53 protein-coding genes (1 of these 53 running past the window's edge) are annotated in these 57,671 nt (G+C 44.8%); 14 read left to right on the top strand and 39 right to left on the bottom strand.

The window, feature by feature from the left end:
• A protein-coding gene (locus tag ACX5KA_RS00305) for a PilZ domain-containing protein (protein ID WP_458730181.1) crosses the window boundary here: on the top strand, positions 1-743 show its 3' portion. The gene continues 1,786 nt to the left of window position 1, outside the view; only the last 743 of its 2,529 coding nucleotides appear in the window; its start codon lies off the left edge, out of view; the stop codon is at positions 741-743.
• Positions 744-907: 164 nt separating this feature from the next.
• Here ACX5KA_RS00305 and serB read toward each other — a convergent pair whose 3' ends face one another.
• Positions 908-1,891, bottom strand: coding sequence for a phosphoserine phosphatase SerB (gene serB, locus ACX5KA_RS00300; protein ID WP_039217128.1), 984 nt, complete (start codon positions 1,889-1,891; stop codon positions 908-910).
• 138 nt (positions 1,892-2,029) lie between these two features.
• Here serB and ACX5KA_RS00295 point away from each other — a divergent pair, with 138 nt between their 5' ends.
• Positions 2,030-2,725 (top strand): hypothetical protein, encoded by a 696-nt coding sequence (locus ACX5KA_RS00295; RefSeq protein ID WP_039217018.1) that lies wholly within the window; start codon positions 2,030-2,032, stop codon positions 2,723-2,725.
• A 17-nt stretch (positions 2,726-2,742) separates the two neighbouring features.
• On the opposite strand, the gene ACX5KA_RS00290 is transcribed toward ACX5KA_RS00295, so the two are convergent.
• From ACX5KA_RS00290 to rpoE, 10 genes are all read right to left on the bottom strand, one after another.
• Positions 2,743-3,564: a TatD family hydrolase gene (locus tag ACX5KA_RS00290; RefSeq protein WP_458730180.1), complete on the bottom strand. Its 822-nt coding sequence runs from the start codon at positions 3,562-3,564 to the stop codon at positions 2,743-2,745.
• 115 nt (positions 3,565-3,679) lie between these two features.
• Positions 3,680-4,318 (bottom strand): pyridoxamine 5'-phosphate oxidase, encoded by a 639-nt coding sequence (gene pdxH, locus ACX5KA_RS00285; RefSeq protein WP_039217013.1) that lies wholly within the window; start codon positions 4,316-4,318, stop codon positions 3,680-3,682.
• A 215-nt stretch (positions 4,319-4,533) separates the two neighbouring features.
• The gene (era, locus tag ACX5KA_RS00280) at positions 4,534-5,445 is read right to left on the bottom strand and encodes a GTPase Era (protein ID WP_014950102.1); all 912 of its coding nucleotides are present in this window, start codon (positions 5,443-5,445) and stop codon (positions 4,534-4,536) included.
• A gap of 19 nt (positions 5,446-5,464) precedes the next feature.
• Entirely contained in the window at positions 5,465-6,151 is a 687-nt protein-coding gene (gene rnc / locus ACX5KA_RS00275; RefSeq protein WP_101565228.1) for a ribonuclease III, read from the bottom strand.
• Positions 6,151-7,053, bottom strand: a complete 903-nt coding sequence (gene lepB / locus ACX5KA_RS00270) for a signal peptidase I (RefSeq protein ID WP_458730179.1) — start codon at positions 7,051-7,053, stop codon at positions 6,151-6,153. The genes rnc and lepB overlap by 1 nt, the downstream gene beginning before the upstream one ends.
• Positions 7,053-8,849 carry a translation elongation factor 4 gene (gene lepA / locus ACX5KA_RS00265; protein ID WP_039217007.1) on the bottom strand — a complete coding sequence of 599 codons (1,797 nt, stop codon included), beginning with the start codon at positions 8,847-8,849 and terminating at the stop codon, positions 7,053-7,055. The genes lepB and lepA overlap by 1 nt, the downstream gene beginning before the upstream one ends.
• 338 nt (positions 8,850-9,187) lie before the next feature.
• Positions 9,188-9,649 carry a SoxR reducing system RseC family protein gene (locus ACX5KA_RS00260; protein WP_039217001.1) on the bottom strand — a complete coding sequence of 154 codons (462 nt, stop codon included), beginning with the start codon at positions 9,647-9,649 and terminating at the stop codon, positions 9,188-9,190.
• 18 nt (positions 9,650-9,667) lie between these two features.
• Positions 9,668-10,852: a MucB/RseB C-terminal domain-containing protein gene (locus ACX5KA_RS00255; RefSeq protein WP_039216999.1), complete on the bottom strand. Its 1,185-nt coding sequence runs from the start codon at positions 10,850-10,852 to the stop codon at positions 9,668-9,670.
• A 124-nt stretch (positions 10,853-10,976) separates the two neighbouring features.
• Positions 10,977-11,558, bottom strand: coding sequence for a sigma-E factor negative regulatory protein (locus ACX5KA_RS00250; protein ID WP_039216996.1), 582 nt, complete (start codon positions 11,556-11,558; stop codon positions 10,977-10,979).
• Between the two features lie 99 nt (positions 11,559-11,657).
• Positions 11,658-12,236, bottom strand: a complete 579-nt coding sequence (gene rpoE, locus ACX5KA_RS00245) for an RNA polymerase sigma factor RpoE (RefSeq protein ID WP_012518957.1) — start codon at positions 12,234-12,236, stop codon at positions 11,658-11,660.
• Positions 12,237-12,433: 197 nt separating this feature from the next.
• Here rpoE and nadB point away from each other — a divergent pair, with 197 nt between their 5' ends.
• Complete coding sequence (gene nadB, locus ACX5KA_RS00240; protein ID WP_052235389.1) at positions 12,434-14,119, top strand: L-aspartate oxidase; 1,686 nt, start codon at positions 12,434-12,436, stop codon at positions 14,117-14,119.
• 265 nt (positions 14,120-14,384) lie between these two features.
• On the opposite strand, the gene ACX5KA_RS00235 is transcribed toward nadB, so the two are convergent.
• The 3 genes from ACX5KA_RS00235 to ACX5KA_RS00225 form a co-directional block, all read right to left on the bottom strand.
• A complete protein-coding gene (locus ACX5KA_RS00235; RefSeq protein ID WP_458730178.1) occupies positions 14,385-15,257 on the bottom strand; it encodes a MaoC family dehydratase in 873 nt (290 codons plus the stop codon).
• Between the two features lie 13 nt (positions 15,258-15,270).
• Positions 15,271-15,666, bottom strand: a complete 396-nt coding sequence (locus tag ACX5KA_RS00230; protein WP_458730177.1) for a hypothetical protein — start codon at positions 15,664-15,666, stop codon at positions 15,271-15,273.
• 121 nt (positions 15,667-15,787) lie between these two features.
• A complete protein-coding gene (locus ACX5KA_RS00225; RefSeq protein ID WP_014950112.1) occupies positions 15,788-16,039 on the bottom strand; it encodes an FAD assembly factor SdhE in 252 nt (83 codons plus the stop codon).
• A 187-nt stretch (positions 16,040-16,226) separates the two neighbouring features.
• Between ACX5KA_RS00225 and ygfZ the strand changes: the two genes are divergently transcribed.
• Together ygfZ and ACX5KA_RS00215 are read left to right on the top strand one after the other, a co-directional pair.
• Positions 16,227-17,273, top strand: a complete 1,047-nt coding sequence (gene ygfZ, locus ACX5KA_RS00220) for a CAF17-like 4Fe-4S cluster assembly/insertion protein YgfZ (RefSeq protein WP_458730176.1) — start codon at positions 16,227-16,229, stop codon at positions 17,271-17,273.
• 62 nt (positions 17,274-17,335) lie between these two features.
• Positions 17,336-17,821 (top strand): FKBP-type peptidyl-prolyl cis-trans isomerase, encoded by a 486-nt coding sequence (locus tag ACX5KA_RS00215; protein WP_039216984.1) that lies wholly within the window; start codon positions 17,336-17,338, stop codon positions 17,819-17,821.
• Positions 17,822-17,993: 172 nt separating this feature from the next.
• Here ACX5KA_RS00215 and ACX5KA_RS00210 read toward each other — a convergent pair whose 3' ends face one another.
• Together ACX5KA_RS00210 and nadE are read right to left on the bottom strand one after the other, a co-directional pair.
• Positions 17,994-18,332, bottom strand: a complete 339-nt coding sequence (locus tag ACX5KA_RS00210) for a P-II family nitrogen regulator (protein WP_039216983.1) — start codon at positions 18,330-18,332, stop codon at positions 17,994-17,996.
• A gap of 2 nt (positions 18,333-18,334) precedes the next feature.
• Positions 18,335-19,171 carry an ammonia-dependent NAD(+) synthetase gene (nadE, locus tag ACX5KA_RS00205; RefSeq protein WP_039216980.1) on the bottom strand — a complete coding sequence of 279 codons (837 nt, stop codon included), beginning with the start codon at positions 19,169-19,171 and terminating at the stop codon, positions 18,335-18,337.
• 456 nt (positions 19,172-19,627) lie between these two features.
• Here nadE and ACX5KA_RS00200 point away from each other — a divergent pair, with 456 nt between their 5' ends.
• Entirely contained in the window at positions 19,628-20,209 is a 582-nt protein-coding gene (locus tag ACX5KA_RS00200; protein WP_458730175.1) for a GspH/FimT family pseudopilin, read from the top strand.
• A gap of 73 nt (positions 20,210-20,282) precedes the next feature.
• Here ACX5KA_RS00200 and ACX5KA_RS00195 read toward each other — a convergent pair whose 3' ends face one another.
• Positions 20,283-20,675 (bottom strand): prepilin-type N-terminal cleavage/methylation domain-containing protein, encoded by a 393-nt coding sequence (locus tag ACX5KA_RS00195; RefSeq protein WP_458730174.1) that lies wholly within the window; start codon positions 20,673-20,675, stop codon positions 20,283-20,285.
• A 78-nt stretch (positions 20,676-20,753) separates the two neighbouring features.
• Between ACX5KA_RS00195 and ACX5KA_RS00190 the strand changes: the two genes are divergently transcribed.
• The 4 genes from ACX5KA_RS00190 (at position 20,754) to ACX5KA_RS00175 (ending at position 23,196) form a co-directional block, all read left to right on the top strand.
• Positions 20,754-21,308, top strand: a complete 555-nt coding sequence (locus ACX5KA_RS00190; protein WP_458730173.1) for a pilus assembly FimT family protein — start codon at positions 20,754-20,756, stop codon at positions 21,306-21,308.
• A 131-nt stretch (positions 21,309-21,439) separates the two neighbouring features.
• Positions 21,440-21,946, top strand: coding sequence for a potassium:proton antiporter (locus ACX5KA_RS00185; RefSeq protein ID WP_458730172.1), 507 nt, complete (start codon positions 21,440-21,442; stop codon positions 21,944-21,946).
• Complete coding sequence (locus ACX5KA_RS00180; protein ID WP_458730171.1) at positions 21,936-22,868, top strand: hypothetical protein; 933 nt, start codon at positions 21,936-21,938, stop codon at positions 22,866-22,868. The genes ACX5KA_RS00185 and ACX5KA_RS00180 overlap by 11 nt, the downstream gene beginning before the upstream one ends.
• Positions 22,855-23,196 carry a hypothetical protein gene (locus ACX5KA_RS00175; protein ID WP_458730170.1) on the top strand — a complete coding sequence of 114 codons (342 nt, stop codon included), beginning with the start codon at positions 22,855-22,857 and terminating at the stop codon, positions 23,194-23,196. The genes ACX5KA_RS00180 and ACX5KA_RS00175 overlap by 14 nt, the downstream gene beginning before the upstream one ends.
• Before the next feature lie 48 nt (positions 23,197-23,244).
• On the opposite strand, the gene ACX5KA_RS00170 is transcribed toward ACX5KA_RS00175, so the two are convergent.
• The 11 genes from ACX5KA_RS00170 to murJ form a co-directional block, all read right to left on the bottom strand.
• On the bottom strand, positions 23,245-23,709 hold the full coding sequence (locus ACX5KA_RS00170; protein ID WP_039216971.1) for a type IV pilin protein: 465 nt from the start codon (positions 23,707-23,709) through the stop codon (positions 23,245-23,247).
• A gap of 2 nt (positions 23,710-23,711) precedes the next feature.
• Complete coding sequence (locus ACX5KA_RS00165; protein WP_458730169.1) at positions 23,712-27,779, bottom strand: PilC/PilY family type IV pilus protein; 4,068 nt, start codon at positions 27,777-27,779, stop codon at positions 23,712-23,714.
• Positions 27,780-27,787: 8 nt separating this feature from the next.
• Positions 27,788-28,351 (bottom strand): pilus assembly PilX family protein, encoded by a 564-nt coding sequence (locus ACX5KA_RS00160; RefSeq protein WP_039216966.1) that lies wholly within the window; start codon positions 28,349-28,351, stop codon positions 27,788-27,790.
• On the bottom strand, positions 28,348-29,205 hold the full coding sequence (locus tag ACX5KA_RS00155) for a PilW family protein (protein ID WP_039216962.1): 858 nt from the start codon (positions 29,203-29,205) through the stop codon (positions 28,348-28,350). The genes ACX5KA_RS00160 and ACX5KA_RS00155 overlap by 4 nt, the downstream gene beginning before the upstream one ends.
• On the bottom strand, positions 29,202-29,852 hold the full coding sequence (gene pilV, locus ACX5KA_RS00150; RefSeq protein WP_052235388.1) for a type IV pilus modification protein PilV: 651 nt from the start codon (positions 29,850-29,852) through the stop codon (positions 29,202-29,204). Before pilV ends, ACX5KA_RS00155 begins: the two co-directional genes overlap by 4 nt.
• A gap of 435 nt (positions 29,853-30,287) precedes the next feature.
• Positions 30,288-31,232 (bottom strand): 4-hydroxy-3-methylbut-2-enyl diphosphate reductase, encoded by a 945-nt coding sequence (gene ispH, locus ACX5KA_RS00145; protein WP_039216958.1) that lies wholly within the window; start codon positions 31,230-31,232, stop codon positions 30,288-30,290.
• A 2-nt stretch (positions 31,233-31,234) separates the two neighbouring features.
• Positions 31,235-31,702, bottom strand: a complete 468-nt coding sequence (fkpB, locus tag ACX5KA_RS00140; RefSeq protein ID WP_014999018.1) for an FKBP-type peptidyl-prolyl cis-trans isomerase — start codon at positions 31,700-31,702, stop codon at positions 31,235-31,237.
• A 14-nt stretch (positions 31,703-31,716) separates the two neighbouring features.
• Entirely contained in the window at positions 31,717-32,265 is a 549-nt protein-coding gene (gene lspA, locus ACX5KA_RS00135; protein ID WP_039216955.1) for a signal peptidase II, read from the bottom strand.
• Entirely contained in the window at positions 32,258-35,077 is a 2,820-nt protein-coding gene (ileS, locus tag ACX5KA_RS00130) for an isoleucine--tRNA ligase (protein ID WP_458730168.1), read from the bottom strand. The genes lspA and ileS overlap by 8 nt, the downstream gene beginning before the upstream one ends.
• Before the next feature lie 271 nt (positions 35,078-35,348).
• Positions 35,349-36,269, bottom strand: a complete 921-nt coding sequence (ribF, locus tag ACX5KA_RS00125) for a bifunctional riboflavin kinase/FAD synthetase (protein ID WP_014950132.1) — start codon at positions 36,267-36,269, stop codon at positions 35,349-35,351.
• A 120-nt stretch (positions 36,270-36,389) separates the two neighbouring features.
• Positions 36,390-37,949 carry a murein biosynthesis integral membrane protein MurJ gene (murJ, locus tag ACX5KA_RS00120; protein WP_458730167.1) on the bottom strand — a complete coding sequence of 520 codons (1,560 nt, stop codon included), beginning with the start codon at positions 37,947-37,949 and terminating at the stop codon, positions 36,390-36,392.
• A gap of 450 nt (positions 37,950-38,399) precedes the next feature.
• Here murJ and rpsT point away from each other — a divergent pair, with 450 nt between their 5' ends.
• A complete protein-coding gene (gene rpsT / locus ACX5KA_RS00115; protein WP_014950134.1) occupies positions 38,400-38,663 on the top strand; it encodes a 30S ribosomal protein S20 in 264 nt (87 codons plus the stop codon).
• A gap of 182 nt (positions 38,664-38,845) precedes the next feature.
• On the opposite strand, the gene ACX5KA_RS00110 is transcribed toward rpsT, so the two are convergent.
• The 4 genes from ACX5KA_RS00110 to ACX5KA_RS00095 form a co-directional block, all read right to left on the bottom strand.
• Entirely contained in the window at positions 38,846-39,598 is a 753-nt protein-coding gene (locus tag ACX5KA_RS00110; RefSeq protein ID WP_039216949.1) for an SDR family oxidoreductase, read from the bottom strand.
• Positions 39,598-40,728 (bottom strand): phosphotransferase family protein, encoded by a 1,131-nt coding sequence (locus ACX5KA_RS00105; protein ID WP_458730166.1) that lies wholly within the window; start codon positions 40,726-40,728, stop codon positions 39,598-39,600. The genes ACX5KA_RS00110 and ACX5KA_RS00105 overlap by 1 nt, the downstream gene beginning before the upstream one ends.
• A 189-nt stretch (positions 40,729-40,917) precedes the next feature.
• Positions 40,918-41,748 (bottom strand): SDR family oxidoreductase, encoded by an 831-nt coding sequence (locus tag ACX5KA_RS00100; protein ID WP_458730165.1) that lies wholly within the window; start codon positions 41,746-41,748, stop codon positions 40,918-40,920.
• 122 nt (positions 41,749-41,870) lie between these two features.
• On the bottom strand, positions 41,871-42,770 hold the full coding sequence (locus ACX5KA_RS00095) for a bile acid:sodium symporter family protein (RefSeq protein ID WP_039216939.1): 900 nt from the start codon (positions 42,768-42,770) through the stop codon (positions 41,871-41,873).
• 119 nt (positions 42,771-42,889) lie between these two features.
• On the opposite strand from ACX5KA_RS00095, the gene ACX5KA_RS00090 reads away from it, so the two are divergent.
• From ACX5KA_RS00090 to ACX5KA_RS00080, 3 genes are all read left to right on the top strand, one after another.
• Complete coding sequence (locus tag ACX5KA_RS00090) at positions 42,890-43,795, top strand: LysR family transcriptional regulator (RefSeq protein WP_039216936.1); 906 nt, start codon at positions 42,890-42,892, stop codon at positions 43,793-43,795.
• A 103-nt stretch (positions 43,796-43,898) separates the two neighbouring features.
• Positions 43,899-44,696, top strand: a complete 798-nt coding sequence (locus tag ACX5KA_RS00085) for a UDP-2,3-diacylglucosamine diphosphatase (RefSeq protein ID WP_039216933.1) — start codon at positions 43,899-43,901, stop codon at positions 44,694-44,696.
• 166 nt (positions 44,697-44,862) lie between these two features.
• Positions 44,863-46,650 (top strand): bifunctional ornithine lipid synthase OlsF, encoded by a 1,788-nt coding sequence (locus ACX5KA_RS00080; RefSeq protein ID WP_240485719.1) that lies wholly within the window; start codon positions 44,863-44,865, stop codon positions 46,648-46,650.
• Between the two features lie 80 nt (positions 46,651-46,730).
• On the opposite strand, the gene dapE is transcribed toward ACX5KA_RS00080, so the two are convergent.
• The 7 genes from dapE to tig form a co-directional block, all read right to left on the bottom strand.
• A complete protein-coding gene (dapE, locus tag ACX5KA_RS00075) occupies positions 46,731-47,906 on the bottom strand; it encodes a succinyl-diaminopimelate desuccinylase (RefSeq protein ID WP_458730164.1) in 1,176 nt (391 codons plus the stop codon).
• A gap of 534 nt (positions 47,907-48,440) precedes the next feature.
• Positions 48,441-50,333 (bottom strand): SurA N-terminal domain-containing protein, encoded by a 1,893-nt coding sequence (locus ACX5KA_RS00070; RefSeq protein WP_039216929.1) that lies wholly within the window; start codon positions 50,331-50,333, stop codon positions 48,441-48,443.
• A gap of 312 nt (positions 50,334-50,645) precedes the next feature.
• Positions 50,646-50,918: a nucleoid-associated protein HU-beta gene (gene hupB, locus ACX5KA_RS00065; protein ID WP_012518978.1), complete on the bottom strand. Its 273-nt coding sequence runs from the start codon at positions 50,916-50,918 to the stop codon at positions 50,646-50,648.
• 320 nt (positions 50,919-51,238) lie between these two features.
• Complete coding sequence (gene lon / locus ACX5KA_RS00060) at positions 51,239-53,590, bottom strand: endopeptidase La (protein WP_039216913.1); 2,352 nt, start codon at positions 53,588-53,590, stop codon at positions 51,239-51,241.
• Between the two features lie 334 nt (positions 53,591-53,924).
• On the bottom strand, positions 53,925-55,199 hold the full coding sequence (clpX, locus tag ACX5KA_RS00055) for an ATP-dependent protease ATP-binding subunit ClpX (protein ID WP_014950146.1): 1,275 nt from the start codon (positions 55,197-55,199) through the stop codon (positions 53,925-53,927).
• 74 nt (positions 55,200-55,273) lie between these two features.
• Entirely contained in the window at positions 55,274-55,903 is a 630-nt protein-coding gene (clpP, locus tag ACX5KA_RS00050; RefSeq protein WP_014950147.1) for an ATP-dependent Clp endopeptidase proteolytic subunit ClpP, read from the bottom strand.
• A gap of 98 nt (positions 55,904-56,001) precedes the next feature.
• Positions 56,002-57,306 (bottom strand): trigger factor, encoded by a 1,305-nt coding sequence (gene tig / locus ACX5KA_RS00045; RefSeq protein WP_187446158.1) that lies wholly within the window; start codon positions 57,304-57,306, stop codon positions 56,002-56,004.
• Positions 57,307-57,671: the final 365 nt, after the last annotated feature.

The raw sequence follows: 57,671 nt of genomic DNA, 5'->3' as shown, positions 1-57,671 counted from the left end.
GTAAAAGCGCACGTAATTTCTTTGAAGAATTAATAAAAAAGAATAAAGGCAACCTAAAGGTCGATAACGATGAAGAAGAGGTTCCTGGCATTGGGCAAGCGCTTCGCTGCATAAACGCCAGAAACGCGACTTCTCTATCTTTTTTGATGAGCAAAGAAGGTGTGCGATACACGCCCCAGGCGTGCATTGTCGGGAAACAAGACGAAAGAATTACCACACTTACTACACAGTATGCCGAGCGTAGCAAGGTGAATTTGGAGTTTTTGTTCAGAGATAGAAAGCAAGATTCACCATTCGTTCAAAGCGGAATTAAAGCGGTCAAGCTTGAAAATATGCCTTTGCGACAAGAGCTCTTCATTTCATTTGATGCCTCTCAGAAAGAACCGCGAATGGCAATTATTCCGCGTTACTCGCATAAATTCGAAAGTAACGAGCAGCGCCGTGCGTTTATCAAAGAAGCCATGGTTCGGGGCCAGTTTGTTGCTATACACGTGATGCTAACCACCACGGGTAAGCCTGATCTAACCATGCTGCAAACAGAAATTAACTACGTTACCATGTACGCCATGCACAGAGCCCGCGAGTTAGAGAAAAAAATGTGGAGCATTGCTGCATGCTCTCATCTTATCGACGTGACCGATGAAGTTCTCATCAGATACGGTTTTACGATGGAAGACATCACAGCAAACAAAACCCTTAAAAGTACGGTTCAGCCTAGTATTACTGTAAACTCGCGCAGCTGAATATTGTTACTTCACCCGTATAATTTGGGGCCAAGTACAATATTAACGCGAGAGTACATCGCGTATAGCGTAGAGCTGCCGCGTTGATGCTAGCTGAAAACGAGTGAACGCCAGCTTGGTTCACCTCGAAAAGCTAGCGTTTCTCTATCACTGACCTTGATCAATTATTTATCTAAGAAGTACAGTAGGCTGTGCAAACTACCCACGCGTATTGCCACATCTGCTTTTTCGTTAACTAAAGGCTTTCCGTGGCACGCCACGCCTAAGGCAGACTCGGCCATCATGACTAGGTCGTTGGCGCCATCGCCCATAGCCACAGTTTGAGTAGATGGTATTTGCCACTTTTCTGCAAGTTCTCTTACGGTACGGGCTTTTACGTCTGCATTGATAATTTCACCAACCACCTTACCCGTTAAACACTCATCATATACCGCTAGCGTATTGGAAATCGCATAGTCAAGGCCTAGCCTCTCTTTTAAGTGATCAGCAAAAAACGTGAAGCCTCCAGATGCGATAGCCAACTTCCAATCATGCTTTTTCAAGTGACTAAGCAGTACTTGAATACCAGGCATTATTGGAATGCTGTCACGTATTTGATTGAGGTGATTAATAGGCACGCCTTCTAAGCATGCTACTCTGTGCGTTAAGCTATCGTTAAATGCTATTTCGCCGCGCATGGCTTTCGCTGTAACTTCGGCAACCTGCTCACCAACCCCAGCTAGTTTTGCTATCTCATCAATACATTCGATGGCAATCACGGTACTATCCATATCCATGACCAGTAGCCCAGGCGTAGACAAGGACGGTCGAGAAGCTTGAAGGCCGACATCGAGGTTGAATGCTTTACTTACATCACTAAGTAGCGGTTTAATCTCTTCAAGGTCTGCGTTAACCAGATTTCCCCTAACTTCAACAACGTCGTCACCCATCTGCTGATGCAAATGATGAAACGCGGCGCTCAGCGGTGTGAATACATCTCTAAGCTTTTCACATACACCTTTCAATAAATAAGGTGTGACGGCTTGACCGATTACAGTCAGCGTATGCGAACAAGAGTGCTCATTGTGCTCATTATTGACAATGTTTGACAGCGAGGAAGCTAGATGAATTTGGTCATTACTAATATTAATGGTAAAGGTGTCTTTCATAACGCACACAGAAACTGCGGTGGTTGGCAAATGATGCACTAATGCTAACCAATTAGGCTAACTAATAAAATATCCTCTTTAAAATTATTTAGATTTCACCTACTGTTAGGCAACTCATGGCATTTATGGAATTACGCATTGGTAGACGTGCTTAGCAAAGCCCAATCACAAGTAAAAAGCAGCTCCCACTCTTTGTATACGGCATTGAAAAGGCTTTTTCATACCTTAGTAGTGAGTACGGTATTTGCGCTGGTGGTTGTGTTAATACTTTTGTTACAGCAGTACCAAAATGACTGGCTGACAGTTCAAACCCGCTTTTCTGGAGAAAGCATTGCCAGACAATATGCAAAACTTCTTCAGCCCGCATTCATAGCAGATCAGCTCACCAGTGAAGGCCTTGAAATCGATGCTGGCACGGCGTTATTAAACAATATTGCCAGAAGGGATTACATTGAGAGTGTCGCTGCTATTTTGATAAACGAACCACACATTCTTGCGTTGTCCGTGTTTGATAAAGACGGAAGATATATTGCCCCTTTGCCCCAAATTGAGAGCGTGGTGTCGATGAGTCAGTCGCAAAGTGTAACGCCGCTAACTTATGTTGGCGTTATCACTGATGATAATGAAAATTTACTAGGTTATGTGAATATTCACATGAACACGCAGGCTGTCCTCGAGAGTCCACTGACATTGCGCTACCAGCTTGCTCTTATTGCGTGTATTCTCGTCTTTTTAGCGCTCATGCTAGGTATTTACCTAACCCGGGCCTTTTATAAATCTCGCCCATGGTTTATTCAGGTAATTGAATCAAAAAGAAATAAAGAGAAGCGCTAGATAGCTAGTTTGGACGTCTATGCTTCTCTTCCAGCATCAATATTGAATAGTCGAGTGTAGTTCACTGTAGTGGTGGAGACTATTTCTTTAAGTGGCACCCCATAGCAGTCGCGTATAACGTCAACGACATCTGATAAATAACGAGGTTCGTTTGCTTCTCCTTGTCTACCGCACATGGGCATATCAGGGGCATCCGTTTCTAAAAGCAATTTATCAAAATGGTGTTCTAACAAAAACCCAAGGGTGTTTCGTGTTTTTTGAGCACGCTCATAGGTGATCGTACCGCCTATACCTAGGTAAAACCCTCGCTCAATATACCCTTTGGCCGCTTCAATACTTCCTGAAAAAGCATGCACAACCCCCACTCCCTGATAGTTGGCTAGCTTCAGCGCTTCAACGAGCAAATGATGACTTTTTCTGTGATGTAAAATTACGGGTAACGATACTTTATCAGCAAGTTTCAAATGGTTGTGTAGCGCTTCCTTTTGAAGCGCTAACGGCACGCTTATATGCCCATCGATACCTGTTTCCCCCAAGGCTTTTACCGAAGGGTGCAAGTTAGCCGTAGCGGCTTCAAGTTGACGAAGACTCTCCTTGAGTGTTTGCTCTGGCTTTTCAAGCTCACTGCAAGTTAAAAAATAAGGATGGAGCCCAAGCGCAGTATCAATCGATAAAAGGCTCTCATAGCGTTCACTGAGTGCTTGTAACGCCTGCCAAGATTCGGGGTTAATGCTAGGCGCCATGATGCGAGTAAGCTCTGCGGCTTTGGCGCTTTCTAACGCAACTCTAAGATCTTTTTTTTGTGCAAGTAAGTCGAGATGGCAATGGCTATCAATCACGGTTTAGATGCCTCCTTGTTACTTATCTCGCCGCACGCTACCTACAAGCTCAATAGTTAAGCGGGCTCACATTCTAGAGAAGTACTTTAGTGGGAACGAAAGGTGAACTTATTCCCTACGGCATTAGGCGCTGTGTTACCCACGCGCCATCTTCAGTTTTGTTGTATTCAAAGCGGTCATGTAGCCTATCTTCTCCACCTTGCCAAAACTCAATTTGATGTGGCACGATCCTGAAACCGCCCCAAAAGTCCGGCACGGGAAGCTCTTTGTTAGCAAACTTATCTTTTAACTGCTTAAACTGGGTCAGTAGAAGCTCCCTGCTGCCAATAGGTTTGCTTTGTTTTGACGCATACGCTGCTAGCTGACTGTCTTTCGGTCGCGAAAAGAAATAGGCGGCATTCTCAGAAACAGAAAGCTTTTCAACGCTGCCACATACGCGAACTTGGCGCTCCATAAAAAACCATGGAAAGTGGCACGACACTTTAGGGTTTACCGCTAACTCTTGTGCCTTACGGCTGCCTAAGTTAGTGAAAAACACAAAGCCCTTTTCACTGACATCTTTTAACAAAACGATACGCTGAGAAGGTTGGCCGCTGGCATCGACGGTGGCAACCGTCATAGCAGTAGGATCAGGAATTCCGGCGTCAATGGCATCTTTTAACCATTTATCGAATAAAGTAAACGGATTTGAAGTTATATCTGACTCACTCAAACTGCCCTTTGAGTACTGCCTGCGCATATCTGAAATTGCCATATACCGCTCCTAAAAAGAAGTTGTTGTGCCTGCTAGTGATGTTGAAACCGAGTAAGTAAACAGCCGTGTCAATGCTCACATAAGCACTTCTAACTGAGGTAGTTGCCCACAAGCCATACGGCTACGCCACTTGGTGAGGATGCTAACTCACTATCTTTGCCTAATATAACGCCAGTTAAAGCTAACTAGCGTTATAAAGATAATATAGGCGTGAACTAGAAGTTACTGTCGTCACCGTAACCTAGAGAGCGCAGAGCACGTTCATCGTCTGCCCAGCCTTGTTTCACTTTCACCCAAAGTTCTAGAAATACTTTGTTGTCGAACAAGTTTTCCATATCTTTACGCGCTTGCTCACCAATGGTTTTCAAATGCTTTCCGCCTTTACCGATGATCATGCGTTTTTGGGTTTCACGCTCTACCAAAATCAGACCGCTGATACGATAAACACCGTTGTCTGCCATTTTGAATTGCTCAATTTCCACAGTAGTAGAGTAAGGCAGTTCATCGCCGGTGAAGCGCATAAGCTTTTCGCGAATGATTTCAGCAGCCATAAAACGGCTTGAGCGGTCAGTGATGTAATCTTCTGGGAAGAAAAACTCACTTTTAGGTAGCGACTTGGCCACCAACTCTCTAATTTCGTCAACCATTCGGCCCTGTTTAGCACTGATAGGGATCATGTGCTCAAACGGGTGCTTTTCGCCAAGCTTTTTAAGGTGAACCATAAAGTTTTCTTTATCTTCAACCTTATCCATCTTGTTTACGATGAGATAGCAAGGAAGGTTTGCTTGTTTAACCTTACTTAATACCATTTCATCTTCGGCGTTGAATCGGTCGCCCTCTACAACAAAAAGCACAAGGCCAACTTCAGCCAAAGAGCTTGATGCCGCGCGGTTCATATAGCGGTTGATCGCGCGCTTTTCGTCTTGGTGAAGCCCTGGGGTATCGACGTAAATCGCTTGATAATCACCGTCGGTGTCTATACCAAGAATGCGGTGGCGAGTAGTTTGCGGTTTACGCGAAGTAATACTTACCTTTTGCCCTAGCAAGCGGTTAAGCAAGGTCGATTTACCCACATTAGGGCGGCCTACTATGGCAACTAGGCCACAGCGAGTTTGAATATCAGGCATTTCAGGCAAATTCGATTCATCATGCGTTGTCATCAAGCTTCTCCAATGTTAAACGAGCAGCTTCTTGTTCTGCTTTTCGGCGGCTATTGCCAGACGCCACTACGGCTTCTGGTAAGCTTTCTACCTTGCAGCTAACTTCAAATGTTTGTGCGTGATCTTTCCCTGAAATAGACAACACCTCATAGGTTGGCAGCGCTTGTTTACGACCTTGTAAAAACTCTTGAAGACGTGTTTTGCTGTCTTTAGGGTGGGCATTAGGGTCTAGTTTGTTTATGCGGGTTTCCCATAAACGGTCTATAACGCCTCGTACCTCGTCCATACCGGAATCAAGGTAAATAGCCCCTAAAATAGCTTCAACGGCATCGGCTAAAATCGAACTTCTGCGATGACCACCACTTTTGAGCTCACCGGGCCCTAAGTTTAGCAGTTCACCCACACTGGCTTCCTTTGCAAGTTCTGCCAGTGTGTCTCCTTTAACCAAAGTAGAGCGCATGCGGGTAAGCTTGCCTTCTGGCACAGTTGGGAATCGCTTAAACAGCGTTTCCCCAACAATCATCCCTAAAATAGCGTCACCCAAAAATTCAAGTCGCTCGTTGTGCTGCTTGGCCGCACTACGATGAGTAAGCGCTTGTTCCAATAAAGCTTCATTGGTAAATGTGTAGCCTATCGCCTTGTACAGACGACGATATTTATCAATTCCCTGCATTAATGAATGCCACCTGCTCGCTCAAATCGAACACCTGTTGGTACCCACGTTGGAAGGAAGTCTGACGGGCTGCGCTCAAATTCAAATGAAATCCAAATCGCCACCGCTTTTCCAACCAAGTTTGCATCTGGCACAAAACCCCAGAAACGGCTGTCGCGGCTGTTGTCTCGGTTATCGCCTAGCACGAAATACTGACCTTCTGGCACAATCCACTCATTGCTACGCGTTCCAGGCTGGGTATAAAAATTAACTGGCGAAATCTCGCGTACTGGGTGGCGCAAAATGTCATGCTCTACTGTGCCTAAATCTTCGGTGTAACGCATAAGCTGCGCCATGTCCTGTACGAACTCACCACGCTCTTGGAACGTCAGCGGTACGGCTTTCAATTTAGGACAGTTGTTGCCAGTCTCACACTTCGGTTTGATATAAACCTGTTTATTTTGATAAACCACAGTATCGCCCGGTAAACCAATTACCCGTTTAATGTAGTCAATTGATGGGTCTTCAGGGTATTTGAAAACCACCACATCACCACGCTCAGGAACGCCGGTTTCAATGAGCTTAGTTCTGAAGACCGGGTCTTTCACGCCGTACGCAAACTTTTCAACCAAGATGAAGTCACCAACCAGTAAGGTAGGCATCATAGAACCTGATGGAATTTGAAAAGGCTCATATAAAAACGAGCGCAATACCAAAACGAAGGCAATAACAGGGAAAATCTGTTGCGAAGTATCAACTAAGTACGGCAGTTGAGGATCTTCTCCATAGCGCGCCCCTTCTGCGGTTGCCGCAGCCTGTAAACGTGCTTTTCGCTTTGGCGCAAACACTAGGCTATCCACTAGCCAGATTAATCCTGTTATTAAGGTGAGTGCCACCAAAATCAAGGAGAAGTAATTCGCCATTATTTGCCCACCTTCAATACTGCAAGGAACGCATCTTGTGGCAATTCAACATTACCCACTTGCTTCATTCGCTTTTTACCTTCTTTCTGCTTTTGAAGTAGTTTCTTCTTACGGCTTACGTCACCGCCGTAACACTTCGCGATTACGTTTTTACGTAGCTGTTTAACTGTACTTCTTGCAACAATATGGTTACCGATAGCTGCCTGAATAGCGATATCGAACATTTGTCGTGGAATAAGCTCGCGAAGCTTTTCGACCAGCTCACGACCACGGCCTTGAGAGTTTTCTCTGTGCGTAATTACCGCTAACGCGTCTACACGTTCACCGTTAATTAGAATATCAACACGCACCATGTCTGATGTCTGGAAACGCTTAAAGTTGTAATCAAGCGATGCAAAACCACGGCTGGTCGATTTCAAACGGTCGAAGAAATCGAGCACCACTTCTGCCATTGGCAGCTCATAAGTTACCGCAACTTGCTTACCGTGGTATGTCATGTTGGTTTGCATACCGCGCTTCTCAACACAAAGCGTAATTACGTTGCCTAGGTATTCTTGTGGCACAAGAATGTTGGCTTCAACCATAGGCTCACGAATTTCTGCAATATCGTTTACCGGAGGTAGCTTAGCCGGGCTATCTACGGTAAGGATTTCGCCCTTGGTTGTTTCTACTTCGTAAATTACCGTTGGCGCAGTAGTGATAAGACCCAAGTCATACTCACGCTCTAAACGCTCTTGAATGATTTCCATGTGTAGCATGCCAAGGAAACCAATACGAAATCCAAAACCTAGCGCGGCGGAGCTTTCTGGCTCATAAAACAGTGAAGCGTCATTCAGGCTTAGTTTCGCCAGGGCGTCACGGAAGTCTTCGTAGTCATCAGAGCTTATTGGAAAAATACCGGCATAAACCTGAGGTTTAACCTTTTTAAAGCCCGGAAGCATTGCGTCAGCTGGCTCACGTGCCAAGGTAATGGTGTCGCCCACAGGCGCGCCTTGGATATCTTTAATTCCTGCGATGATAAAGCCTACTTCGCCAGCTTTTAATGTGCCTGTATCGAGTGGCTTGGGCGTAAATACACCAATTTTGTCAACCTGATGCGTTTGACCATTTGACATAATTTGAATTTTGTCTTTCTTGGTCAACTCGCCTTCGACAATACGAACCAGTGAAACAACGCCTTGGTAGTTGTCGAACCAAGAATCGATGATCAGCGCTTTAAGTGGCGCTTCGCGGTCACCTTCTGGCGGCGGGATTTTATTTACAATGACTTCAAGTACATCTTCAATACCGATACCGGTTTTTGCTGAGCAGCGCACAGCGTCCAGTGCATCGATACCAACAATATCTTCAATTTCTTCTGCAACGCGGTCTGGCTCGGCCTGAGGCAGGTCGATTTTATTTAGTACAGGCACTACTTCCATATCCATCTCGATGGCGGTATAGCAGTTTGCCAATGTCTGTGCTTCTACGCCCTGACCTGCATCAACAACCAAAAGCGCACCTTCACAGGCAGCAAGAGAACGAGATACTTCGTAGGTAAAGTCAACGTGTCCAGGAGTGTCGATGAAGTTAAGCTGATAAGTTTCGCCGTCGCGCGCTTCGTAGTTCAGCGTTACGCTTTGCGCTTTGATAGTAATACCGCGCTCTTTTTCTAGGTCCATTGAGTCGAGAACCTGTTCAGCCATTTCACGGTCTGTTAGCCCTCCACAATGCTGGATTAGACGGTCTGACAGCGTAGACTTACCGTGGTCAATGTGGGCGATAATACTGAAGTTACGAATGTGCGATTGTTGCATAATGCTGGAAATTACCTGCAGAAAAATTCATTAAACAAAAAAATGCTGCTTGCCTTGCTTCAAGGGTTATACGCAGCGCGTGCGGATTTTACCCATTTCTTGCACGAAAAGCGAATTGGCGTGGTGGAAAATTTATTACTTTCAAGAAACATAACGAATGGAAGTGGCAACCTGACGTGACTTCCTCGTCCTATCTCAAAACTTGACTACATTGATGAGCGTGAGTTAACGCTATAATCTCGTGCAAAATGGCCTCGTATAAATTGGCCTCATATAAACCGGCCTTTTATAAAACAGTCCCGTATTAAAAAATGAGTAGCGTAAAGCCCTTCAAAAAATCAATGTTCTACTGCACTGTTGTCTTGTTGACCCAATAGCACAGGTTGATATTTTGTACGTTCTACACGACGCAACTTGTAAGCAATTAACTTATAGGTAAAGAAGGTTACTAATCCACTTGGCAGCATGGCCCATAACTCGTGAGTAAAGCCGTTACTACTAAGTAATGATATAGACACCGAATATGCCCCGATAAACGCAATGAGCGGTAGCAAATACAACCAAGCCGATGCACTTAAAATACCTGCTTCCGGTATACCTACAATCACTTCTTGGCCAACCCGCACAGGCATGGGAGTGCGCAGCGTCAACTGCTGCGTTTTCGGTGCAAGCGCACGAGAAATAACGCCGGTACCACAATCACTTTGTGCTTGGCAGGCGTTACAGGTCGACTTAATCGCTGCTTCTACGGTGACCGTATCGCCATTAACGGCAACTACGGTGGCGGTTTCTCTTATCATTGTTACTCAATCGCGCGGTTATTCACTTGCACTGCTGACGGGGCGTAAAGACGTAGCAATAGCGTTAGCGGTTTGCAAGGGTATTTCTCCCACCACTGTCACTTGCGCCTTGCCGTCTGTTAACGTTAAAAACGTACTCACTTCATTACGCAGCGCCAGCGTCTCACCTAACGCATCTTCCGCAGGCTGAACATACACAGATACGTCAACCAATCCATCTGAGAAAAGTTTATATTCTACAACCTGACCTGTTAAGGCCAGTCGTCTTGTATCTTGTTTTATTTCTCGCATGCCAGCCGGCAAATAGGTGACGTCCCATTTGTGTGCACGATTTGGCGTATTGCTTAGCGCCATGGGCGCGGGTAACGACGCCGAATTTATGCGTGAGAAATATTCTGCAGGCTCTGCAGATATCGCAAATGCCGTGACCTGAATTTGTTCTAATAGCGCCCCTTGCAAATCAAGCATGTTCAGTTTGAGCAACATGCCAGATGACTCATCCAGCCAAAGCTGGTAGCCAAATCGCGTATTATCTCGGCTGACTATTCGTATCTGCTGCGCTGAACGCCCTGCTACCCGAGCTCGGCCCACCGCTACAAACTCATAAGCTTCAGCTAGCTGTTCAGGGTGATAAAGTAGCGCACTAGGAATAGGCCCGTTAATGTGCTTCGAGCGCAAACTATAGGGTTGTACATCTGGCTCAAATACACTCACCACATCGTTCACACGAATGAGCTCGCGGCCTGGTCCATTTTGAAGATTTAACTGCTCTAATTCAGAGCCATCTTCCATTATCCCGTGGCGCCACAAATAAGGAACGGTTTCCTTCCCTGCAATAGTTTGCACAAAAGACACTTGGAAATTGGCATTGGTTATAATGTTTTGAAGTTCAGCTAGCCACTGGTTGGCCGATTGAGGCTCGCGCGCGAGAGAAGCAGATGCATTTTGCTCGCTTCGATTTTGTTCAAGTTGCTCTTGAATCAAGTCTTCTTGCACTGCTTCCTCTTGATCAGCTTCATCTAGTCGGCCAGCCCTTGTGTTTGATTCTGAGCTAGCGTCTAATTCAACGTCGCCATCATTCACGTTTTCGACTGGAGCAATAGGAGCTTTCGTTTCTTCGCTCAGCGAAGCAGTTTGGGCAACAGTGGGCTGAATAGCCGTGCCCGAAATGAAAAAAAGTGCAAGGATAGAACTACAGCGCATTTTTTCCCGCCTTAAAACAAACATACCAGCAGTATATGCTGGTATGATTAAAATATGAAATGTATGTCAGTCACAATTCACTTGCGAAAGCACATTCCAACTAATGTTGACTGGCTGCGATAACTTATGGGCGCTTTGGTCCACTTGTTTCGCTTTCACCCTCGTCCTCTTGCGCTTGCTTAAGCTTTATTTGCTGCTCATGATCAGCAATCAATGCATTAATTTTGCGCTTTTTCTCAAGCATTTCATTCATGTCGTTACGCGGTAACGTTCTGGTTTGTTCCAAACTCACTGGAGACAATCCACCTTGAGGAGCAATCGTTGGCGCTGTCATAAATGGCTCGGTAGGCGCTTCTTGATTAGTGTATTGAACACCAAAGATAACTGCCACTGCCACCGATGCGGCTACTGCAAACTGGCCTGACTGCTTCGCAAAAGGAACGACATTGCCAATCAATGGCATCGACTTCCAGCGCGAGCGTTTAGGTGCAACTATCGCTGGCTCGTTTTCAAGCGCAGCAGCTACGCTTGCGGTGATGTCCAACTGTGGGGCAACACTTGCTTCTTTACGCATTGCACCGCGATATACATGGTAACGTTGCCATTTGGCTTGAAGCGCTTCATCGTGCTTAATTGCATCGATAATGTCATTGCCTTCTATCTCACCATCCATGAATGCGGACAATTTTTCTTGCTGTTGCGTCATATATTCATTTCCAGATCAAAGTGATCGTTAACTACCCTAACACAGCTGTTAGTCATCGTGGAAAAAAGAAAGTTCATCTTTTTTTGATTTTATTTCTTTTTAATTTTCTAACAACGGTTGAATAACTTTATCAATCGCCTCGCGAGCCCTAAAAATACGGGATCTCACCGTACCCACAGGACACGACATTACATTCGCGATTTCTTCATAGCTCAACCCTTCAATTTCGCGCAGCGTAATCGCCATGCGTAAATCGTCCGGCAGCTTCTCAACTACCTTAAACAGAGTTTCTTCGATTTCCTCAGATAACAAGCTTCGCTCAGGTGTTGATTGCTCTTTTAAAGCATCGCTACCTTCGTAAAAGTCAGCTTCATCAGCATCGACATCGCTTGCAGGCGGTTTACGCCCCTGAGATACAAGATAGTTTTTGGCGCTGTTTACCGCAATCCGATACAACCAAGTGTAAAATGCACTGTCGCCGCGAAAATTAGGTAAGGCACGATATGCTTTAATAAACGCTTCTTGCGTTACATCAGCAACGTCACCGGTATTTTTTACATAGCGAGAAACAAGGTGCATTACTTTGTGTTGATAACGAGTTACCAATAAGTTGAACGCATTTTTATCGCCACGCTGTACTTTTTCGACCAGTTGTTGGTCGGTTATCTGCTCGCTCATTCGAGCCATTACTCCCTACTTCAACTACACCATAGCTCTAACAAGCATGTGTGTAGACGCGTTCTTTTTACAAAAGTTCTGTAAAAGCATTAAATATTTTAAAAAATGCTTAAGTCAGAGGGCAAGAATGATTGTGTTTTGCTACTCATCCTTTAGACTTGCCGAACCTTTGCTCGTTTGAATTGATATAAAAATACATGAAATCTGTATCGTCTTCACTAACTTCCACATCAAATGCAATAGAACATCGTTGTGACGTATTGATTATTGGGAGTGGCGCAGCAGGATTGAGCTTAGCGCTTAAGCTTGCTGACCATTGTCAGGTTATTGTACTTAGTAAAAGTGACCGCAATGAGGGCTCTACCCGCTATGCACAAGGTGGTATTGCCGCAGTATTCGATGAACAAGACTCTATAGACGCACACGTAAAAGATACGCTTGCCGCAGGCGCAGGGCTATGCGAAGAGCCTGCTGTAAGATTTACCGCAGAACGAGCAAAGGCGTCACTTGAGTGGCTTATCGGCTACGGTGTGCCGTTTGATACAGAGAAAAGTGAATCTGGTGAGGAACGCTTTCACCTTACCCGCGAGGGAGGACACAGTCATCGTCGCATTCTTCACGCCGCCGACGCCACAGGCGAAGCGCTTCAAATTACGTTAAATGACGCAGTATCGACTCACCCAAACATTCACGTGTTTGAGCGTTATAACGCTATAGACCTTATTCCGTCAAAAGAAGAAAAGAACAGCGTGGTGGGTGCCTATGTTTGGAATAGGCAACAAGAGCACGTTGAAGTAATTCGCTCTCCTTTCGTTGCATTGGCGACCGGCGGTGGCAGTAAGGTCTATCAGTATACATCGAACCCCGATGTGTCGAGCGGTGACGGCATTGCCATGGCATGGCGCGCAGGCTGCCGTGTAGCAAACATGGAATTCAATCAGTTCCACCCTACTTGCTTATTCCACCCGCAGGCACGTAACTTTTTGATTACAGAAGCGCTGCGCGGCGAAGGTGCCAACCTCTGCCACGCCGACGGCACCCGCTTTATGCACAAATTCGATGAGCGTGGCGATCTCGCGCCGCGCGACGTCGTTGCCCGCGCAATCGACTATGAAATGAAGCGATTGGGCGCTGACTGCATGTATTTGGATATCAGTCATAAGCCCGCTGACTTTATTGTTAAGCACTTCCCTAATATTTATCGTAAGTGCCGCTCGCTTGGTATCGATATAACCCGTGAACCTATCCCTGTCGTGCCCGCGGCGCACTACAGCTGCGGCGGCGTAATGACCGACTTTAATGCCAAAACCGATCTGAATAACGTGTATGCAATCGGTGAAGTAGCTTACACAGGTCTACATGGTGCTAACCGTATGGCGTCTAACTCTTTACTTGAATGCGTGGTGTTTGCGAGCGCTGCAGCCGAAGATATTATAAAAAATCTTCCCAGTGCAGACTGTGAAGAGCCTATTGCGCCTTGGGATGAGAGCCAGGTTTCTAACTCGGATGAGGAAGTCATCATTCAACATAACTGGCATGAACTTAGGCTGTTCATGTGGGACTACGTGGGCATTGTGCGAACAGATAAGCGACTTGAACGTGCCATGCGTCGAATTAAGTTACTAGAGCAAGAGATTACTGAATATTACTCACACTTCAGAGTGAGTAATAACCTGCTAGAGCTTCGAAACCTGGTTACGGTTGCAGAACTCATAGTACGATGCGCGATGGAGCGAAAAGAAAGCAGAGGGTTACACTTTAATTTGGATCACCCTGAGCAAGTAAACAACCCGACGCCAACAGTTCTTATTCCAAAAAAACAACTCTCTGGTGCTGACGTTGGCTCGCTAATTACTCAAGACAGCTTCGCTGATGCCGACTAGTATAAAGATAATGGTCTATATCGGATTGAAGAAGAATTTGAGCATTCACGCAGTTTCATTTAGCGCGCTGTGTTAAATGAAACTGCGGAACATGGCCGCTAAACCAAAATGGATGAAGACCAAAAGTTCTAATTAGCGCTCAATAGAAAGCATCAAATAAAAAGAGAGCTAAAATCGCATGCTCTCTTTTCACTATTCAGTAAACATCAATCTCAACTAATTGACTGCTTTTACCTTACCTTTTCAAGCCTAATTAAACGTCAAGCTAAGCCTGATTAAACGCTAGGCTAGCGGATAAGTGCACAAGGCTGTCATTACTATCGGTAACGTCTATAAGCACACTATTATCTGTTTTACAGTGTTGTTGAATGTGAATGTCACAAGGCAAAAACACGGGCTTTCTAAAGCGGCAGTTTACTTCTTTTACGCTCATAGACTGTCTAGAGTCTTGATGACTTACAAACGCCGACACAGCGCGTGACAATGTCCACATGCCGTGTGCTATAGGCTGTTTAAACCCAAATACTTTGGCAGATATTGCAGACAAGTGAATAGGGTTATAGTCACCAGAAAGCTTTGCATAGCGGCGACCTGTATTAGCCGAAGCACCAATTTCACCGATGAGCGCCCTATTCTCTAGTTCACAATCGTCATGAAAGTCATTTTTAGCACCCAGTGGCGCAACATGAACGGCTTTAACCTTCACTAAGTAACTACTTACCGCCCTGTAAACCAGGTTCCCTGCCTGCAGCACTTCTAACATCACATCCACTTCCCAACCTCGGTTATGCGGTCTCACTTCGTGAAAGCGCACCCGACATTCAAAGGGTTCGCTTAAGTCGCAATGGTCTATTACCGATACTTTGTTAGCGGCGTGGATAAGGCCAAGCAAAGGAAATGGGCTTTGTTTGTCCAGCAAGCACTGCATTTGCAATGGTAAGGAAAGCATTTGTAAATAAAGTGGATGGGCATGCTCATTTGCCGGCCAGTCAACTTCCTGACAAAAAGAAGCGTAGTGCACATTGTCGACATTGAGCGTTTTGGTATAGATGCGCTGAGGCAACGTAGGCGGTTTAAACTGCATAAGCTGCCTGGCGTCAACGCGTTTAAATAACGCTTTTATATACTCACGAAACATCTTTTAAATTCCTTTAAGGCATTGCTTTTCGGGCCAAGATAATGGCTCTAGCCAACCGGCGATAGTCTGCTTCGCAGCACTCACCTTTTAAGATCCAAGCGAGATGGCTATGATCTTTTTCAAACCATCTGCGTTTTTGGCGCGGCACATTGATACACAGCCCCCAAGTAAAAAGCTGGGAAGAATGATGAATGTTCATTGATGTGCCGTCGACCTGAGCATCAACTAACACGCTCCCCTTTGGCGTACTTTGCAAATCCAGTGGGAGCGTGCTGTCGTCAACAACCCGGATAATACCATCGCTGGTCAATGAGATAGCGTATTGGGTAGCAGAAACTTTGTTACTAAACGCGTCATAAAGACGCCAGAAAATAACTAACGTAGTTGCAACAGCAACAAGCGCTATCAATTTTGAGAAGCTCAGCCAAGACCACAAGTATTGAGGAAAGCTGCACAATGCTGCGAAAAGACAAACAGCAACGCATACTTCCCCAAATAACCTTCTAAACCTATTGTGTGTAATGCAAATTCTATACTTTGACACGGTTGACGATAGTCGCCACCATGGCGGCTAGTTCAGGGTCTTCGCACTTCTGGTGTCCCATGATCCATGCAAACAAATCAGGGTCATCACTGGTAAGTAAACGTTCAAATGTTTCTTGATCTTCATAACTTAAAGAATCGAAGGCTTCTTCCACAAAAGGAAGTAAAAGTACGTCTAATTCTAGCATGCCTCTGCGACACGCCCACTTTAATCGCGCTAATCTTTTTGGTTCAAACATATGTCTTTCATACCGTTTTTTATTCGCTAACAATAATACCATGCCCTATGCGTGGGGATCACTGCTCTTTTGGTCAGATAGGCAAACTAAATAGAACTTAATCTGCGCACATTCCCATGTATTGCCCTTGAATATTGATGGTTTTACCATACCTTGAGTACATACAGCGAATTTTACAGTGGTGAATATGACATCTATCGCATCATTACAAAGTCTTCCAAGTGAATTTGTGGTCGAGCTTTCAAATGCCATGATAATTTCTTTGGAAGGAGAACAGGCCGACAGTTACCTGCAAGGGCAAATTACGGTCAACATTAATAAGCTAGACGAAAATACTGCCAGACACTTCGCCCATTGTGATAATAAAGGCAAAACCTGGTCTACCGGGTACGTAACTCGTCATTTAAATAAATTATTGTTGGTTACCAATGAAGATGCGGGTAGCCATTCATTAGCGCAGCTTAATAAGTACGGTGTATTCTCTAAGGTTGATATTCTCGACGACACACAAACATACAGCGCTTACTTTATTTCGTTTGATGCGGTGAAAACTAACGAAGTAAAGGCAGCGTTAAGCCAGCTTTTCTCCGAAAACGAAGTGGAACGCCTTCTTGAGAGCGATACTCCTGACAATGGCTCTCTTAAAAAGGTCGAGAGCGAACACGGCGTTGCTTATGTTGCAAATACTAGCTGCAAAGGAATTATTGTTCTTTTAGATGAAAATGGCGCAAAGCAAATAAATTCGTTAATAGAAACGCATACCCTTTCTTGCTATCCCCAAACCGTGTTTGACGCTATACAAATTCAAAGCGTACACGCTTCAGTGCAAGGCGACGCAGTGGCGGAATACGTGCCCCAGATGATTAATGTGCAGGCGCTCAACGGTATCGACTTTGATAAAGGCTGCTATATGGGGCAAGAGGTGGTTGCGCGAACCCGCTTTCTGGGGAAAAACAAACGCGCCGCCTACAGCTTTAAGCTTGAAGGTAACCTAGATATTAAACCTGGCGATGCATTAGAAAAGCAGTTGGGTGAAAATTGGCGTATAGCAGGCAAAATACTCAATGTAGCGTTGCTTGATGATGAAACCTGGTTTATTGCCGTGCTAAACAACGACACCACCAGTGAAGATTTGCATAGATTGGCTGATAATAACGCCATTACCTGTTACCCTAATGCTTTGCCGTACAGTATTGAGCAGAAAGCTAGCAATATTGTGAAAAAACGTCGATAAGCAGTGTTTACTGCATTACATTTATTGCCCTGAACTCTGAAAGGGCCAAGATAGGATTTGTTATGACAATTACTTCTGACAGCGTTGTAACGCTACATTACACCGTATCTACCGAAGACGGCACAACGCTAGACTCTTCAGAAGGGAAATCGCCACTAGTAGTACTACTAGGCCGTCGCTTCTTAATTGAAGGACTAGAAGATGCACTTATTGGTAAATCGAAGGAAGATAGCTTCAACGTTTCAGTAACCCCTGAAAAAGCATACGGTGAACGTGCTGACGAACTTGTGCAAACCGTACCACGCTCAATGTTTGATGGTATGGATGTTGAAGTGGGTATGTCTTTCCGCGCAACTACACCTCAGGGCGAGCAATCGGTAATTATTATTGAAACAACTGACGAAGAGGTTGTTGTTGATGGTAACCACCCACTTGCCGGTATTCCGTTAACTTTCGACGTATCGGTTGTTGACGTGCGTGAAGCTACGCAAGAAGAGCTTGAGCACGGTCATGTGCACAGCGAAGGCGGTTGTGGCCACGACCACTAAGCTATTCCCCACTTACTTTTCAATAAATATTGAATCTGTATAAACAAAAAGGAGCCATCGGCTCCTTTTTCATTTGTTAAGCAATACCATTTTGCATAGATAATTGCCCACTCGGAAGGCGCTGGCAAGCTTCCTAGCAAAGCATGGGAATGCAGGAATGGTATACTACACGTTAAATCGCGTCTTCGTTTTGCTCACCAGTACGAATACGTACTGCACTTTCGACGCTGTAAACGAAGATCTTACCGTCGCCGATTTTACCTGTCTTAGCTGACGTTTGAATAGCTTCAACTGCTTGTTCAACGCGGTCATCATCTAGCACAAGCTCAATTTTGATTTTAGGTAGGAAGTCTACTTGATACTCTGCACCGCGATAGAGTTCAGTGTGACCTTTCTGGCGACCGAACCCCTTCACTTCAGACACTGTCATCCCTGCGATACCGACTTCAGCTAGCGCTTCCCTAACATCGTCCATTTTGAACGGTTTAATGATAGCTTCAATTTTTTTCATGACTACAACTCATCGTAAATTGTTGGAATTGGCACACGCTTATGCTGTGTACGCTCATAAATATAGAGCAATTTCTCTTCCACTTCTGCAGAAACAGGCTTGCCTTCCAAAAAGTCATCGATTTGGTCGTAAGACATGCCTAGCGCTTGCTCATCAGCTTTTTGTGGCGACAGGCTTTCTAAATCAGCGGTTGGCGCTTTGGTGATCACATTATGCGGTGCACCCAAATGGGCAGCCACTGCACGTACTTGGCGCTTACTAAGTCCGAATAACGGAGCTAAATCACACGCTCCATCACCGTACTTGGTGTAAAACCCTGTAATATTTTCAGCCGAATGATCTGTACCTAAAACCAGCCCGTCAACCATTCCCGCAATTTCATATTGTATAACCATACGAGTACGTGCTTTAACATTCCCTTTCACAAAGTCTTGTTTCGCTTCATTGTCAGGAAGAAGATTAGCACTGGCAAGCGCTTGTGAAGTAGAGGCATGAATAGCATCTGCACCAGGTTTTACATTCACGGAAAGAGAGTGAGAGGGCTGAATAAAATCGATAGATTTCTGCGCATCTTCTTCATCAGCTTGTGTATCATAAGGCAAGCGGACTGCAATAAACTGGTAGTTTTCGTGATGTTCGTCATTTAATTCATTTACAGCCAATTGAGCCAAACGACCCAACGTACATGAATCAATGCCGCCACTAATACCCAGCACCAGTGAATTCAAACCAGAGGTAAGCAACTGCTTTTTGATAAACGATACTCGACGTGCAACTTCATATTCCACATCGATTTCAGGCAGCACTTTCATTTCATCAATAACTGCTTGTTTTTGCATTATAATATCCACGTATTTTTGAGGCGTCCTGGAACCCGATTCTACGACAACATCACGTTAGATGTTAGTGGTATCCCCGTATCATTTGAATAACCCTGTACTTATTCGCAATGGTAAGCACAGCTTTTCTTGATGTAATTATTTTAAAGCGTAAGCATAAGCCGTGTGAGATAGTTAACCGTAAGGCGTATGGTCAACGATGCGATATCACGGTAAAACATACCTTTATTGTCGGAGTTTAGTTTACCCTAAAATATAGGCGAGTAATGCATATTTATCGCGTAGTTTCATTACATCAAAGATAGAATAAAAAAGTAGATTTAAAGTGGCGATGTTTTTAGCTCAAGGTCAGTACTAGTGGCTTAGACACTCAACGAGCATTAGCTTTACCTGCCGTTTGTTCGGCGCAATTTATAAGCTAAGATTTAGTAAAGTTTGGAAAGTAGCAACCTCACAATGATAAGAACAAAATTAAAACAACATTCACAAGCCTTTATTAATCAAAGAGGCCTTACGCTGCTGGAGATGCTTGTCGCCGTTGCTGTGTTGACGATTATTCTTACTACTGTCGCGCCAAGTATACAAAGCGTTCTTATCAAAAATAGAATTACTTCAGATATTAATAATTTAAGTGCCGTGGTGCAGCGAGCCAGGTTTACCGCAGTAGACGAACAAGCCAGTGTTGTTTTATGCCCAACAGAAAATTACGAGGCCTGCACCAACAGTTGGAAAAAAGCGAAAATGGTATTTGTAGATACAAACGGAAATGGTAGCCGTGACAATAGCGAGGCGCTTATTATAGCGAGCGATCCGCTAAACTCTGCAAACGCTATCTACGGTGTAACAGGAAGCTTGTCTTTTGATGAGCAAGGCGCAATCAGTACTGCAGCAACAATTACGTTGTGTCCTAAGGACAATGACGACGACTATGCGTCTGCTCTTTTACTTTCTTTGTACGGAAGAATTTCAGTAGCTGTAGACAGTGACGGCGATGGTAAAAAAGAAGACTTAGATGGCAATGCGCTGTCTTGTAGTTAATAGTTGCAGTAAATTCTCACAATTTCCAGTCGTGACTGGTATGCGCAGTTGATAGGCCATACCTATTACGATGTTACCAGCATTCTCTTGGTGCCAACGACGTTTCACTGATTTTTATAGTCCTACAATTTTCACCCTGCTTCTTAAATAAGAGCGTAGCTACCACTTCATACTCACCGCTTTGACTCATTGTTTGCGCAATGCTGACCTTGTCTATATTGGCTTGAGGGAGTGCGGTTAACGGTAGGTAAACGCCAGTTTCTAACCAACTTCTCGACTGCATCGACTGTATTGATAACAAGTACGCTTTAACTTGATTTACTTGGCTTAATTGCCAAGTTGAAATAATCGCTCTAGTCGTTGCCAAACTCAATACACTGACAATCGCCAGCACAGCTAGTGCCTCAACTAGTGTAAATCCAGCCCTAAAATTTTGCCTGTCTAACCCAATGCCATTCCCTTCCATAGTACAGCTTTCTCTCAGTAAGTTTTTCAGTACATTAAGCCTATCAATTTATCGCTAGCACTATTACTGGACTCGCGCATGGCTTTTCCTGATGGAAAGAATATAAAAAGAGAAAATAGTGGGGACAGGCGCGCAATAGGCATGTCGCTCATTGAATTACTTATCACTATCTGTATTACAGGTATATTGTCGGTGAGCACGGTTCCTTCATTTCAAGCGTGGCTTGAACGCAATGATTTCAAACATTTCGGGTCTCAATTAGCTAGCTCTGCCAAGCAAGCGCGTATCTATGCACTTACCAGTAAAAAGCCTTTTTACCTAATCACAAAATTTGAAAATGCGAGTTGCGTAATAATCAGTGACGATGAAAACTGTACTTGTTCAACATACCGGCTCTGCGCGCAAAATGATGCCGCGTATTGGGAGCTTCCCACCAAATGGAATTCAAAGCTAACAACACTGAATGCAAAAGACAAAACCATAGCTTTCAATCGACACGGTACACTTAATTTCGGCAGCGCCACCACATTTAAGCTATCCAGTAACCATTTTGCAGCTAAAGTAACCGTTAGTCCCCTGGGGCGCGTGAAGTTATGTAGTGAGCAGCACATAACAGGCATTCCGCCATGCTAATTTTCTCAAAGATGTTAAACCGCTCAAATATAAATAAAAGTCGCGGCCATAGTATTACAGAGGTTATGGTGGCTTGCGCTCTGTCAAGCATAATAATAACAGCGATAACGACATACAGTGTTCAGTCCAACGTGAGCTTATCGTCGCTTCAGCACGCCACTTCTATAGAAGAAGACGCGCGAGCACTACAGGATACTATTTCACGGCATCTAAGCAGGGCTGGATTTATTGAAAATAACACTTTACTTACGCCGTTTTTAACTCTTGCAAGTACCAGTCGTTCACTACCAAACGTGACTCTTGATCACCGCGCTGGTGAAGCGCCAAATAGCTGCATTACGTTTTCCTATGACAAAAATCGCAGCGGCGCTATTTCCGCCGCGCAGGACGAAATGTTTGGGTATCGACTGCACGATAAGTCAATTGAATACAGAGTGGGAGGAAAAACCTGTGCGCAAGGGGGATGGTTTGATTTGACCGACCCGAAGACTATCGAAGTGACTCAATTCGCTGCAAATGTATTGCACAAAAGCAGTTGGGGCGCGGCTTATGAAATTAATATAAGCATACAGAGTTTGATGAACCCAAACATAGCAGCAAACAAAACATTCGTGGTTGAGGTGGTTAATGAGAGATAAAGCACTAGTAGAAAGGAAGAATATCACCACGTACAGAAAAGGCTTGATGTGCAAGCCTTACTTTTCAACGGGGAAACAACAAGGTATGGCGGTCCTCACAATTGTCGCCATACTTCTAAGTGTAGTAACGTTTTCTACCATAACTACATCGCAAAACGTTCAGCAGTACTATGCCATACAGAAAATTAGACAAGATAGCGCAAGCTCTCGCGCGATATTAAAGAAACAACTTAAGCGTGTAGCGATGGCGCTTAGGACAAAAAGCATTTCAACGGTACTAAGCACTACAAGCAAACCTAATTTATCAACTACAGTACACGAACAAAGCCTAAAGGGTGATGAACAGCAGCTGCTAACCCACTACGAAGTAAGCGTTTCTCACAGTACAGAAAGCATTAAGTATAAAGCTAATTTCCTTCGTTACCCTGCTCTTCTAAGACTGCCAACCGCAGCTCAGCTATTTTCATGGGATAACCAACTGACTCATTGGTTATTCAATCGCAATATGGCCGAGCTAACTTCAGCATTTTTTCCAAATAGCGTGACAGCTTCTCATTGCCAGAACTTGGTGGATGCCACCGTCTATTGGATAAATGGAGATTGCGCGTTAACTTATAGTGACCTATCACATACATCGAGTTCCGCGCCTACCCTGCTAATCGTGGTAAATGGCGATCTTACTATAAGTGCGAATACGCATTTCTTTGGGCTAATCGTCATGCTTTCGACAACTGCAGCTACCCATAAACTTCACCTCGCCCCTTCAAGCTCCATTGAAGGCGCATTCGTGTCTAATGTTCAGTTGCAAATGCAGATTAGTGGCCTGTTGACGCCCTCAGCGCAAGTTCTTAGAAATCTACAGGCTGGCACTGAGATGGGGAAAATAATCCCTGTTCCGGGAACTTGGTATGATATCGATTAAAAAACCAAATCAAAAAGAATTCATAAGCGTATTGTCAGCTAAACCCTTGGCTGCACCTGGAAGTGATAGCTTATTTTCTCCCCCATGCAATGCATGCAACGGCGGAGTATTAATAGAAATACTCATAGCGCTTTTTATTTTTATGAGCTCCAGTGCTTATCTACTTACTAGCGAAATTAAAACGCGGGGGCTTTGGCTGGCAACGTTAAAGTCACAAGTCGAACAGACACAACAGTTAAATACTGCGAGATTGGCCCACACGCAAGATGATGTAGATCAACGCTGGGAGGATATTGCAGTTTTTGGTATACCGACAATCACACCTTAGCCCATTATGACTTGCTAAGGTGAAATAATGTGGTGCATCAATTAAGCTTTAGCAAGACCAGCAATATTCACTAGCTTCAAGGGAGCCATTATTGTTTTTGTCCCACCCTTTTCTACCATCGCTAAAATAGTAAAGGGTACCATCTGAAGCTTGACCCGAGCCCGAGACAGGGGTTGCTCTTAACTCAAAATCAGTTGCGCTTGCAGATTGGATAGTTAAATTATACCTACGGCTTGCCGCCGGCTCGGAGGAAGGCGAATGCGTTGCGAAAATTGAAGGGGCCCCCGTGTCACTCCCACTAGCTCCTGCGCCTTTGTAACTAAAAGAACCACTGTGATGCCGCTCCATCGCAGACGCTAAGCCTAATAGGTCGGCCTGACCCGTACCACGATATCCGTCAGCGATCACCCCCTGATACGACGGATAGGCAATGGCAGCGATTATGCCGACAATAGCCACCACTATCATCAATTCAATAAGTGAAAATCCGCGCGACTGTTTTTTGAACTTCATGATTATTCCCTTTCTGTTTCCGAATGCCAGCTACCGCGCTGAATACGTTCAAACCGTCCGTAGATGTTTTCAGCTAAACATTCAAATGCGCTGGCACAGTCTTCGTCGTTACCGTCTTCATCAACCTCGATTACTGCAGACACGCACTCGGTGCCTAGGCAGACAACCGGGCTAACAATATCTTCGATGAGTATTTTGGTTTCAGGTGCAATACCGGTTTGCTTCAGGTCAGCAACGCGATCATCGCCATTTACCTCACCGTCATTGTTCACATCTGTGACAGCATTGCCGTTGAACATACTAACCAAGTAGGCGCGACTACTTCCAGTAGGCGGTGCACAGGCGCTTGTGCTACTTACAGCCGGAACATAAGTAGTAAAAAACACTTTGTAGTCAATAATAAGGGGAGAAGACAGTACTTTCTCGCCATTCGTTGTTAAGTTCAAATACCACCCGTCTTTATTGGCAAAAGCTGCGGCTGCTAATGCACGTTCATTTTCATCGCTACTGTTTAATGCATGGCTAGTTGCATTATACATTTTACTTTCGGTGACCGTTTCCATGTAAGTATATCTGCCGTTTTCATCGCGTTTAAAAACGCCGCTATCTTTTAGCATATAGAAGTTGTCTTCTACTATTGTATCAAGTGGAGATGCGCGCCATCCGCTCCCCAGCGCGACGGCATAATACAATTCATCACCTAACGCGATTTCCGTTACATCCGGACCATAGTAAAAACGGCGATTGGTTTCTTCGGTATCGCCACCGAAGTCAGCAATGCGTGCGCCTTTAATAAAGTTAGCGCCAGACTCACCGTTATAGATGTCTAGGCGAAACAGCTGGCCGCCTGTATCAGCGATATACATATGATCGGCTTCCCCGTCATTATCCCTGTCGATGACAGAAATACGCCCAGGAATGCTGTAAGTCATGTTAGCTAAATCAAGGTCAGAATTCTCGTTACTGGCATGCCAGAGCAGACTTCCGGTATCAGCATCAAACATGTAGACGGCGTTGCCAACTACATCGTTAGCTCTTAACGAGCGGTCATCTTGAGCATCGTCATAACCGCCCCCAACAATCATCACATTTTTTACCACACCGCCCATATTTACTTTGGTTATGGTTGGTTTTGACCATGTTTGACCAAGCTTAGTGAGGGCTCCGTCTCCGCCACTCAGTTTGAATTTTAGCTTAGGTGAGTCTTTCGCTGTAACGTCAAAGACATAATAGTTACGGCCGCCTCTACGCATGCCTACATAAAGATACTTCTTGTCTTCCACAGTTCGAAGAACCATATCACCATCTATTCCATATTCATGGTCTAACGATGGAGTATCTTTATAGAAGTGATGCAAGTTTTGCAGCAGTTCTTTTGGCATAATGGCAAAGTTTTCTTCGCCGGTAGCAGTGTCAAACGAGTGAAGCATTCCTTGGTTAGTTGCAACGAAAATGGCCGAATCGTTAGTGCCGTAATTCACAATAATTGGCTGTGAATGAATAGGGTCACCCATTTGCGTTCTATAGTCGCTTGTACTGCCATTGCCATTGCTGTCTTTAACATCGACACCGCGCGCCCACTTTAATATCGCATCTCTCAACTCATTCGCGTCGGCTTCACTTTGAATGGCGAGATCTGCGGTTGTAATAGAAGAGTTATCCTCATGAAGCGCATTGTCCTCATCCACGATAGTGCCCACACTATCAAACACATAAATGTTACGATTTATTCCCAAACGACTAGCTGCACCACCTTCACTCACCTCGCTACCGTCGGCAAGTGTTGACCAGTAGCTATGTGAATTTTCAGCGAAGAACCCGGTTTCACTATCTACCGCACTGTGGCTGTTCTTATCGAGAATTTGGTCACCACTTAACCGATAGCGTTTCAAATTGCCTGGCCAAATTGCGCCTTCGCTGGGCTTAAATAGTGCGAAATACAGCTCATCTCTGTGGGTGAGGCGGTTCAGTTGGTTCACCGCAACACCAGGAGAAACAAATGTTGCGTTCACGTCTTTCACAGAACGTAGAATAGTGTTGAACGCTTCAAGCAAATCAGTGCTGTTGTCTGCTTGGTAGAAACCTCCGCCACTTTGCAGCGCAAGTTGGTTAAGGAAGTTATTAGCGGTATTATTCGCTGCGAAACCTATCGTGTGCGTTATAACTCTTGGCCCAATAACCGATGTAGAGGTGTCGCTGATGTTTTTAACCAAATCAAGGCCGCACTTTTCACCGCCACTACCGGTACAGCTTTTACCCAACAACGTCTGGATTTTAGACACACTATGATTGTTATTCGCTTCACCGTCAGACAGCAGTACTATGTGATTGTTGGTTTGGCACTGTAAGTCAGAAACAGGGGATATATAAGTCGCTGGCGTAGGAATTTGTTCGGTCACGCAATCACTGTCGGATAAATTATCTTCTGTGCATCCAGACGGTAAAATGGAATCTGCACCAATGTAGGAGCTTCGATGACTTACCCGCGTACTCCGTCTTACTGATGAATTTACATCGCTTTCTCCACGCTTTCGACCATAATCGACATTTCGTCCGCCATAGTAATTTGTTGCTTCTAAAAGCGTATCTACGATTGGTGTAAATCCGTTCGCGCTCAACTCATCAATCTTACTGACTAAGTGTTCGCGTACCGAGGCTGTAGCGCCAGGCGTAGCGGCGCCATTAAACTTAACAACTAGTCTTGGCGCTTTAGATGGCGAATTGTAGGTATGCGCTCCTCTATACGACACGAAATCGTCCATTACAAAAGCCATATCATTGCCTGACTGCCAACCAGAACGGTCAACGATTTGCTTAACAATACTGCTTATATCGGGCGTTCGATAATCGTTATTGTTGTAGAAGTTGGGCATTGACCACGTAATGCCAGAGGTCTTTGGAAGATTCCGTAAGCGGTAGCGCCTATTGGGATGAAAATCGGATGCATCATCATCGGCCACACCTCGAATTCGCATACTCGCATTTCCATAAGTTCTAGTACTGTATGCCGTAAACTCTAAATATGCTTCTGTAACCTCTGCGCCCTGTGGAATATTGACATTTCTAAAGCGCACGCCGATGTAGTCATTGTAATAAGAACTAAAAGTAAGCTCGCCACCGGTGTTAGGGTAGCCATTATAATCCTCTTCAGAGTTATCTTTAGCGTTACCAACCTGGTAAATACCCTCGCCTTGCACGCACCCCGTCGCCGTAGAATCGTCATATGATACGACTAATTGAGGTGCGCCGCTTTGCCCCACATCACTCGCCCTTGCCTCTCGACCACTAGCGGCATCCGTACTTGATCCTTCGATCAGAATATTTAAATTTTTTCCGCCACACCACGCAGACAAATCCACAACTTCTTGTATTACTGCACTAATATCTGGCGTGGTAATAACCTCTCCAGAGGCGGGAAAGCTGTTATCAGTCGACCATTCGACATTGGCGGCTGTCTTGGCTCTTTCGCTTAGATTATTGCTGGTAGAAGAAAACGCGGTACTGGAAGCAGATGCTTCAGCTGAAATGACAAGAGAAGTTCCTGCAACATTAAACCTCTCAGAGGTGAGGCGGATATTAGCACTTAAAATAGTGGCCCCTTGCGGTATGTTTAAATCAGTAAAGCGTAAACCAGAAGTTACGGTTTGTGTGCCACTACTTAATATCAGATCGTTGCTGTCAGTAGTCACACTACCATTTATTTCATGGGCATCATGGTTATCGTCGTTAGTTGAAATAATAATTTCAGGACGCACCGCCTCGTCAATATTACGGATCGGATAAAGGATTGGCCCGCCATAATCAGAGAAGCGCATCAGTCCGGCATTAATGTTTGTGGCAGAGCGCAGCGCGTCTTTTAGCGCATTTTGCACCCGGAGCATTCTGGTCTGGCTGGTGTTATCGTAAGATCCCATACTACCCGATGAGTCCATAATGAAGAGCACATTGGGGTTATAAGTAACCGCATTGCTAGCATTCCCTAGATAGATATCGAGATCATCGCCAAAGGCAGAAAAGCCAATACAGCTAAACAACGTAATAGAAGCAAGGTAATGTGTTATTTTTTTCATCATAATACCTATTGTGAAGCCGGGCCAAAAACAGATGCAGCCAAGCTGTTAGCAACCACTGTGGACTTACCCGAAACTTTTCCGCAGCCTCTAATAATAAATACGTGGCAGTTAATATTACTTCCACCAATCACGTTGCTTGAACCCCGGCAAGCTTGTTCACGAATAAACGCCGTCCGCGACCAGCTTTTTGAAGAAGCCGCACTTTGGTAAGTACCATCCGTAATATGCCTGTTTCCCACCACTAACCCCCCTTCTGTCATGAACCTATCAGTCCACTGGTCATCGTCGAAACAGCTCATAGTATCCACGTCAGGGTCAAATATATTGCCTTGTCTGGCTTCAGAGAGGGGGTCAGTTTTTGCCGGATCAGTCAGCAAGGACTCATCTTCTGACTCGAAGAATACGCCTGCAATTGCCGACTCAGCGGCGTCAAATGCTAAACCGCTTTGCTGCATAGACACGGCCATTTTAGATTGGGACAAACTACTTGTTACCGCACTGACGCCTAAAACCGTTATCGACAGTAAAACAAGCAATGCAAACACCATAACTAAGCCTTGCTGTTTCATCGCGAACTCCTGACAAAATTTTTCATATTTCTCAGCGCTAAAGTCTTTGTAAACACTTGATAATAATGAGCGGTTCCCATTGTTACCGATGCTTCATTTAAGAGCGCATACTTTTGCGTCTGACTCTGTCTCACTTCATTCTGATAACTTTTAAGCATAATAGCCCAGCGTAACGACACCACTTGTTGATTAAGGGCTCTTAAATTATCGATATCGTCAGCTGTTACATAAGTCACGGCTTGACCATTTGAACTCGTGATTACGTCTGACACTCCAAATTGCACTTGAAAGCTTTCTACATTGTCTAACAAAGTGATAGTGATGGGAGCAGCGGATTGCGATTTAAGGCCAAGAAGGACACGCCCATCGTATCCCGTACATTTAAGCGTGTTGCCACTGACAAAATAATGATTAACTACGTGAAACTCTCGGCCTGCATAGCCATGCGAGTTTCCTGTACAATCTTCGTTATTTAATAGGCTGACAACGAGTTTGTCGCTGCCTCCGCTTCCCGTTTGTACGCTTCCTAATGTAGTTTTCGTGGGGAAGTCACCAGCTATGGCAATAGGATGATTTTCGACATAAGCAGCTTCAGCGACAATATCAACAGAGGTATCAACATTTGCAACAATTTGGTCATAGCGGCCGACTTCGTAAAACTCTGCAGACAAACGCGCCATAATAAAACGCCCAGACTCTTGAACTTGCGCCACAGCTTGGTTCAGCTTGTTTGTTACACTTGAGCTAACCAATACCTGAATCACTGCCCCAGAGATAATTAGACCTAACGTCAAAGTAATCATTAATTCTACAAGGGAAAAACCAACCTGTTTACGTTGATTTAGGGCCTTCATAGCGTGATGTCCTTAAAAACACAAGCATTGCTGTCGCCTTCGGCTTTATTGCAGCGAGAGTTCAGCTGATATTGCTGATTACCAGACGACGATACTGGCCACATAAGCAAAACCTCCACTCGGGAGCCTGGACTGCAGCTGTACGTATCAGCGGTATTATTATCAGCACAAGATACAGACACTGTGGTTTGTGGATTGGTTTGTACCGCAGAGCATGATAATGCCCAGCCGTCGTATTTGGCCATTTGAATTTCGGTACAAGATTGCCCTTCACAATTGGGGATATCAGCGGGTCTTGTTAGACAGCAGCCGTAATAAGGTTGAGCAGCGCTAGCACAACTAAGACCTGAGAAATTGTAAGTAGTGTTCGAAAAGTAGTCGTTATTCGCTACCATGCCGTCACCAACGGTTGCTGGACGAGCAGCAGCCCTTAATCGCTCTGCCACTTGTGCAGCGACCATTTCAGCCTGCGTCCTGCTGATAGCGTCTTTGTTAGCAAAAGAGCCGGTAAATTGAAGCGCAGCGACACCTAGCAAACCTACCGCTAATATAAACAGAGTAATTAAGATCTCTATGAGACCCACACCGTGTTGCGTGCAAAGCGTGCTTCCTTTCACTTGGTTTACCGCCACCTTTTTAACTTTCATCGCCTTTGCCAAATTCAAAATATAAGAATGGGTGCTATCACCAATTTAGTATAGTAAGACAAAAGCGTATTACACTGGGTATCATTGGTTATCAAAACGTATAATTTTTAGCTATATTTTGTTTGGCAAATTGGTTGTGAACCTAAGCGTAACTTGATCAAACATAGCACAGGAATAACCGTTCAGTAGCGTATTTAAAACAATCTGTCTTGCGAAACCGCCGGTTACCCTATAAGGATTTTGAGGCTTCGCGTCCGCGAAAACTATTACTAAGATGACGCCGCTTCCCTCGCACTAAATTTGCAATTGGCTAAAAGCTCTTTTGATTTAAGGTATTATTATCTATTCGTAAGCCGTTGAATTTCCAGTAGACAAAAGCATAAAAAAACACCGCAACGAAGTGCGGTGTTTATGTATTGTAATATTGTGGCTAAATTAACCGACTTGTTTAACGCGCAGCTCTTTTGGAACAGCAAATTCCACGTTCTCTTCGCGTCCAGCACGCTCAGACGCTGAAACAGCGCCCCACGCTTTAAGCTTGTTTACCACACCTTGCACTAACACTTCCGGTGCAGACGCGCCTGCAGTAACGCCAATATGCTCTACACCTTCTAGCCATTCCTCTTGAATGCAATTAGCGTCAGCAATCAAATACGCTTTTGCGCCAATTTTTTCGGCCAACTCGCGAAGACGGTTCGAGTTCGAGCTATTCTGTGCACCAACAACCAGTAAAACCTGACAATCTTGGGCTAGGTCGCGCACCGCGTCTTGGCGATTCTGCGTGGCATAGCAAATGTCGTCTTTTCTCGGACCATTGATTTTGGGGAACTTAGCGCGAAGTGCATCAATAACATCGGCGGTATCATCAACAGACAGCGTAGTTTGGCTACAGTAATAAAGGTTGGTCGGATCTTTAACTTCAAGCGTTGCCACATCCGCTTCAGATTCAACCAGATAAATTCCGCCTTCTGCATTGCTGTACTGGCCCATGGTACCCTCAACTTCTGGGTGACCAGCATGACCAATCAAGATACATTCAGTACCTGTTTTGCTAGCGCGGGTAACTTCCATATGTACTTTCGTCACTAAGGGGCACGTGGCGTCAAACACCTTAAGACCTCGACTTTCTGCTTCTTTTCTTACCGCTTGCGATACACCATGGGCAGAAAATATTACTATGCTGTCGTCTGGTACTTCGTGAAGTTCATCCACAAATAACGCCCCACGCTCACGTAGCCCATCTACCACAAATTTATTGTGTACCACTTCGTGGCGCACATAAATGGGCGGCTCAAACATTTCGAGCGCGCGTTCAACGATGGTGATAGCTCTATCAACGCCGGCACAGAAGCCACGAGGGTTAGCTAAATGAATTTGCATAACTAGTTTCCACCTTGTGCTGACACGCCAGGTTTAACATCAATAATTTCAACGTCAAAGATTACCGTTTGCCCTGCTAGCGGATGGTTGAAGTCTACCGTTACAGAGTCTCCAGCAGCGCTTCGAATAATACCCGGAATTTCCGAACCGTCTGGTTGAGCAAACGCTAAAATCATGCCTTCTTCAATCTTTAAATCAGCGCCAAAACGACTTCTATCCATATAGTGAATATTGTTCGGATTAGGCTCACCGAATGCGTCATTCGCCGCTAACGTAAACGCTTTTTTATCACCTTTTTTAAGCCCAAGTAAACACGCTTCAAAGTTAGGCGTTAAGCTACCGTCACCCATTACCATTTTAGCAGGCTTATTGTTTACGCGAGTGCTGTCGGCGGCAGAGCCATCTTCTAGCTTTAAATCAAAATGAAGAATAACTTCGCTATCAGCGCCAATTACTAATGAATCTGTCATAACTTTTCCGAATACTACTTAATGGTTTCGCTATTGCCTGCGGCACTTGCGTTCGCATCTGCACCGTTCCCTTCACTTTTTTTATCGCCATTCTTAAACATGTCGATAATCAGCAAAGCCGCGCCGATAAATATTGCGCTGTCAGCAATGTTAAACGCAGGCCAGTGGTAATTGTTTACGTAAAAATCTAAAAAGTCGATGACATAACCGTGGACTAATCGGTCGTAAACGTTACCCAAGGCGCCGCCTAGAATAAAGGAAAATGCAATCGGCAGCATTTTTTGCGAACGGGGTGACTGCTTCAGCCACCACAAAATCACTACACTTACCACGACAGCAATGGCAGTGAAGAACCAGCGCTGCCAGCCACCTGCGCTTTCTAGAAAGCTAAATGCGGCGCCGTAATTGTGCACGTAAGTAAAGTTAAAAAACGGCAGTACCTGTATCGACTGATACAGTGACATGCTATCGATAACCGTATACTTACTCCATTGGTCGAGGATAAACGCAATCGCGCTTATCCATAAGAAACGCAAGCCAGTTTCGCGAAAAAGCTTAAGCATAGTGGCGTTCTTCTCCATCACCGTCAATGTTTGTCACACAGCGACCACACAGTTCTTCGTGACCTTCATGTGAGCCTACATCTTCACGGTGATGCCAGCAGCGTACGCACTTTTCACCGCTTGCTTTATTAACGCTCAACCATAGACCTTCAACGTCTGTGGCTTTTGCTTCAGACGGTGCACTGTCAACCTTAGTTAGCGAAACGCCTGATGTAATGAGTACGAAACGTAGCTCGTCTTCAAGCTTTGCAAGTACATTGTACAACGACTCGGTAGCATAAAGCGAAATGCTCGCTTCTAGAGAGCCACCTAGCTCGCCATCTTTACGCGCCTGTTCCATCGCTTGGTTTGCCGCGTCTTTTACGCTTAGCACTTGATGCCATAGGGCATCATTAAACGTATCGCTTTGCGTGAAGTTGTTAAAACCTTCGTACCAGGTTTCAGTAAATACAAACTCACTGCGCTCGCCTGGTAACGTTTCCCAAATCTCTTGTGCAGTAAAGCTGGTAATAGGCGCCATCCAGCGAACCAGTGCTTCGATGATATGATACATGGCCGTTTGGCACGAGCGACGGGCTAGCCCATCTGCTTTAGCGGTGTACTGGCGGTCTTTAATCACGTCTAAGTAGAATGAGCCCAGCTCGATTGAACAGAAGTGCGTAAGCTTCTGTGACACTACCAGCAAGTCGTAGTTGTCATACGCTTCGATAAGCTCTTCTTGCAGTGACTTAGCACGAGCAACAATCCAGCGGTCTAGCGCGACCATATCTTCTTCTGCAACCGCATCTTCAACAGCGAAACCATTCAGGTTCGCAAGCAAGAAACGTGCGGTGTTACGTACGCGGCGATAGCCATCTGCAGCACGCTTTAAAATTTCATCCGATACCGCAATTTCACCGCGATAATCAGTAGATGCCACCCATAGACGAAGGATGTCTGCGCCTAATTTGTTAGTCACTTCCTGAGGTGCCACAACGTTACCTACCGACTTAGACATTTTTCTGCCGTGGGCATCTACCGTAAAGCCGTGTGTTAGCACTTCTTTATAAGGCGCGTGACCGTGCATGGCAGTTGATGACATAAGCGAAGACATAAACCAACCGCGATGCTGGTCAGAACCTTCAAGGTATAAATCGGCAGAGGCCGGAATGTCATCGCGACGGTCGACAACGAAGTAATGCGTCACGCCTGAGTCAAACCAGACGTCTAGGGTATCGGTCACTTTTTCATAGTTGTCTAATTCGCCACCAAGTAGAGCAGCATCGTCAAGATCCCACCACGCTTGAATGCCTTTAGCTTCAACTTCCAGTGCCACCTTTTCCATTAACGCCGCAGACTCTGGGTGGATTTCACCAGTAAGTTTGTGCACATACAAAGGAATAGGTACGCCCCACGTACGTTGACGAGAGATACACCAGTCTGGACGACCTTCAACCATCTTCTCAATGCGGTTTTGGCCCCAGTCTGGGATCCATTTGGTTTGCTTAATTTGTTCAAGTGATTCAGCGCGAAGGCCTTTTTTATCCATGCTTACAAACCACTGAGGCGTAGCGCGGAAAATGATTGGCGTTTTGTGGCGCCAGCAATGCGGGTAGCTGTGCTCGTATTTTACGTTTAGGACAAGGTTACCCTTCTCTTTAACCGTTTCGATAATTTCATCGTTGGCTTTAAAAACAAACTGGCCTGCAAACAGCGGTGTGTTTTCAAGGTACACGCCATTGTTGCCTACCGGATTGTACACTTCGATATCGTATTGCTTGCCCACGTTAAAGTCGTCAACACCATGGGCTGGCGCTGTGTGTACACAACCTGTACCAGACTCAGTAGTAACGTGGTCGCCTAGAATTAACGGAACTTCAAGGTCTAAGAATGGGTGATTAACTTTAAGCTTATCAAGCGCAGCACCAGTACAGGTTGCCACTTCACGGAAATCTTCAACGCCGTAACGGTTCATGCAGCTTTCAAGCAGGTCCTGCGCTACCACTAGCCATTCATTTGAAGGTTGAACTTCAACAATCGCATAGGTAAGCTCTGGGTGTAAGCTGATTGCACGGTTGGCCGGCAGTGTCCACGGTGTGGTAGTCCAAATAACTACACCTGCTTTGTGTGTGGTTAAATCACCTTCAGACACACCAAACGCTTCTGCGATAGCAGCCACATCAGCTACTGGGAACTTAACGTCGATAGCAGGTGATACTTTGTCTTTGTATTCAACTTCTGCTTCAGCAAGTGCCGAACCACAATCTGTACACCAGTGAACAGGCTTGAAGCCCTTTTCTAAGTGACCCGAGTCTACAATTTTGCTTAGCGCGCGAATGATGTCGGCTTCAGATTTGAAGTCCATGGTTTTGTATGGGTTATCCCATTCACCAAACACACCTAAGCGTTTAAAGTCAGCCATTTGGCCGTCAATTTGCTTTTGCGCATACTCGCGACACTTTTGACGAAATTCGGCAGCAGTAACTTTCTTACCTGGCTTACCAACTTTCTTTTCTACCATCAATTCAATTGGCAAACCGTGACAGTCCCACCCAGGAACGTACGGAGAATCGAAATCAGAAAGGTTTTTCGACTTTACAATAATGTCTTTAAGAATTTTGTTAACCGCGTGACCAATGTGAATATCGCCATTCGCATAAGGAGGGCCATCGTGAAGAATAAATGGCTTTTTGCCTTTTTTCGCTTCACGAATTTTGCTGTATACCCCTTTTTCCTGCCAGTCTTTAAGCATTTTCGGCTCGCGCTGAGCAAGGTTACCGCGCATCGGGAACGCAGTTTCTGGAAGGTTCAGTGTGGCTTTGTAATCACTCATAAAATTGTATTATCCGGTTACCTTAATTTTCACCCAATGCACTAACACATTGTGAAGGCGATATTCATTTTGCGATGTTCAAATTAAAACGCTGAATGTAAAAGGTTCAACGTAAAACTGTCTGTCGTTCTTACTAGCGCAAGGCTGACGTTATATGTTCTAGCACAGTGACTTACTTACGCGTTTCGCGAACAAGGATCCACGTTTAAAAAAAATCGAGCTCAATAAAACTGATACGCGCAAAAACTTTTCGTGACTTTATCACGTTTAACTATGCTAATAACAGACGCGCTTGTGCTGCATCTGCTTGAATTTGATCTTTCAACGCCTCAAAAGAATCAAATTTAATTTCATCTCTTATTTTTGCCATCGGAAACACCGTAATGGGCTTACCGTAAAGGTCAGATGACAAATCAAAAATATGGACTTCTAACTGGTTTCTTACCCCGTTAACAGTAGGACGGGTACCAATGTTCGCAACGCCGTTATAGTGTTTTCCATCTACGTCGACACGCACTGCGAACACGCCGTGAATTGGCGTTTTTTGGCGTTTTAGCATGACATTCGCGGTGGGAAAACCAATGGTGCGACCTTTTTTCTCGCCGTGAACCACCCTACCGTGAATAGCAAACGGGCGCCCTAGCATTTCAGTAGACAGACCAAAGTCGCTGTCAGCCAACGCTTCTCGCACCGCGGTAGAGCTTATTCGATGGGCATGCATGGTAAAGCTATGGGTGCTTACTACTTCGAAACCGTATTGGCGACCTGCCGCCTCAAGCATTTCGAAATCCCCTTTGCGGCCATTGCCAAAACGGAAATCGTCGCCAACAACAAGAAATTTAACACCCAGTTTGTCCACCAGTAAATCGTGGACGAAGGTATCGGCACTTTGCTTAGCAAACTCCGCGTTAAATCGCACAGCAAGCAGCCTGTCGACACCTTGTTGTCGCAGCAACTCGTACTTTTCGCGAAGAGGGCTTATACGCGCTGGTGCTTTATCAGGCATAAAGACTTCTTCAGGCTGCGGTTCGAACACCATTACGGTGGCAGGAAGTGATAGCGATTTCGCTTTTTCAAGCACGTTAGCCAACACAGCTTGATGACCACGGTGTACGCCGTCGAACTTGCCAATAGTGAGCACACACCCTTTATGGTGCGGTTTTACATTGTTTAGCCCGCGGATAAATTCCACTGTTAGCCACTACCTTTTAACTGCTAGAAAATCAAAGCTCGCGATTATAGCCGACCGCGAGCACAATACCAAGCACACGGGCCATTCTGACTCCATGCTCTATTTCGCATCTATTGAATACTAATCGCCGCCGCTTCTGAAATGCCTGGGTCGCATGCCCAGCACCACCATGGTGCTAACGAACAATATAACCGACAGCGAAATGGTTATTCCTACCTCTAACATTTGGGCGGAAAGAGACAATTCAAAGAAACCTAAGCCTTTATCGCGATAATAAATAAGCCCGCCCATGGCTGCACTTGCAATAACCACACGGGCAATAAACAGAACCGACGTGCGGCTTAACGCAAATACACCTTGTCTATGTAGCGTAATATAAAGCAACGCGGCGTTAAGCGTAGCTGACATACTGGTAGCGACAGCAAGCCCTACATAACCAAACGGAATCGCTAAAATAAGGTTAAACACCATGTTTGCGACCATACACCAAATACCAAATTTCACTGGCGTCTTGGTGTCTTGGCGGGAGTAAAATCCTGGAGCGAGAATTTTTACCAGCATAAAGCTGAGCAAACCAAACGAGTACGCGGTAAGCGAGTAAGACGCCATAATGGCGGTTTCTGCGGTAAACGCGCCGCGCTGAAAAATAACGGTCAGAATAGGCCTTGCCATCACGCCAAGTCCCACTGCCGCAGGAATGCCCAATAAACACACCATGCGAAACGCCCAATCGATATTCGCAGCAAACGCTTTGGGGTTATTACTGACGTGGTTTCGGGAAAGCGTAGGTAAAATGACCGTAGCGATAGCGATACCGAACAGTCCTAAGGGAAATTCAAGCAGCCTGTCAGAATAGTACAACCAGCTTATTGAGCCGGTAACTAAAAAGCTGGCGATGAAGGTATCAAACAACAAATTGATTTGCCCTACTGACACACCGAACAAGGCAGGGATCATTAAAGTGCGCACTTTTACCACGTTTTCGTCATGCCAGCCCCACTTTGGCTTTACCAAAAGCCCTGCCTTGAACAAAAACGGTAGTTGAAACAAGAACTGTACAATACCGCCGATAAACACGCCCCACGCTAGCGCGTATGCGGGTTGCTCCAGCGTAGGAGCTAAGTATATTGCGCATGCAATAATGCATACGTTAAGTAAAACAGGGGTGAAGGCAGCAACCGCAAACTTATTGAGCGTATTGAGTATCGCCCCTGCCAACCCAGTCAGAGAGATAAACGCTAAATAAGGAAAGGTAATTTTTAACATGGTCGAGGCGAGCACAAACTTATCTCCCGCCTCGTCTCCTTCCAGCCACGCCACGAACCACCCTGTTCCGAATAAAGCGGCCAAAACAGGAGATGCTATTACTCCTATAATAGAAACCACAAAAACAATGGCGCCTAATGTACCGCTGACTTTTGCAACGAACTCTCTAAGCTGCTTTTTATCGTCGTTCTCGTGCACTTCGGTTAATACTGGAATAAACGCTTGCGCAAATGCGCCTTCAGCGAATAGACGACGAAGAAAATTAGGAATTTTGTTAGCAAAGAAAAATACGTCAGCGGCTGCCCCATCGCCCATAAGCTTGGCAACAACAACATCACGTACCAGGCCTAATACTCGCGAGACCAGGGTCATAATACTGACGATAAGACCAGATTTTATTAACTTCCGTGACACGTCACACTTCCAATAAGAGATAAAGAATAGGCTGAATAGCATCAGCCAATTGAAAGATAGTCAAAGGCGTCTGCTAACCGCAAAGTGGCAACGCTGGGTTGCAAGCGAGCCATAATAACTAAAGGCTATCGCAGGCGAAACGATTTCTTCAAAATAGTTGTGCATCTTTAACAACTTTCTTGTTATAATCCGCGCCCGGTATGGGGTGCTGTCGTTTATGCATGTCTATCGCTAAAATGTCTTGAAAGAATATCACCACGAATCTCTTTCAAAAAATGTCGCAGAGAAATGTCGCAAAGAATGTGCAACGTGTTGAGCATACTTTGTGTTCAATAGCTTGCGCGTTTTAACGCGGAACGATTTAAGTTTTAAATCGTTTGACATTTGGGCGTTTGGTAGGCACAATCCGCACCCTCGTTTTTGACATGAATTTATTTTGGGAGTTACACCTTGGCTAACATTAAGTCTGCTAAGAAGCGTGCAATCCAAGCCGAAAAGCGTCGTCAGCACAACGCTAGCCGTCGTTCAATGACTCGTACAAGCATCAAGAAAGTTATCGCTGCAATTGCAAGCGGTGACAAAGAAGCGGCACAAGCTGCACTTACTGCTGCTACTCCAGTACTTGACAGAATGGCTACTAAAGGCTTGATTCACAAGAACAAAGCTGCTCGTCATAAGAGCCGTCTAGCTGCACAAATCAAAGCACTAGGTTAATCTTTACGATTAGTAGTTAAAAAAGCGCCCTTCGGCGCTTTTTTTGTATCTGTAATCGACGCTAATTAGCATGGGTTACTGATTTCAAATTTAGACTTAAAGGCATAAAGCCCACCACTAGGCGAGCTTTGTCACTAGATAAAAAGTCTTTGCGGTGTGTTCCTCCCCCAGCTATCCGCTTATCAGCTCATCTTCCTTATTGAGCTTGCCGGTGCAATACGCATGATCCAGTGAAGGATGGCCCACGGCCAGCTTGGTACAAACGCATTCGCTTTTTCCTTGTTGATTGCATTGACCATCGCGCGACAGCCCACATCTGTATCAACAATAAACGGTACTTTTTCCACCTTTTCGTTTATTTCGCTGCGAATAAAACCGGGGTGAATACAGGTGACGTTAATCGGCGTATTCATTACATCCATTCGAATGCCTTCGGTCATTGATGTAAGCCCTGCTTTTGTTGCTGCGTATACAGTCATGGCGCGCCTAAAGCCGCGCACCGCGCTTATAGATGAAATCGTCACAAGATGACCACTATTTTGCGCCCTAAAGATAGCCATTGCCGCTTCACATTGTGCTAGCGCCGACACAAAGTTAGTCACCGCCGTTTGCTTATTAGCGTGGAAATACCCTGTTCCAATAGACGCACCCTTGCCCATTCCTGCGTTCACAATGACTCTATCAAGGGTCCCCATGTCGGCTTTGAATGCGTCGAATACTTCAAAAACCGCATCGTGATCATTGACATCCAGCGAGCGAATATACACATCAATGTTTGGGTTAATTGAATGCAATTCGTCTTTCAATTTTTCTAAATTCTCAAAGCGTCTTGCGCATAGGGCTAAGTTACACCCCTGTTTGGCAAACTCAATCGCCATTCCCTTGCCTAGACCTGAACTCGCGCCTGTGATCAGAATATTGCGTCTTGTTGTCATTATCGTTTTCCTGATGCTTTTATGGCCTTATTACAACGCCACATTAAGTAATGAATGAAGATCCAAAAGTTTTTAAACGCTGGATTATTGGTTTGCTTGTGGTGGTATCGATAGTAAATTTGCTGGGCAATACCGGCTAAACGGAAAAGCCCGTATACCTCGTAAAAGGTAAAATCATCTACATCTATTTCCATCTCTTTGCAGTAGTACGCAACCACCTGCTTTCGAGTTAGCATACCGGGTAAATGAGTAGGCTGGCGGCGTGTTGATTGGGCCAAAAAGTCATCATCCGCTTGTACCCAATACGCCAAGGTATTACCCAAGTCCATAAGCGGGTCGCCTAAGGTCGCCAGTTCCCAGTCCAACACACCGATAATTTGCGTATAGTTATCTGGCTTTAACACCACGTTGTCGAATCGGAAGTCATTGTGGGTAATACAAATGCGTTCATTAGCGGGCATGTGGTTTTCTAGCCAGCGCATTATTTTTTTACCCGAGGGGACATTCCAGGTTTTTGCTTTACTATAGCGTTCGCCCCACCCGCTTATTTGGCGTTCTATGTAGCCAGCACCTTTACCTAAGTGCTCAAGCCCCGCTTTCTTATAATCCACTTTATGAAGCTCGATTAAGCTATCAAGTACATTAGTGCAGAGCTGTTTGGTTTGCTGCTCAGACGTGTTTAAGCCTTTGGGTAAGTTCTTACGTGGTATCACGCCGGTAAACTTCTCCATTACATAAAACTCTGTGCCTATAACGCTCTCGTCTTCACAAAGTCCAAGCATCTCTGGCACATAGCGATAAACAGGCTTTAACGCATGCTGTAATCGAAACTCCCGCCCCATATCGTGGGCCCCTTTTGCCTTAGTACCTGCTGGTGCCCGACGCAAAATTAACGACGTTTTTTCGCTCTGGTTTTGTTTACTGCCTTGATAGTCCAAGCAGTACGTCCAATTAGAAGCGCCCCCAGAATACTGGGTGACTTGAGGCAAACTATCGCTACTTTGTATCATGGCCTTCAATGATGGACTGGAAGCACTAATATTTTCCTTAAGCCAATTGTGTACAGCGCTGACGTCTAGCTCTTCGCCTGCACGTACGCTGTCAGCTTTATCTACGACCTGTTGTTGCATATCTCATTCTTCTTTTAATTCTGTTACAAAGGAGTTATTCAAAGTGCTAACTCACAATCTTTTGCTCAACGCCCCCAAGCTTTCGGTTTGTGCCAACACAAGTGCAGCTCAACAATTATCTTCGGACAGCTTGGCGACAAACACAGGTGAGCGCGTTTCCGTTTTACCTAATTTTGCTTTAAATTTGCTTTAAATTTGCTTTTCCATTGCACGCTTCATCATCTTCGTTTGATTGAGCATATTTTTGATATAACGCTGGGTTGGCAGCAGCTTCTTTAACAGGAAAGCGCGTTTACCCAGTTTATGGGTAAGAATAAGAAACTGCTTTTTATCGACTTGCTGAAATATGGACTCAGCCACGTCTTCTTTCGTCATGTCTGCTTTGGCAAAGAACTTATTGAGCATTTTGTGCGACGCTGGGTTGCTGCTTCGCATCGACTCATCTAAATTCGTTTTGAAGAAGCTTGGACAAACTACACTAACGTCAATATTGTCAGGTGCTAATTCCAACTTCATGGTTTCAGAAAACGACACGACTGCAGCTTTAACCGCGTTATAACTTCCCATATAAGGAATAGGCGTTAGCCCCGCTTGAGATGCAATATTAATGAAATAGCCACCGCCTTGCTCTCGCATTAACGGTAAGAGGGCACGATTGACTCTCACCATGCCTAACACATTAATATCAAACACCCACTGCCACTGCTCAATGCTCTCATCTAAAAGGCTGCCACCAGAAGCAACACCCGCATTGTTAAACACAGTGTCAACACCGCCCCAGCGAGTTTCCAAGGTGTTCGCTAACGTTTGAACATCATTTTCAGAGGTTATATCGCAATGGATGTAAAACGCATTAGCACCTTGGGCGGATAGCGTATTTACTGTTTCATCGCCTCTTTCTTGGTTAATATCGGCAATGCAAATATCTAACCCCTCGTCTTTGCCTGCCCACTTTTCCGCCCACTTAAGGGCAATGGCCTGACCTAAGCCGGTCGCGCCACCGGTAATCAATACGCGCATGATGTGTTTCCTAACTGTTCTTGTTTCATTATTCTCGTATCGGCGTTTATGTTGAGTTGCGCTTTATTGTGCTAAGCGCTAATCAGTACTTCACTATTCTCTCTAATTGACCGCCTTATCAGTCAAACTGATCCCGTCTTATGCAGCGGCGCTGAAGGCTGTTCGTTACGCATTTTTCGTTTTGCCCACAGGGCCAATAGTGTTGGCCCGATGTACATTGCTACGCCATATACACCAGGTGCAATCGCGTAATCAGGCGAATCTAAAAAGGTAATACATATCAGCATTGCAAGCGCCGCGTTTTGCACGCCTATTTCAATGGCCAGCGTGAGCGAGTCTTTAAATGCTAGGTTTGAAAGCTTTGCAAGCCCGAGCCCTAACAATACCGATAATAAATTTAACGTTAAGCAAGCCAAAAACGCGCTTTCAAAGGACGCGGCTAAATTGTTTCTTTCTGAAACCAGCACGCCCACAATCATGAGCAACATGAAGTACATGGAAAACTGCCGGAAGAAGCTTTCAGTTTTAGTAGCAAACCTGCTGTTAACGCGACGAATGGTCATGCCTAAAATAACCGGTACAATTGATATACCAACCAGCCCGATCACTGTTTGAATAATAGAAAAGTCTGGCGCGTTTTCTTTTACAAAGTAATCAAGAGCAAATTGAATGATAAAGGGCGTTGAGAAAACACAAGCGATGGTAGAAATAGCGGTTAAGCTTACTGAAAGGGCCAGATTTGCTTTTGCGATGTGGCTGATTAAATTACTGGTCGTGCCGCCTGGGCATGCCGCTAAAACCATGACTCCAACCGCAATATAATCGGGTAGACCAAAAACAAAGCACAGTCCTAGCGCTAACAGAGGCAGCAATATAATTTGCCCTATAAAACCCGTTATTACGGCTTTAGGTGCTTTAAGTAGTCGGGCAAAATCAGCAAGGGTTAGCGTTAGCCCCATACCAAACATAACAAATGCCAACGCTAGAGGTAACAACACCTCGGTAAGTACAGATGCCTGCATGCACACGCCCCTTACAAAAGAAGCCTCTATAAAAGAAACCTTTTATTAACATTTAAGCCAGTGTACCCTGTTTAATAATAAATAAAAATGATGCCTTATTATGGAAACCCATAAATGATATGCATGGAAAATTAGACCTAAATTTGTTTGTTGTGCTGCGCGCGGTCTACGATCATGGCAGTATTACGAAAGCCGCCAACGCACTGCATATTACTCAGCCTGCGGTGAGTCACGCCTTAGGTCGTCTGCGAGAGAAATTTGATGACCCGCTGTTTATTCGTCATGGACGACAAGTCGTGCCTACCCCATTTTGCCAAGGCATTATTGCATCGGTTGTGAAATCAATAGAAACCCTTGAAAGCACGTTAAAAGGCGAAGTGAGCTTTGATATAAGTGATAAATCTCGTCAGATAAACCTTGGTTTACGAGATATTTTAGAATCTATATTTTTTCCCGAGCTTATTCCTGAGCTTGTTAAACATACTCCCAATATCACGGTGAATAGCAGACAGGTTACCTGGCCCGAGCTTGCTCCCGCGTTAGCCGCTAAAGAGCTTGATATCGTAATTGACGCGTTAGTTCCCACCAGCCGTGACATTCGCTCTCATTTTATCTGCGAAGAAACGTTTGTCGTGGTATGCGCGCCTAGCAATAGCTACGTAGATAACCCGAGTATCAAAAGCTACTCAGTTGCACAGCATGCGCTTGTGTCTTTAAAAGACTCTAAATTGGATACAGTAGATCTAGCCCTTGCTCAGCACAATTTGCATCGCAACATCGCGTTGCAGTGCGAACACTACTTTGCCGCTGTTAACGTAGTGAGCCAATGCGATCTTTTGCTGACCATGCCAACGCGATTCGCCCAACAATTCAGTAATAAATTCGATATCGAAATTCTGCCCCTTCCATTTGACGTCCCCCCACTCCCCGTACACATGTACTGGCACAAACACGCCGATGAGGATTTAGTGAATGTATGGATGCGGAATAAGCTTTTAGAAGTGTCGAACAAGTTGGAGTTATAGCGCGTATTTATGTTGCTGTAACACAATGGTCAAGCAAGCGTCACGGTAGTGTCAATTTGCAAACCTATAGTGACGATCCAAGGCATCGCTTTGGGAAACCGCTATGAAAAAGACACACTATCGAACACTTTGGCTTTCTGATATCCATTTAGGAAATCGCGACTGCAAAGCTGAATACTTACTTTCCTTTCTTAATAGCATCACTGTAGACACCCTCTATTTGGTGGGAGATATCGTTGACATGTGGCAAATGACCAAGCAATTTCGCTGGCCACAGGCGCACAATCAAGTCATGCACAAATTCATGCAAATGAGCCAAGACGGCACCCGTGTGGTGTACCTGCCCGGCAACCACGATGAACCAATTCAGTCTTATTCTGGTATGGCCTTCGGTGATATAGAAATAGAGCGAGAGTTGGTTCACACCACAGCAAAAGGGAAGCGTTATTTAGTCTTACATGGCGATCAGTTCGATGGCGATGTAACTATGGGCAAATTCCATGCGTGGATTGGCGATAAAGGTTACGACCTTTTGCTTTTTCTAAATAGAGAGTTCAATCGCCTACGCGCGTGGCGCAAGCGAGAATATTGGTCACTTGCGGGCTATATTAAAAAACACATTAAGGGAGCGAATGAAGCCATCGCCCGTTATCGAGAAGCATGCTGCAGGCGCGCCGATGAAATGGGGCTCGACGGTGTTGTGTGTGGCCATATTCATCACCCTGAAAGCAGCTTTGAAAACGGCATTCACTACATTAATGATGGGGACTGGATAGAAAACTGCAGTGCACTGTCAGAAGACGTGAACGGTAACTTATCTCTTATTCATTACCTTGATTCACTAGAGTCAGCCACCGTAACACCAATTACAACCAAAACCTCTCGCTCAGAAGCGGCATAGCTGGCATTACACAAATGGGGCTGTAACGGCCCCTGACTCTTGCAATTCACCAAGCAACAGGTGAATTCCAAACCCATCCATCAAGGTTAGGGGCTGCTGACCTGTGCCTCATATCATAGGTTAACAGGTCATAGTTACAACTTTTTAACACTGTCAAATAACTGCCATGAAACTGTGTGAAAAGCGTCACATTGCCCTGCTATTGTTCGCCAAAACCGGAAGAGAAACAGGTTCTATGTTTACTGTAAATGACGTACTGAACAAGCATTATCCTCAAGTAGCGAACAACCCCATTCTATTTAAGTCGCTGTCATTCGTCTTAAGGCACCTTCTTCACGAACGTGAAATTACTGAATTTGGTGAAGCCTATCCGCATTACGAAGATATCGATTTCGTAGAGCAAGTGCTGGAATATTTTAATATCAGCTACTCCACGCGCGATGTAGAAAAAGAGCGCATTCCAAGTGAAGGTAGAGTGGTGATTATTGCTAACCATCCGATTGGCTCACTCGACGCACTTGCGCTTATAAAGCTGGTTAGTGAAGTACGTCACGACTTGAAAGTGGTCGCCAATGAAATGCTTATGGCCATTGAACCGCTTCACGATATGCTGTTACCTGTAAACAATATGCAGGGAGGCACACCAAAACAGCATTTATCGGCAATTCAAAAACACCTTAACAGCGACGGCGCCATACTGATTTTTCCTGCCGGTGAAGTTTCTCGATTACGCCCACAAGGTGTTCGCGACACCAGATGGCACACAGGTTTTTTACGCATTGCAAGGCAGGCAAAGTCGCCGATATTGCCGGTTTATATAGACGCGAAAAATAGCCCACTCTTTTACGGCGTGTCCATGGTATACAAGCCATTAGCCACCGCGCTGCTCGTGAAAGAGATGTTCAAACAGCGTAAGAAGCATTTACCTATGCGCATTGGTGAACCTATTCCGTTTGAAGCGTACCAGCAAACCAATATACCGCTAAAAGAACAGGTAAAGCTGTTTAAGCGCCACTTGTATCGCATTGGCAGTAACAAGAAAGGCGTATTTGAAACACAGGCTTCCATTGCCATGCCAGAAGACAGAAAAGAACTGGCCCGCGCTATGCGAGACTGCGAACATTTAGGTGAAACTGGCGACGGAAAATCTATTTACCTATACCAACACAAAAGCTGTTCACCGATTATGCGAGAGATTGGCCGCCTGCGCGAAGTGGCGTTTCGAGCCGTGGGCGAAGGTACCAACAAGCGTAGAGACATCGATCAGTACGACTCCCACTATTATCACCTTGTACTTTGGGATGACAACGATTTAGAAATTGTGGGTGCCTACCGCTTTGGCGATGCTGAGCTTTTGACAGCGCCAGACCACCCTACCGGGCTCTACTCTGCGACCTTATTTAATTACGGTAAGGACAACGATAAACTCTTCAAAGAAGGCTTAGAGCTTGGGCGAAGCTTTGTCCAGCCTCGCTATTGGGGAAAGCGTAGTTTAGATTATTTGTGGTTTGGTATCGGGGCATTTTTAAGCCGTTACCCAAAGTATCGCTATCTGTTTGGTGCGGTGTCACTCAGTAATGCCTACCCTGAACCCGCTAAAGATTTATTGGTACAATTCTATTCCACGTACTTCCCTGCCAAGTTTGGCGAAGCGACCTGCAAGCGACCTTATCAAATGGCGAACGACGCGTTACATCAATTTACAGGTAACGATTACAAGACAGAATTTACGCAGCTAAAGCATTTACTGGCTAACATGGGCGTAAACGTACCAACGCTGTATAAGCAGTATTCTGAAGTGGCTAAAGACGGCGGGGTGGCATTTTTAGGTTTTAATGTCGACCCAGATTTTAACGACTGTATCGACGGACTGGTGGTGGTTGATATGCAAACGCTTACTGAGAAAAAGCGCAAACGCTATTTAACCGATATTCAGCTTAAAGCCACAGCCTAAACGAAGGGAGGGGGAGCGTCTGACAAACGCTCCCGTTCTCATTCTACGGCTTTCCACTTTACTGGAAATTTCAGAAGTCGTTATCGCTTGCCAACATACTTAAGAATGTCGGTATAAATATCTTCAAGCGTGAGCAAATCAGACACATGAATGTGTTCGTTTATTTGGTGAATGGTGGTATTCGGCACACCCACTTCAACCACTTGTGTGTGCTCACTAGCAAAGAAACGCCCGTCAGAAGTACCACCAGATGTACTGATAACAGGGTAACGACCTGTAGCGCCCTTTATCGCTTTTTCTACGCAGGCAATTAGGCAGTGCTCCGCATTACTGTTAGGCTTGCTCAAGTAAGCTTCACAGTGTCTTGAAAAGCTGACTTCGGCTCTTGTATCAACGCTATTGATAATACTGCGCAGCAATACCGATAAACTGTTTTGATTAAACTGCCACGAATATCTGACATTAAACTCTATACGAACAGCACCAGGCACTATGTTATCAGTGAAGCTTCCCGTGTCCATATGTGTTATTTGAAGCGTAGTACCAGGGAAATCATCACTCCCCTTATCAAACGGGTACTGTGTTAGCGCATTAATCACGTTACTCGCTTTGTGGATAGCATTTACCGCTGCCTTTGGATAGGCCACGTGACCTTGCTTTCCTGCAATATGAATAGTGCCGGAAAGTGAGCCTCTGCGTCCAATCTTAATCGTATCGCCGGTTGATGCAGATGCAGAAGGTTCACCTACTAGGCACATATCAAGCTGGACATTTTTAGATGCCAAATATTCAGCTATCCATTTAGAGCCCCACTCTGCCTCCCCTTCTTCATCACTGGTAATTAGCCACCAGAAAGAGACCTTTTCCTTATCTAACGAGGCAATGGTTCGCTCTGTTGCCGCTAGCATGGCTGCGATGCCTGTTTTCATATCGGCAGCACCACGTCCATATAATTTATTTTTGCTAATTACAGGACTAAAAGGCGGTGACTTCCACTTATCAAGAGGACCTGGGGGCACAACATCAGTATGACCGCTAAATGCAAATTGAACAGGGCCCTGCCCCCACCTAGCGACAAGGTTACTTACACCATTTATTGAATGTTTCTCACATACGAAACCGAGCTTTTCGAGCTTGTATATCAGGTAACTTTGGCAACCAGCGTCCTGTGGGGTAATCGACGCTCTTGCCATAAGCACTTCGGCAAAATAAATACTGCGAGCGGGCGCTATGGAAGGTAAAGGCTGAATTGACATGCATAAGAAACCTTTATGAAACGTGAGTCTATTACACAAATGTAAAGTGACACGGCAATAACAGATTTACGACAATGCCATGACAGCGGACAAGGTAACCTAAAGCTAAAAATAATAAAGGATGACAACAAGGAAGGCGACAATGGGTGAGCTGGCGACTAGGACTGGCTCGTTAAGATTTGTCTAAATCAACGCGCGTTGTTATAACTAGAACATAACTTAAAGAAAGGCATTACTGTGTTAAAAATCATTGTTTTAATACCCCTTATTTTGTCACTACTCTGGTTTGGCTATTTACAAGCCAATAAATACACTCTGGAGCAAGGCAAGCAAGGGTTTCTGTACATTTTCGTGTTATCGGGTGTTATTGCGGCATTTTATACACTAATGCTGTTCTTAACGAACTAACGCACTTCAAACAAGCACTCAACCACTGTGTTGTATAAAAAAAGCCAGCATCTATGAAAGAGGCTGGCTTTTTAGTATTTACCGGTGTCACTGCTAGTTACAGCGACAGCTTTTACGCAGCAGTGCTTATAAGGTCTGTGAGATAGTCACTTCTGCATTTGCGCGAAGCGCATCAATATATTGTTGATAAACGCGCTGGCCTTGTACCTGAGCAAGACGCTGCTTCAGGCTTTCACCCAACTCATTCTCAAGCTCTGGTGCTGCGTTAACGTTTTCAAGCATAACAACAGCAACGTCACCGTTTACCGTTGTTGCAACATCAACTTTATCTTCGCCTTCAAGGGCAAGAGAGAAAAGCGTGTCAACTAATGCACGTGCAAGTGTACCGCCAGCTCTTGGAACAGCAGCTGCTGTTTCCCAAGACACAGACTTTTCAGCTAGCTCACTTTCAACGCTTTCTCCGGCACGTACTTTTTGTGCGATATCAAACGCCCAAGCTTCTGCAGCTTCTTTCGCTTTTTCCGCTTTTACTGATGCTTCAATTCCTTCGCGAACTTCATCTAGCGACTGAGTACGTTGAGGTTCATGCTCAATAACGCGCGCAACTACTACCGTTTCATCATCTAGCTCAATGATATCGCTGTTTAGGCCTTCTTCAACTAGCTCTGAAGAGAAAGCAACATCTAGCAAGCCAGGGAAGCTTAGTTCGGCAGGTGCCGTATTACGACTGAAAAGAACAGACTCTTGTATAGGAAGATCTACAGCATTAGCCGCGTCTTCAAGCGTGTCAGGTACTTCAAAGGCAATTTCAGCTAACGTATTTTGAAGCTCAAAGTACTTTTCCATTGCCGCGTCATAAAGTAGCGTATCGCGTATCTCACCCGCTACTTCATCGAAAGATTTAACTTGTGCTTCTTTTAAGTCTGTCAACTTGATGATGTGAAAACCAAACTCGGTTTCAACTACGTCGGATACATCGCCAACATTTTGTAAAGCAAAAGCTGCTTCATCAAACGCTGGGTCCATCATTTCTGGCGTAATGAAATCTAGATCACCGCCATTTTCAGCAGAGAACGTATCATCAGAATTTGCTTCAGCAAGGGCCGCAAAGTCTGCACCGTTGTCGAGTTCTGCTTTTAATGATTCTGCTTTTGCTTTCGCAGCATCCTTATCATCACCTGCTTCGATAAGAATATGAGAAACACGGCGCTCTTCTTCTTTGCCGTAGCTTCCTAGGTTATTTTCGTAATACGTGCGAACCGCTTCTTCTTCGACAGAAACGCGACCTTTTAAGTCTTCAACACTTAGTTTCACATAAGCAAGCTTGACCTGTTCGTCCGTATCGAAAGAGGCAATATTGTTGTTGTAAAAAGCTTCTATATCCGCATCTGTCACTTCTATTGAGCCGGCAAATTCATCAGAGCTCACTAGCACGTATTTCGCATCACGAGTTTGGCGCTGTAGCGCATTCGCTTGCTGTACTTCACCGTCCAACGCAAATGAAGAATTCGTTAGCGCTGCAGCCAACTGGTTTTGTGTCATTTGAACGCGCAGATAGTCACGGAAATCGGCTACTTGAAAACCGTTTTGACGAAGAATGGCTTGAAAACGTTCGTTATCAAACTGACCACCAAACTGGAACTCAGGCATTTGTACTATGGTTTCGCGAATTTGCTCGTCACTTACACGTAAACCCATGTCTGCCGCTTGTTGCTGAATTAGTTTTTCAGCAATCAGCCTGTCCAATACATTTCTTCTAAAATCTGCAAGGTATTGCTCACTAGAGAAAAGCTGTGCGATGCTTTCGCCGTATTGTGACTCCATTTGTGCACGCTGATTTTGATATGCACGCTCTAGTTCTTGTGCCGAAATTTCTTCGCCGTTTACAGTAGCTACTGCAGTAGTACCTGATGATGTTAGGTAGCTACCTACACCTGCGAATACGAAACTTAAAACGATAAGCGCGATAATCGCCATCGCCCATGGGCCTTGAGAACCTTCTCTGATTCTTTCTAGCATGATTGTTCTTCAACTCCGTTGCTTACTACCGTTACCTCAAAACATCACAAGTTAGTGAATGCGAGGTAAAATAAGCGCTGATTATAACCCAATGCCGCCGAATATAAACGCCAAAACACACTATTTGTGTTGTCTTTCGTTAAGTCCAGATACTGCGTAGGCATGAAAAAAACTCGGCATGCCTCAACGGGTTATTTCCACTCTTAAAATATTGGGGTCAGAGTCATTACTCTGACCCCAATATTGAATTCTTTGTTTTAGAAATAAAAAAGGCGATGGACTAGCCATCGCCTTTTTCTATAATTTTTTTGCTTAGTTACAAGCGTCTTTCAGTGCTTTACCAGCTTTGAAAGATGGAACTTTCGCTGCTGAAATCTGAATAGTCTCACCAGTTTGTGGGTTACGGCCACTGCGAGCTGAACGTTCGCGAACTGAGAAAGTACCAAAGCCTACTAGTGCAACTTGGTCGCCGTCTTTAAGCGCCGCAGTTACTGAGTCAGTGAATGCGTCAAGAGCGCGGCCAGCAGCTGCTTTAGAAATGTCTGCACCAGCAGCGATTTGGTCGATAAGTTGAGACTTGTTCACAATTAGATCCCCTTCGATTGTTATTATACTGTTTGTCCAAAACGATTTTGCTTGGACGTTATAGCAAGCTTGATTGTTAACATCAAGCTTCAGTCACAAATAATTAACTTTTTAAATGAATCGCTGCAATCCCTTTTGTGGCAAGGCTTCAAGCGAATACCACTTAAAGGTAACACAACTTTTGCGACATGAAAGCCCTATTTTTAAAAAAATGGGCTTTTCTTTTGCCTAATGCGCACTTTTTAATCAATTATTGCAAATTTATAGAAAAAATGTGGCTGTACGCCTTTAAAATAAAGGGGTACAGCTTAGACATTCTGTTATTTTTTAACCACTTCAAAGCTTTCAACAGGCTCTTGAAGCGCAATATCAAGCACTTCATCAATCCATTTAACTGGGTGAATTGATAAATCTTTTTTCACGTTATCTGGTATTTCTTCCAGATCACGTTCGTTATCTTTTGGAATAACGACAGTTTTAATGCCGCCTCGATGTGCTGCTAGTAGCTTTTCTTTAAGTCCACCAATAGCAAGCACCTCACCACGTAGGGTGATTTCACCGGTCATGGCTACATCGCACTTCACAGGGTTACCCGTAAGTGACGAGACAAGTGCAGTGCACATTGCAATACCTGCGCTAGGGCCATCTTTCGGCGTAGCACCTTCAGGTACGTGCACGTGAATATCACGTTTCTCATAGAAGTCATCGTTTATGCGAAGCTTTTCTGCACGACTTCTTACCACCGTCATAGCAGCCTTAATAGACTCTTGCATGACATCACCTAACGAACCCGTTGATGTCATTTTGCCTTTGCCCGGAACCGACGTTGTTTCAATGGTCAGTAAGTCACCACCTACCTGCGTCCAAGCAAGTCCTGTAACTTGGCCAATTTGATTGTCTTTATCGGCTTTACCGTAGTCAAAGCGTTGAACGCCAAGATAGTCCTTAAGGTTATCCTGTGTTACGACTACTTTGTCTTTGCTTTTCTTAAGCAAAATATCTTTCACGGCTTTACGGCATACCTTCGATACTTCGCGCTCTAAGCTACGAACCCCGGCTTCACGGGTATAGTATCGAATCATACCGATAACGGCAGAATCGGTAATTTCCAACTCCTTCGCTTTAAGCCCATTGCGTTCCATTTGCTTACCAATTAAATGGTTCTTTGCAATGTTGAGTTTTTCATCTTCTGTGTAGCCAGATAGACGAATCACTTCCATACGGTCAAGTAACGGGCCTGGAATATTCATGCTGTTAGAGGTGGCTACGAACATAACGTCGGACAGGTCGTAGTCGACTTCCAGATAATGATCACTAAAGCTATTGTTTTGCTCTGGATCTAGTACTTCAAGCAGCGCTGACGCTGGGTCGCCTCGCATATCTGATGACATCTTATCGATTTCATCAAGTAGGAAGAGCGGGTTTTTAACCCCTACTTTCGCCATTTTTTGAACTAGCTTACCTGGCAATGAACCAATGTAAGTACGACGGTGACCACGGATTTCAGCTTCGTCACGCACGCCACCTAGTGCCATACGCACATATTTGCGACCTGTCGCTTTAGCAATTGACTGGCCTAGTGAAGTTTTACCTACACCTGGAGGGCCAACAAGACACAGAATTGGGCCTTTTAGCTTCTTAACACGCTGCTGAACGGCTAAATACTCAAGAATGCGCTCTTTCACTTTCTCAAGGCCGTAGTGGTCTTCGTTAAGCACACCTTCTGCGCGGGAAAGATCTTTCTTCACCGGCGAGCGCTTGTTCCACGGCACGTTAGTCAGCCATTCAATGTAGCTTCGAAGTACGGTAGCTTCTGCAGACATTGGTGACATCATCTTAAGCTTTTGAAGTTCAGCTTTCGCTTTATCTTCCGCTTCTTTAGGCATTTTAGCGTCTGCTATCTTTTTAGATAACGCTTCAAATTCGTCAGGTGCGTCATCCAGTTCACCCAACTCTTTCTGAATAGCCTTCATCTGCTCATTCAAGTAGTACTCGCGCTGGCTCTTTTCCATTTGCTTTTTAACGCGGGTACGAATTTTCTTTTCGACCTGCAGCAAATCAATTTCGCCTTCCATCAGCGCCATCAGATATTCAAGACGCTCATTAACGCCCTGCATCTCTAACACTTTTTGCTTTTCAGTAAGCTTAAGTGGCATATGGGCAGCCATGGTGTCTGCCAAGCGGGCCGCGTCTTCAATACCATTTAGTGACGTAAGCACTTCTGGTGGAATTTTCTTATTCAGTTTCACGTAACCTTCAAACTGCGAAACTGCTGAGCGAATCAAGACTTCTTGTTCGCTCTCATCAATCTCTTCATCAGTTAGTTTGTCTACATTAGCAACAAAGAACGGCTCTGATTGCTTATAGCTTTCAATTTCGCCGCGTACACTACCTTCTACCAGCACTTTCACCGTACCGTCAGGTAGTTTCAGAAGTTGAAGAATAGTAGCAATAGTACCGACGGTATAGATGTCGTCCGCTTCAGGCTCATCTACGCCAGCGTCTTTTTGTGCTACTAGAAAAATTTGTTTGTCATTATCCATTGCCGCTTCTAGACAACGAATTGATTTCTCACGCCCAACAAATAGGGGTATGACCATATGCGGGTAAACAACCACGTCCCGCAAGGCAAGCACAGGAATTTCAATGCGATTTTCACGCTCAACTGTCATACTTGTTCTCAATTAGTTTGAAATGTCATTTTTATATGGGGATGCAAGAGCAAAGTTCAATCGAAACTTATTAAAGTGCGTTAATTCCTTAACCTTACCTTCCCTGCTCTAGGGCCTATTGACCTTAATATAACCATTATCGATTTTGCTTTGAATGGCAACAGTAAACTCAAAAATCTAGTAGAAAGGATAGCATGAGACGCATTAATTGCTTAAATATCGTCCGCTTCAAGGTAAGCGAACGGGCAAGCAACTCGATAATCAAAAAATTATATGTATTTCACGCTAAAAACAAAAAAGGTCCCGGAGGACCTTTTTTTATAGAAAACAGCGACTATTCAGAGGCGGCTTTCTTTTCATTGCTGTCGTAAATCAAGATAGGTTTTGATTCACCGCGAATAACGGTTTCATCAATAACAACTTTGCTCACGTCTTCCATTGAAGGAAGGTCGTACATAGTATCAAGCAAAACCGCTTCAACGATTGAGCGAAGACCACGTGCACCTGTCTTACGATCCATTGCCTTTTTAGCAATAGCATTAAGTGCATCGTCACGGAACTCTAGCTCTACATCTTCCATTGAGAACAGTGCACCATATTGCTTGGTGATTGCATTCTTTGGCTCGCGTAAAATTTGAATTAATGCTTCTTCATTCAACTCTTCGAGGCTTGTTACAACCGGTAGACGACCAATGAACTCTGGTATCAAACCATATTTCACTAAGTCTTCAGGCTCAACTTGCTTAAACAGTTCACTGATTTGTTTGCTATTGTCTTTCGACTTAACCGTAGCACCAAATCCAATACCCGTGTCTTTTTGTGCGCGTTGCTCAATAACTTTATCAAGACCAGCAAACGCACCACCACAGATGAACAATATCTTAGAGGTATCAACCTGCAAGAATTCCTGCTGTGGATGTTTACGCCCACCCTGCGGAGGAACAGACGCAACCGTACCTTCGATTAACTTAAGCAGTGCTTGCTGAACACCTTCACCCGATACATCTCGAGTAATAGATGGATTGTCTGACTTACGAGAAATCTTATCGATTTCATCTATGTAAACAATTCCGCGCTGCGCTTTCTCAACGTCATAGTCGCACTTCTGCAGTAACTTTTGGATGATGTTCTCAACATCTTCGCCCACGTAGCCAGCTTCAGTTAGCGTGGTTGCGTCAGCCATGGTAAATGGAACGTCGAGTAAACGCGCTAGGGTTTCCGCTAGCAGCGTTTTACCACTACCAGTAGGTCCTATTAACAAAATATTACTTTTGCCAAGTTCTACGCCTTCGTGAACATCGCCATTGCGCAAGCGCTTGTAGTGGTTATACACCGCTACTGATAATACCTTCTTTGCATGTTCTTGCCCAATAACGTAATCGTCTAGGTGAGCGTGAATTTCACTTGGTTTAGGTAAAGCGTCCTGCTTTTGCTTAGGCGCGATTTCCTTAATTTCTTCGCGAATGATATCGTTACATAACTCAACACACTCGTCGCAAATGAAAACCGACGGGCCTGCTATTAACTTTCTTACTTCGTGTTGGCTTTTGCCACAAAACGAACAGTACAGTAGCTTGTTATCACCGTCACCGCTTTGCTTATCACTCATTACTTTTGCCTCTGCCTTGCCTGAGCCGAAAACCAAAACGTGCTATGCACTGGCTCAGGTCTACTATAACTATACTACTTAGTTGCGGCTACGTCAGATCGATTTGCTAAAACTTGGTCAACAAGGCCATATTCTTTTGCCTCAGTTGCACTCAAGAAGTTATCACGGTCTGTGTCACGCGCGACTTTTTCATAGTCTTGACCAGTATGGTCCGCCATAAGGCGATTCAATTTCTCTTTAATAGACAGAATCTCTTTCGCGTGTATTTCAAAATCAGATGCCTGACCTTGGAAGCCACCAAGCGGTTGGTGAATCATTACGCGCGAGTTAGGTAGACAGTAGCGCTTACCTTTTGCTCCTGCAGATAGTAGAAATGCGCCCATGCTTGCAGCTTGGCCCATACATACTGTACTCACGTCTGGCTTGATAAACTTCATCGTATCGTAAATTGCCATGCCAGCAGTTACCGAACCGCCTGGGGAGTTAATGTATAAGAAAATATCTTTCTCTGGGTTTTCAGCTTCTAAGAACAACATTTGAGCAACGATGAGGTTGGCCATGTGATCTTCAACTTGTCCTACCAAGAAAATTACGTTTTCTTTCAATAGGCGAGAATAAATGTCGTATGAGCGCTCACCTTTAGAGGTTTGCTCAACAACCATAGGAACAAGTGCATTCATTGGGTCAAACGGGGTATTAGTCATAGCTACCTTGATTATCTAGCGTTAAAAACAAAAATGCTCGGAAGGCTCCGAGCATTTAAGCAGTTGCTGACAAGTAATGTCAATCAGACAGTAAAAAATTACGCCTGTTTGTTCATAACCTCGTCAAAAGCTTTAGTTACTTCGGTAACTTTTGCTTGCTCAAGAACCCACTCAATAGCTTGTTCTTCTAGTGCAACGTTTTGCATTTGTTGCATAAGCTCTTGGTTGTTGTTGTAGTAATCAACAACTTCTTGCGGATCTTCATACGCTGAAGCAGCAGTTTCGATCATCTCGTTAACTTTAGCTTCGTCTGCTTTAAGTTCGTTCTGCTTGATCACTTCACCTAGAAGAAGGCCAATAGATACGCGACGTTTAGCGTTGTCAGTAAACAATTCAGCAGGTAGGTCTGGAAGGTTCTGACCACCGCCTTGTTGGCTGAAACGTTGTTTAGCTTGCTCGCGAAGTGCGTTCACTTCTTGATCGATAAGCGCTTGAGGAATATCAATCTCGTTAGCTTCAACTAGCTTAGCAATAACGTCTTCTTTAACTTGCGCTTTTAGCGTTTGATTTAGTTCACGCTGCATGTTCTTACGAACTTCTGCTTTAAGCGCGTCAACACCGCCCTCTTCAACACCAAATAGCTTAGCAAACTCTTCGTCAACTTTTGGAAGGTTTAGGCCTTCTACTTTCTTAACGGTAGTTTGGAAAACTGCATCTTTACCTTTTAGGTTTTCTGCGTGGTAGTCTTCAGGGAAAGTTACTTCGATAGTCACTTCTTCACCCGCTTTCGCGCCAACAAGTGGCTTTTCGAAACCTGGGATCATGCGATCTTTACCTAGCTCAAGAGCGAAGTCTTCTGCTTTACCACCTTCAAACTCTTCACCGTCGATAGAACCAACGAAGTCGATGATAACTTTGTCGTCTTTCTTCGCTTTACGCTTAACTTCTTTCCAAGTTGCGTGCTGCTTCTGAAGTGTTTCCATCATGTTATCTAGATCTTCGTCAGTAATTTCTACTACTGGCTTTTCGATTTCGATATCGCTAACACCTTTCACTTCTACTTCTGGGTAAACTTCGAAAGATGCTGTGAATTCTAGGTCCTGACCGTCTTCGTCTTTAGTCAGTTCAAACTTCGGCATACCAGCAGGCTGAATTTTTTCTTGAATCACAGCTTGGTAGAAGTTTTGCTGCATAACATCGCCAGCAACTTCTTGGCGAACAGCTTGGCCGAAACGCTTTTTGATTACGCTTACAGGAACTTTACCTGGACGGAAGCCGTTGATGCGTTGTGTTTTTGCCAACTGCTGTAGGCGTGACTTAACTGCTGAATCAACCGTGTCAGATGGAACGGTGATAGTAAGACGGCGTTCTAAACCCTGGGTCGTCTCGACTGAAACTTGCATTATGTTACCTCAACTATACGCCTCTATAGGCGTTTTGTTCTCAATCCCCTCTCCCGTCATGCATTGATTGCATATCACTCCGGGGTAGAGGTCGTTATTCGACGTTTATAAAATCAAAGTTAGGACACGAAGTTGTGTCAAAAAGCCAACCTGAAACAAACGTACTGGTTAAAAAAAGACGCGGTAGTATACAGCCGCATACCACAAGAGTCGAGAGGCAAACACAAGTTTGTAACAACCATTTGAACGCATTTTGACCAAATAGCGAAACTAATAGCCTAAATAGCGAAAAAGACGGAATTTATGCAAATTTATTGAGCAATGAATAAAGAGGAGAGAAAGATAATGGTCGGTGAGACAGGATT

This window comes from Alteromonas alvinellae (assembly GCF_902705805.1).
Note: the sequence above shows the minus strand (reverse complement) of the source record. Positions and strands in the feature narration are given on the sequence as shown.

Excerpts from the sequence above, each read along its gene's own strand:
- serB (WP_039217128.1), bottom strand. The coding sequence starts at position 1,891 with ATGAAAGACACCTTTACCATTAATATTAGTAATGACCAAATTCATCTA.
- pdxH (WP_039217013.1), bottom strand. The coding sequence starts at position 4,318 with ATGGCAATTTCAGATATGCGCAGGCAGTACTCAAAGGGCAGTTTGAGT.
- era (WP_014950102.1), bottom strand. The coding sequence starts at position 5,445 with ATGCCTGATATTCAAACTCGCTGTGGCCTAGTTGCCATAGTAGGCCGC.
- rnc (WP_101565228.1), bottom strand. The coding sequence starts at position 6,151 with ATGCAGGGAATTGATAAATATCGTCGTCTGTACAAGGCGATAGGCTAC.
- lepB (WP_458730179.1), bottom strand. The coding sequence starts at position 7,053 with ATGGCGAATTACTTCTCCTTGATTTTGGTGGCACTCACCTTAATAACA.
- lepA (WP_039217007.1), bottom strand. The coding sequence starts at position 8,849 with ATGCAACAATCGCACATTCGTAACTTCAGTATTATCGCCCACATTGAC.
- ACX5KA_RS00260 (WP_039217001.1), bottom strand. The coding sequence starts at position 9,649 with ATGATAAGAGAAACCGCCACCGTAGTTGCCGTTAATGGCGATACGGTC.
- ACX5KA_RS00255 (WP_039216999.1), bottom strand. The coding sequence starts at position 10,852 with ATGCGCTGTAGTTCTATCCTTGCACTTTTTTTCATTTCGGGCACGGCT.
- ACX5KA_RS00250 (WP_039216996.1), bottom strand. The coding sequence starts at position 11,558 with ATGACGCAACAGCAAGAAAAATTGTCCGCATTCATGGATGGTGAGATA.
- rpoE (WP_012518957.1), bottom strand. The coding sequence starts at position 12,236 with ATGAGCGAGCAGATAACCGACCAACAACTGGTCGAAAAAGTACAGCGT.
- nadB (WP_052235389.1), top strand. The coding sequence starts at position 12,434 with ATGAAATCTGTATCGTCTTCACTAACTTCCACATCAAATGCAATAGAA.
- ACX5KA_RS00235 (WP_458730178.1), bottom strand. The coding sequence starts at position 15,257 with ATGTTTCGTGAGTATATAAAAGCGTTATTTAAACGCGTTGACGCCAGG.
- ACX5KA_RS00225 (WP_014950112.1), bottom strand. The coding sequence starts at position 16,039 with ATGTTTGAACCAAAAAGATTAGCGCGATTAAAGTGGGCGTGTCGCAGA.
- ygfZ (WP_458730176.1), top strand. The coding sequence starts at position 16,227 with ATGACATCTATCGCATCATTACAAAGTCTTCCAAGTGAATTTGTGGTC.
- ACX5KA_RS00215 (WP_039216984.1), top strand. The coding sequence starts at position 17,336 with ATGACAATTACTTCTGACAGCGTTGTAACGCTACATTACACCGTATCT.
- ACX5KA_RS00210 (WP_039216983.1), bottom strand. The coding sequence starts at position 18,332 with ATGAAAAAAATTGAAGCTATCATTAAACCGTTCAAAATGGACGATGTT.
- nadE (WP_039216980.1), bottom strand. The coding sequence starts at position 19,171 with ATGCAAAAACAAGCAGTTATTGATGAAATGAAAGTGCTGCCTGAAATC.
- ACX5KA_RS00200 (WP_458730175.1), top strand. The coding sequence starts at position 19,628 with ATGATAAGAACAAAATTAAAACAACATTCACAAGCCTTTATTAATCAA.
- ACX5KA_RS00195 (WP_458730174.1), bottom strand. The coding sequence starts at position 20,675 with ATGGAAGGGAATGGCATTGGGTTAGACAGGCAAAATTTTAGGGCTGGA.
- ACX5KA_RS00190 (WP_458730173.1), top strand. The coding sequence starts at position 20,754 with ATGGCTTTTCCTGATGGAAAGAATATAAAAAGAGAAAATAGTGGGGAC.
- ACX5KA_RS00180 (WP_458730171.1), top strand. The coding sequence starts at position 21,936 with ATGAGAGATAAAGCACTAGTAGAAAGGAAGAATATCACCACGTACAGA.
- ACX5KA_RS00175 (WP_458730170.1), top strand. The coding sequence starts at position 22,855 with ATGATATCGATTAAAAAACCAAATCAAAAAGAATTCATAAGCGTATTG.
- ACX5KA_RS00170 (WP_039216971.1), bottom strand. The coding sequence starts at position 23,709 with ATGAAGTTCAAAAAACAGTCGCGCGGATTTTCACTTATTGAATTGATG.
- ACX5KA_RS00165 (WP_458730169.1), bottom strand. The coding sequence starts at position 27,779 with ATGAAAAAAATAACACATTACCTTGCTTCTATTACGTTGTTTAGCTGT.
- ACX5KA_RS00160 (WP_039216966.1), bottom strand. The coding sequence starts at position 28,351 with ATGAAACAGCAAGGCTTAGTTATGGTGTTTGCATTGCTTGTTTTACTG.
- ACX5KA_RS00155 (WP_039216962.1), bottom strand. The coding sequence starts at position 29,205 with ATGAAGGCCCTAAATCAACGTAAACAGGTTGGTTTTTCCCTTGTAGAA.
- pilV (WP_052235388.1), bottom strand. The coding sequence starts at position 29,852 with ATGAAAGTTAAAAAGGTGGCGGTAAACCAAGTGAAAGGAAGCACGCTT.
- ispH (WP_039216958.1), bottom strand. The coding sequence starts at position 31,232 with ATGCAAATTCATTTAGCTAACCCTCGTGGCTTCTGTGCCGGCGTTGAT.
- fkpB (WP_014999018.1), bottom strand. The coding sequence starts at position 31,702 with ATGACAGATTCATTAGTAATTGGCGCTGATAGCGAAGTTATTCTTCAT.
- lspA (WP_039216955.1), bottom strand. The coding sequence starts at position 32,265 with ATGCTTAAGCTTTTTCGCGAAACTGGCTTGCGTTTCTTATGGATAAGC.
- ileS (WP_458730168.1), bottom strand. The coding sequence starts at position 35,077 with ATGAGTGATTACAAAGCCACACTGAACCTTCCAGAAACTGCGTTCCCG.
- ACX5KA_RS00110 (WP_039216949.1), bottom strand. The coding sequence starts at position 39,598 with ATGACAACAAGACGCAATATTCTGATCACAGGCGCGAGTTCAGGTCTA.
- ACX5KA_RS00105 (WP_458730166.1), bottom strand. The coding sequence starts at position 40,728 with ATGCAACAACAGGTCGTAGATAAAGCTGACAGCGTACGTGCAGGCGAA.
- ACX5KA_RS00100 (WP_458730165.1), bottom strand. The coding sequence starts at position 41,748 with ATGCGCGTATTGATTACCGGTGGCGCGACCGGCTTAGGTCAGGCCATT.
- ACX5KA_RS00095 (WP_039216939.1), bottom strand. The coding sequence starts at position 42,770 with ATGCAGGCATCTGTACTTACCGAGGTGTTGTTACCTCTAGCGTTGGCA.
- ACX5KA_RS00090 (WP_039216936.1), top strand. The coding sequence starts at position 42,890 with ATGCATGGAAAATTAGACCTAAATTTGTTTGTTGTGCTGCGCGCGGTC.
- ACX5KA_RS00085 (WP_039216933.1), top strand. The coding sequence starts at position 43,899 with ATGAAAAAGACACACTATCGAACACTTTGGCTTTCTGATATCCATTTA.
- ACX5KA_RS00080 (WP_240485719.1), top strand. The coding sequence starts at position 44,863 with ATGAAACTGTGTGAAAAGCGTCACATTGCCCTGCTATTGTTCGCCAAA.
- dapE (WP_458730164.1), bottom strand. The coding sequence starts at position 47,906 with ATGTCAATTCAGCCTTTACCTTCCATAGCGCCCGCTCGCAGTATTTAT.
- ACX5KA_RS00070 (WP_039216929.1), bottom strand. The coding sequence starts at position 50,333 with ATGCTAGAAAGAATCAGAGAAGGTTCTCAAGGCCCATGGGCGATGGCG.
- lon (WP_039216913.1), bottom strand. The coding sequence starts at position 53,590 with ATGACAGTTGAGCGTGAAAATCGCATTGAAATTCCTGTGCTTGCCTTG.
- clpX (WP_014950146.1), bottom strand. The coding sequence starts at position 55,199 with ATGAGTGATAAGCAAAGCGGTGACGGTGATAACAAGCTACTGTACTGT.
- clpP (WP_014950147.1), bottom strand. The coding sequence starts at position 55,903 with ATGACTAATACCCCGTTTGACCCAATGAATGCACTTGTTCCTATGGTT.
- tig (WP_187446158.1), bottom strand. The coding sequence starts at position 57,306 with ATGCAAGTTTCAGTCGAGACGACCCAGGGTTTAGAACGCCGTCTTACT.